General features: G+C 58.3%; 52 protein-coding genes, 1 tRNA gene and 1 pseudogene (1 of these 54 running past the window's edge). 41 read left to right on the top strand and 13 right to left on the bottom strand.

Annotated elements, in window-relative coordinates:
- Positions 1–2284: the 3' portion of a DNA polymerase I gene (polA, locus tag ACFO6X_RS07215; RefSeq protein WP_382431513.1), read on the top strand. 584 nt of this gene lie to the left of the window's left edge; only the last 2284 of its 2868 coding nucleotides appear in the window; the start codon falls outside the window, past its left edge; it ends in the stop codon at positions 2282–2284.
- A gap of 11 nt (positions 2285–2295) precedes the next feature.
- Here polA and ACFO6X_RS07210 read toward each other — a convergent pair whose 3' ends face one another.
- Positions 2296–3186 (bottom strand): NAD-dependent epimerase/dehydratase family protein, encoded by an 891-nt coding sequence (locus tag ACFO6X_RS07210; protein ID WP_382431511.1) that lies wholly within the window; start codon positions 3184–3186, stop codon positions 2296–2298.
- Between the two features lie 168 nt (positions 3187–3354).
- Between ACFO6X_RS07210 and ACFO6X_RS07205 the strand changes: the two genes are divergently transcribed.
- A complete protein-coding gene (locus ACFO6X_RS07205; RefSeq protein WP_382431509.1) occupies positions 3355–5157 on the top strand; it encodes a diguanylate cyclase in 1803 nt (600 codons plus the stop codon).
- A gap of 195 nt (positions 5158–5352) precedes the next feature.
- Positions 5353–6228 carry a ZIP family metal transporter gene (locus ACFO6X_RS07200; protein ID WP_382431507.1) on the top strand — a complete coding sequence of 292 codons (876 nt, stop codon included), beginning with the start codon at positions 5353–5355 and terminating at the stop codon, positions 6226–6228.
- A gap of 18 nt (positions 6229–6246) precedes the next feature.
- On the opposite strand, the gene ACFO6X_RS07195 is transcribed toward ACFO6X_RS07200, so the two are convergent.
- Together ACFO6X_RS07195 and ACFO6X_RS07190 are read right to left on the bottom strand one after the other, a co-directional pair.
- On the bottom strand, positions 6247–7041 hold the full coding sequence (locus tag ACFO6X_RS07195) for an SAM-dependent methyltransferase (RefSeq protein ID WP_382431505.1): 795 nt from the start codon (positions 7039–7041) through the stop codon (positions 6247–6249).
- Positions 7038–7637 carry a Maf family nucleotide pyrophosphatase gene (locus tag ACFO6X_RS07190; protein WP_382431503.1) on the bottom strand — a complete coding sequence of 200 codons (600 nt, stop codon included), beginning with the start codon at positions 7635–7637 and terminating at the stop codon, positions 7038–7040. Before ACFO6X_RS07190 ends, ACFO6X_RS07195 begins: the two co-directional genes overlap by 4 nt.
- Before the next feature lie 27 nt (positions 7638–7664).
- On the opposite strand from ACFO6X_RS07190, the gene ACFO6X_RS07185 reads away from it, so the two are divergent.
- The 11 genes from ACFO6X_RS07185 (at position 7665) to ACFO6X_RS07135 (ending at position 15944) form a co-directional block, all read left to right on the top strand.
- A complete protein-coding gene (locus tag ACFO6X_RS07185) occupies positions 7665–8219 on the top strand; it encodes a YceD family protein (protein WP_382431501.1) in 555 nt (184 codons plus the stop codon).
- A 102-nt stretch (positions 8220–8321) separates the two neighbouring features.
- Positions 8322–8504 carry a 50S ribosomal protein L32 gene (gene rpmF / locus ACFO6X_RS07180; RefSeq protein WP_382431499.1) on the top strand — a complete coding sequence of 61 codons (183 nt, stop codon included), beginning with the start codon at positions 8322–8324 and terminating at the stop codon, positions 8502–8504.
- Positions 8505–8625: 121 nt separating this feature from the next.
- Positions 8626–9681, top strand: a complete 1056-nt coding sequence (gene plsX, locus ACFO6X_RS07175) for a phosphate acyltransferase PlsX (RefSeq protein WP_382431497.1) — start codon at positions 8626–8628, stop codon at positions 9679–9681.
- Entirely contained in the window at positions 9678–10655 is a 978-nt protein-coding gene (locus ACFO6X_RS07170; RefSeq protein ID WP_382431495.1) for a beta-ketoacyl-ACP synthase III, read from the top strand. Before plsX ends, ACFO6X_RS07170 begins: the two co-directional genes overlap by 4 nt.
- Before the next feature lie 24 nt (positions 10656–10679).
- Positions 10680–11627, top strand: a complete 948-nt coding sequence (fabD, locus tag ACFO6X_RS07165; RefSeq protein ID WP_382431493.1) for an ACP S-malonyltransferase — start codon at positions 10680–10682, stop codon at positions 11625–11627.
- Positions 11624–12370, top strand: a complete 747-nt coding sequence (gene fabG / locus ACFO6X_RS07160) for a 3-oxoacyl-ACP reductase FabG (RefSeq protein WP_382431491.1) — start codon at positions 11624–11626, stop codon at positions 12368–12370. The genes fabD and fabG overlap by 4 nt, the downstream gene beginning before the upstream one ends.
- Positions 12371–12475: 105 nt before the next feature.
- A complete protein-coding gene (acpP, locus tag ACFO6X_RS07155) occupies positions 12476–12715 on the top strand; it encodes an acyl carrier protein (protein WP_300075708.1) in 240 nt (79 codons plus the stop codon).
- A gap of 41 nt (positions 12716–12756) precedes the next feature.
- Entirely contained in the window at positions 12757–14001 is a 1245-nt protein-coding gene (fabF, locus tag ACFO6X_RS07150; RefSeq protein ID WP_382431488.1) for a beta-ketoacyl-ACP synthase II, read from the top strand.
- A gap of 72 nt (positions 14002–14073) precedes the next feature.
- Positions 14074–14541 carry a hypothetical protein gene (locus tag ACFO6X_RS07145; protein WP_382431486.1) on the top strand — a complete coding sequence of 156 codons (468 nt, stop codon included), beginning with the start codon at positions 14074–14076 and terminating at the stop codon, positions 14539–14541.
- On the top strand, positions 14538–15170 hold the full coding sequence (gene rpoE, locus ACFO6X_RS07140; protein WP_382431484.1) for an RNA polymerase sigma factor RpoE: 633 nt from the start codon (positions 14538–14540) through the stop codon (positions 15168–15170). Before ACFO6X_RS07145 ends, rpoE begins: the two co-directional genes overlap by 4 nt.
- Before the next feature lie 60 nt (positions 15171–15230).
- The gene (locus tag ACFO6X_RS07135; protein ID WP_382431482.1) at positions 15231–15944 is read left to right on the top strand and encodes a sigma-E factor negative regulatory protein; all 714 of its coding nucleotides are present in this window, start codon (positions 15231–15233) and stop codon (positions 15942–15944) included.
- 109 nt (positions 15945–16053) lie between these two features.
- On the opposite strand, the pseudogene ACFO6X_RS07130 reads toward ACFO6X_RS07135, so the two are convergent.
- A pseudogene (locus ACFO6X_RS07130) lies at positions 16054–17118 on the bottom strand (RNA-guided endonuclease InsQ/TnpB family protein).
- 176 nt (positions 17119–17294) lie between these two features.
- On the opposite strand from ACFO6X_RS07130, the gene ACFO6X_RS07125 reads away from it, so the two are divergent.
- The 13 genes from ACFO6X_RS07125 (at position 17295) to ACFO6X_RS07065 (ending at position 28791) form a co-directional block, all read left to right on the top strand.
- On the top strand, positions 17295–18692 hold the full coding sequence (locus ACFO6X_RS07125; RefSeq protein ID WP_382431777.1) for a DegQ family serine endoprotease: 1398 nt from the start codon (positions 17295–17297) through the stop codon (positions 18690–18692).
- Between the two features lie 213 nt (positions 18693–18905).
- On the top strand, positions 18906–20714 hold the full coding sequence (lepA, locus tag ACFO6X_RS07120) for a translation elongation factor 4 (protein WP_382431480.1): 1809 nt from the start codon (positions 18906–18908) through the stop codon (positions 20712–20714).
- A gap of 1 nt (position 20715) precedes the next feature.
- Positions 20716–21690 (top strand): signal peptidase I, encoded by a 975-nt coding sequence (gene lepB, locus ACFO6X_RS07115; RefSeq protein WP_382431478.1) that lies wholly within the window; start codon positions 20716–20718, stop codon positions 21688–21690.
- A 35-nt stretch (positions 21691–21725) separates the two neighbouring features.
- Positions 21726–22088 (top strand): DUF4845 domain-containing protein, encoded by a 363-nt coding sequence (locus ACFO6X_RS07110; protein ID WP_382431476.1) that lies wholly within the window; start codon positions 21726–21728, stop codon positions 22086–22088.
- A 19-nt stretch (positions 22089–22107) separates the two neighbouring features.
- Complete coding sequence (gene rnc / locus ACFO6X_RS07105) at positions 22108–22779, top strand: ribonuclease III (protein ID WP_382431775.1); 672 nt, start codon at positions 22108–22110, stop codon at positions 22777–22779.
- Positions 22776–23783, top strand: coding sequence for a GTPase Era (gene era, locus ACFO6X_RS07100; RefSeq protein ID WP_382431474.1), 1008 nt, complete (start codon positions 22776–22778; stop codon positions 23781–23783). The genes rnc and era overlap by 4 nt, the downstream gene beginning before the upstream one ends.
- Before the next feature lie 12 nt (positions 23784–23795).
- Positions 23796–24572 carry a DNA repair protein RecO gene (gene recO, locus ACFO6X_RS07095; RefSeq protein WP_382431472.1) on the top strand — a complete coding sequence of 259 codons (777 nt, stop codon included), beginning with the start codon at positions 23796–23798 and terminating at the stop codon, positions 24570–24572.
- Positions 24569–25348, top strand: coding sequence for a pyridoxine 5'-phosphate synthase (locus ACFO6X_RS07090; RefSeq protein WP_382431470.1), 780 nt, complete (start codon positions 24569–24571; stop codon positions 25346–25348). The genes recO and ACFO6X_RS07090 overlap by 4 nt, the downstream gene beginning before the upstream one ends.
- The gene (acpS, locus tag ACFO6X_RS07085) at positions 25345–25770 is read left to right on the top strand and encodes a holo-ACP synthase (RefSeq protein WP_382431468.1); all 426 of its coding nucleotides are present in this window, start codon (positions 25345–25347) and stop codon (positions 25768–25770) included. The genes ACFO6X_RS07090 and acpS overlap by 4 nt, the downstream gene beginning before the upstream one ends.
- A complete protein-coding gene (nagZ, locus tag ACFO6X_RS07080) occupies positions 25767–26912 on the top strand; it encodes a beta-N-acetylhexosaminidase (RefSeq protein WP_382431466.1) in 1146 nt (381 codons plus the stop codon). The genes acpS and nagZ overlap by 4 nt, the downstream gene beginning before the upstream one ends.
- A 19-nt stretch (positions 26913–26931) precedes the next feature.
- A complete protein-coding gene (locus ACFO6X_RS07075) occupies positions 26932–27933 on the top strand; it encodes a hypothetical protein (protein ID WP_382431464.1) in 1002 nt (333 codons plus the stop codon).
- 7 nt (positions 27934–27940) lie between these two features.
- Positions 27941–28576 (top strand): FMN-binding negative transcriptional regulator, encoded by a 636-nt coding sequence (locus ACFO6X_RS07070; RefSeq protein WP_382431462.1) that lies wholly within the window; start codon positions 27941–27943, stop codon positions 28574–28576.
- The gene (locus ACFO6X_RS07065) at positions 28576–28791 is read left to right on the top strand and encodes a hypothetical protein (RefSeq protein WP_382431460.1); all 216 of its coding nucleotides are present in this window, start codon (positions 28576–28578) and stop codon (positions 28789–28791) included. The genes ACFO6X_RS07070 and ACFO6X_RS07065 overlap by 1 nt, the downstream gene beginning before the upstream one ends.
- A 9-nt stretch (positions 28792–28800) precedes the next feature.
- Here ACFO6X_RS07065 and ACFO6X_RS07060 read toward each other — a convergent pair whose 3' ends face one another.
- Positions 28801–31170: a UvrD-helicase domain-containing protein gene (locus ACFO6X_RS07060; protein ID WP_382431458.1), complete on the bottom strand. Its 2370-nt coding sequence runs from the start codon at positions 31168–31170 to the stop codon at positions 28801–28803.
- A gap of 108 nt (positions 31171–31278) precedes the next feature.
- Here ACFO6X_RS07060 and ACFO6X_RS07055 point away from each other — a divergent pair, with 108 nt between their 5' ends.
- The 3 genes from ACFO6X_RS07055 to glmM all read left to right on the top strand — a co-directional run bounded on the left by ACFO6X_RS07055 (position 31279) and on the right by glmM (position 33777).
- Positions 31279–32169, top strand: coding sequence for an NAD(P)-dependent oxidoreductase (locus ACFO6X_RS07055; protein ID WP_382431456.1), 891 nt, complete (start codon positions 31279–31281; stop codon positions 32167–32169).
- An 82-nt stretch (positions 32170–32251) separates the two neighbouring features.
- Positions 32252–32327: transfer RNA gene (locus tag ACFO6X_RS07050), tRNA-Lys, on the top strand.
- A gap of 94 nt (positions 32328–32421) precedes the next feature.
- Complete coding sequence (glmM, locus tag ACFO6X_RS07045) at positions 32422–33777, top strand: phosphoglucosamine mutase (protein ID WP_382431454.1); 1356 nt, start codon at positions 32422–32424, stop codon at positions 33775–33777.
- Here glmM and ACFO6X_RS07040 read toward each other — a convergent pair.
- From ACFO6X_RS07040 to ACFO6X_RS07030, 3 genes are all read right to left on the bottom strand, one after another.
- Entirely contained in the window at positions 33774–34097 is a 324-nt protein-coding gene (locus tag ACFO6X_RS07040; protein WP_382431452.1) for a hypothetical protein, read from the bottom strand. The two genes, glmM and ACFO6X_RS07040, sit on opposite strands and share 4 nt — an antisense overlap.
- A gap of 196 nt (positions 34098–34293) precedes the next feature.
- Positions 34294–36516 (bottom strand): sensor domain-containing protein, encoded by a 2223-nt coding sequence (locus tag ACFO6X_RS07035; protein WP_382431450.1) that lies wholly within the window; start codon positions 36514–36516, stop codon positions 34294–34296.
- Positions 36517–36720: 204 nt separating this feature from the next.
- Complete coding sequence (locus ACFO6X_RS07030; protein ID WP_382431448.1) at positions 36721–39300, bottom strand: bifunctional diguanylate cyclase/phosphodiesterase; 2580 nt, start codon at positions 39298–39300, stop codon at positions 36721–36723.
- Positions 39301–39504: 204 nt separating this feature from the next.
- Here ACFO6X_RS07030 and ppk1 point away from each other — a divergent pair, with 204 nt between their 5' ends.
- Positions 39505–41619: a polyphosphate kinase 1 gene (gene ppk1 / locus ACFO6X_RS07025; RefSeq protein ID WP_382431446.1), complete on the top strand. Its 2115-nt coding sequence runs from the start codon at positions 39505–39507 to the stop codon at positions 41617–41619.
- A gap of 1 nt (position 41620) precedes the next feature.
- A complete protein-coding gene (locus ACFO6X_RS07020) occupies positions 41621–42085 on the top strand; it encodes a SixA phosphatase family protein (RefSeq protein WP_382431444.1) in 465 nt (154 codons plus the stop codon).
- Between the two features lie 53 nt (positions 42086–42138).
- Here the strand turns inward: ACFO6X_RS07020 and ACFO6X_RS07015 are convergent, their stop codons facing one another.
- Positions 42139–43620 (bottom strand): Ppx/GppA phosphatase family protein, encoded by a 1482-nt coding sequence (locus tag ACFO6X_RS07015; RefSeq protein WP_382431442.1) that lies wholly within the window; start codon positions 43618–43620, stop codon positions 42139–42141.
- Positions 43621–43941: 321 nt separating this feature from the next.
- On the opposite strand from ACFO6X_RS07015, the gene pstS reads away from it, so the two are divergent.
- The 7 genes from pstS to phoR all read left to right on the top strand — a co-directional run bounded on the left by pstS (position 43942) and on the right by phoR (position 50624).
- Positions 43942–44985 carry a phosphate ABC transporter substrate-binding protein PstS gene (gene pstS / locus ACFO6X_RS07010; RefSeq protein ID WP_382431440.1) on the top strand — a complete coding sequence of 348 codons (1044 nt, stop codon included), beginning with the start codon at positions 43942–43944 and terminating at the stop codon, positions 44983–44985.
- A 95-nt stretch (positions 44986–45080) separates the two neighbouring features.
- Positions 45081–46094 carry a phosphate ABC transporter permease subunit PstC gene (gene pstC, locus ACFO6X_RS07005; RefSeq protein ID WP_382431773.1) on the top strand — a complete coding sequence of 338 codons (1014 nt, stop codon included), beginning with the start codon at positions 45081–45083 and terminating at the stop codon, positions 46092–46094.
- Entirely contained in the window at positions 46091–46972 is an 882-nt protein-coding gene (pstA, locus tag ACFO6X_RS07000; RefSeq protein WP_382431438.1) for a phosphate ABC transporter permease PstA, read from the top strand. Before pstC ends, pstA begins: the two co-directional genes overlap by 4 nt.
- Positions 46973–46987: 15 nt before the next feature.
- A complete protein-coding gene (gene pstB / locus ACFO6X_RS06995) occupies positions 46988–47779 on the top strand; it encodes a phosphate ABC transporter ATP-binding protein PstB (RefSeq protein ID WP_382431436.1) in 792 nt (263 codons plus the stop codon).
- A 15-nt stretch (positions 47780–47794) separates the two neighbouring features.
- Entirely contained in the window at positions 47795–48502 is a 708-nt protein-coding gene (gene phoU, locus ACFO6X_RS06990; RefSeq protein WP_382431434.1) for a phosphate signaling complex protein PhoU, read from the top strand.
- 22 nt (positions 48503–48524) lie between these two features.
- Positions 48525–49232: a phosphate regulon transcriptional regulator PhoB gene (gene phoB, locus ACFO6X_RS06985; protein WP_382431432.1), complete on the top strand. Its 708-nt coding sequence runs from the start codon at positions 48525–48527 to the stop codon at positions 49230–49232.
- 45 nt (positions 49233–49277) lie between these two features.
- The gene (gene phoR / locus ACFO6X_RS06980) at positions 49278–50624 is read left to right on the top strand and encodes a phosphate regulon sensor histidine kinase PhoR (RefSeq protein WP_382431430.1); all 1347 of its coding nucleotides are present in this window, start codon (positions 49278–49280) and stop codon (positions 50622–50624) included.
- Here phoR and ACFO6X_RS06975 read toward each other — a convergent pair whose 3' ends face one another.
- From ACFO6X_RS06975 to trxA, 4 genes are all read right to left on the bottom strand, one after another.
- Entirely contained in the window at positions 50625–52340 is a 1716-nt protein-coding gene (locus tag ACFO6X_RS06975) for a hypothetical protein (protein ID WP_382431771.1), read from the bottom strand.
- Positions 52341–52436: 96 nt separating this feature from the next.
- Positions 52437–52694, bottom strand: coding sequence for a type B 50S ribosomal protein L31 (locus tag ACFO6X_RS06970; protein ID WP_382431428.1), 258 nt, complete (start codon positions 52692–52694; stop codon positions 52437–52439).
- A 97-nt stretch (positions 52695–52791) separates the two neighbouring features.
- Positions 52792–54054 (bottom strand): transcription termination factor Rho, encoded by a 1263-nt coding sequence (rho, locus tag ACFO6X_RS06965; RefSeq protein WP_382431426.1) that lies wholly within the window; start codon positions 54052–54054, stop codon positions 52792–52794.
- A gap of 279 nt (positions 54055–54333) precedes the next feature.
- Positions 54334–54666, bottom strand: coding sequence for a thioredoxin TrxA (gene trxA, locus ACFO6X_RS06960; RefSeq protein ID WP_382431424.1), 333 nt, complete (start codon positions 54664–54666; stop codon positions 54334–54336).
- Positions 54667–54815: 149 nt separating this feature from the next.
- Between trxA and ACFO6X_RS06955 the strand changes: the two genes are divergently transcribed.
- Positions 54816–56162 carry a TIGR03862 family flavoprotein gene (locus ACFO6X_RS06955; RefSeq protein WP_382431422.1) on the top strand — a complete coding sequence of 449 codons (1347 nt, stop codon included), beginning with the start codon at positions 54816–54818 and terminating at the stop codon, positions 56160–56162.
- A 252-nt stretch (positions 56163–56414) separates the two neighbouring features.
- Positions 56415–57266: type IV pilus assembly protein FimV (locus ACFO6X_RS06950; RefSeq protein ID WP_382431420.1), on the top strand; the 852-nt coding region annotated here is incomplete at its 3' end.

The raw sequence follows: 57266 nt of genomic DNA, 5'->3' as shown, positions 1-57266 counted from the left end.
GCCCAAGGTGGGGCCAAAGACGGCTGCCAAATGGTTGCAGGAATATGGTTCACTGGAGGCACTCATTGCACAAGCCGACCAGATCAAAGGCGTAGTGGGGCAGAACCTGCGCGCCAGCTTGGGCTGGCTGCCCACAGGCCGCCAGTTGGTCACCATCAAAACCGATTGCGATCTGGGCGACTGGGTGCCCGGTCTGCCCGCACTGAATGCCTTGGCAATGGGTGAACCCCAAACCCAAGCTTTGTACGATTTTTACCAGCACTATGGGTTCAAGGGATTGGCGCGGGCGCTGACACCGGCAGCAGCCCCTGCGCCCACACCACCGGCCAAGGCGGCAGTATGGGCACGGGGTGAGAGTGGCGACCTGTTTGCCGATCCCCCTCCCATGCTGCCCACTCAGAACACCCCATCTTCTGGGGCAGAAGGGGATCTGTTTGCCCTCCCCAATGCCACAGAGTTGGCACAGGCAGTAGAGCACCGCACCTTGGTATATGACACCATTGTGGATTGGGCTACGTTTGAGCGTTGGCTGACCAAAGTGCAGGCAGCAGAGCTGGTAGCCCTTGACACCGAAACCACCGCACTGGACGCCATGCGTGCCGAACTGGTGGGCATCAGCCTGAGCGTGCAGCCGGGCGAGGCTGCCTATATACCGTTGGCCCACACGGGCCCAGAGGCTCCAACGCAGTTGCCATTGCTCGACGTATTGGAGCGCCTGCGCCCGTGGCTGGAAGATGCCCGCCATGCCAAACTGGGCCAGCACATCAAATACGACCGCCATGTGCTGGCCAACTACGGCATTGAGGTACGTGGCTACCAACACGACACCATGCTGCAAAGCTATGTGCTGGAGGTGCACAAGCCGCACAACCTGAGCAGCTTGGCCGAGCGCCACTTGGGGCGCAGCGGCATCAGCTACGAAGACCTGTGCGGCAAGGGCGTGCATCAAATTCCGTTTGCACTGGTCGCCGTGGACCAAGCCGCCGCTTATGCCTGCGAAGACGCTGACCACACGCTGGACGTCCACCAAGCACTGTGGCCACTGCTGGCCGCCCATGACAAGCTGCGCACCATTTACGAATTAGAAATCGCCAGCAGCGAGGTGCTCTTCCAGATGGAACGCCACGGCGTGCAGATTGATGCACCGCTGTTGGCACAGCAAAGCCAACAACTGGGCGAACGCATTGTGGCCTTGGAACAAGAAGCGTATGTGCTGGCTGGGCAACCATTCAACCTGAGCAGTCCCAAACAGTTGGGCGAGATCTTTTTCGACAAACTAGAGATGCCGGTGGTAAAAAAGACCGCCACTGGGGCACGCAGCACCGACGAAGAGGTGCTAGAAAAGCTGGCGCTAGACTACCCGCTGCCTGCCAAAATTTTGGAGCATCGCTCCTTGAGCAAGCTCAAAGGCACCTACACCGACAAGCTGGCAGGCATGGCACACCCGCGCACGGGGCGCGTGCATACCCATTACGCCCAAGCCGTGGCCGTGACCGGGCGCTTATCGAGCAATGAGCCCAATCTACAAAACATCCCAATCCGCACCCCCGAAGGGCGGCGTGTGCGCGAGGCCTTTATTGCGGCCCCCGGCTGCGTCATTGCCAGTGCCGACTACAGCCAGATTGAACTGCGCATCATGGCGCACCTGAGTGGCGACCACGCACTGCTGCACGCCTTTCAGCACGGTTTGGATGTACACCGGGCCACCGCTGCAGAGGTATTTGGCGTCAGCGTGCATGAAGTCACGCAGGAGCAACGCCGCTACGCCAAAGTGATTAACTTCGGCCTGATTTATGGCATGAGCAGCTTTGGGCTGGCCCGCAATTTGGGCATAGACCAAACAGCTGCCAAAAACTACATTCAGCGGTATTTTGAGCGTTACCCCGGCGTCAAGCAGTACATGGACGACACCAAAGCCCAAGCCAAGGCAATGGGCTATGTAGAAACCGTGTTTGGCCGACGCCTGATGCTGCCCGAAATCAACTCCCCCAACGGCCCACGCCGCGCCGCCGCCGAGCGCGCCGCCATCAATGCGCCCATGCAAGGCACAGCGGCAGATTTGATCAAAATGGCCATGGTGGCAGTACAAAAAGCACTAGAAGCGCAAAAGCCCGCCATCCAAATGATCATGCAGGTACACGATGAATTGGTGTTCGAGCTGCCTGAAACCGAAGTGGACTGGCTGCGCCAGCAGGTACCCCGCCTGATGGCGGGTGTCGCCAGCCTGCGCGTGCCCTTGCTGGCCGAAATCGGTGTAGGGCCCAACTGGGAGCAAGCCCACTGAGGGCAGCCACCTCAACGCCAAGCAGCGGCCACCAATTGGCGGTAATGGGTGGCCGTGCGGCCCAACAGATCGGCCAAATCTGCCGGATTGCCCACATTGTCAGTGCCCAGCATCGCCAAGGTTTCGCTGCACCAAGGAGAGGCGGGCACCGCATCCCCCAAACGGGCGCTCACACGGGTAAGCCAAGGGGGCATACGCAACACCCAAGCTGGGCCATAGCCCAGTTGCTGGCGCAAACTGGCAATAAACTGTCCCATCGTCAAGGATTCGGGGCCAACACATTCAACCATGCCCGCTGTTTGTGGCGCCGCACCCAGCAAAGCCACAACGGCAGCAGCCAGATCGTGTACCGATACGGGCTGCACGCGCGCATCCAGCACCGGCCCCGGCAACAACACTGCTGGCAACCGAGCCAAATTCATGAAGAGGGCGCTGCTATCGCCACCCCGGCCAAACACCACGCTGGGGCGCAAAATGGTGGGTTGCAACTTGTGCTGTGCTGCCAACGCCCACAACCGATCTTCTGCCGCGCGCTTGGTGCTGGCGTATTGCGTAGCACTGCCATCAATGCCCAATGCCGAAATCTGCACCACCCGCTGCACGCCGGCTTGGGCGCAAGCTTCAAACAGCGCAACGGGGGTGTCGCGGTGTACCGCTGCAATCGGGCGTGTACGGCTGTCGCGCAGCACCCCCACCGCATTGACCACCGCATCTATGCCTTCGAGCCGCGGCAGCCAGAAGGTGGGCACCGTGTCGTGGGCAAAATCCATCGGTACTTGCAAGGCATTGCGGGGGGATTGGCGCGGTGAGATGCCGCCATACACGGTGTGTCCAGCTTGGGTCAGGGCAGCGTGCAGGGTCTGGCCGATAAAGCCTGTCGATCCGGTCAGAAGGATGCGCATAGTGAAGCTTTCTATGGAGTGGAATGGTCTTTGCAGGACAATCGGACACAATCTAAACCGATGTCCCCTTTTCGGCCAAGCCATATAGGTCTGACGTGTTCCCTGATGTCTGCCAAACCTAGGCGCTTGGGTGACTGCGGTCATTCCGGCTGCCAGCTAGCGTGCCCCATGCAAGATTTGTTCACTGATACACCGTTGCGCCAGCGTCGATTTTGCGGCATTGTGGCGTTGGGGTTGGCGCGTTGGCTGGCCGTTTTGGCAATGCTGTGCATTCTGTGTGCTCAACAGGCGCAAAGCGCAGAGGCCGCCGATGCCCACATTCTTTTTATCAATTCTTACCATCCGGGCTATTCATGGAGCGATGGCATAGAAGAGGGCTTTAGAGAACGCTTGAACGTCTCTGGCAAAAAGATCGAGTTATCAATCGAATACCTCGACAGCCGCCGTTTTCCTTATGGTGCCCAAACTGAGCCGTTGGCACAGGCGATGGAGGCCAAATACACCAACTACCGCCCCAGCCTGATTGTCGTCTCAGACAATGCCGCCTTTGACTTTGTAATCCAGCACCGCACCCGGCTGTTTGCAGAATTGCCCATCGTATTTTGTGGCTACAACAATTTTCGGCCCGATGTGATCCAACACATCAGCGATATCACCGGCATCAACGAAGAAATTGCCATCGAAGATACAGTGGCAATGGCGCTCAAAGTCCATCCCCAAACCCGCACACTGGCTTTTATCGTCTCTACGGGCGAGGCCAGCAGCAAACGCATTGGCGAAGTGGCAGAAGAGTCGGTGTTTCCAAAATTGCGTGAACGCTTCGATGTGGTGGTGATGAAAGACGCCTCGGTGGCACAAATTCGCCAACGCTTGGCGGGGCTACCCAAAGAGACCGTGCTGTTTTTGAGTGGTCAAGCAACCGACCAAGGCGCTGGCCGGGCCTTGACGCCCGCAGAAAATGGCCGCCTGATCACAGCCATCAGTCCTTTTCCGGCCTACACCTTCTGGGATTTCCACCTGAAAGAGGGCGTGATTGGCGGCCACATCATCACCGGCCCAGAGCAGGGCCGAACCGCCGCCGACCTGGCATTGCGTGTGCTGGACGGCACATCGGTCAATGACATTCCAGTCATCATGACCACGCCCACCCGCGATATTTTTGATTACCGGGTCATGGAGCGATTTGGTGTACGCCCCGCAGATTTGCCCGCTGGGGCACACATCATTCACCAGCCCTTCTCGTTGTGGGACAGTTATCGCTGGCAGATCATTGGCATTGTGACCTTGCTCATCGCCGAGACCGTGTTGATCGGCTTGTTGCTACAGATTGCACGCGATCGGCGTCGGGCCTTGACGGCACTGGCCCAAGAACGCGCCCAACTGGAGCATCGCGTAGCAGAACGCACCAAAGAACTCCAACAGGCCAATACCAAAATGGCGCTGCTCAGCATCACTGACGGCCTGACGGGGCTGGCCAATCGGCGCCACTTTGATGAAGTGCTCGAGAGCGAGTATGCCCGTCTACGCTATTCTGGCCTGCCGTTATCGCTGATCATCTTGGATGTGGACTACTTCAAGTTGTTCAACGACACCTATGGACATGTCAGCGGTGATGATTGTCTGCGGCGAATTGCCGCTGTGCTCACCAGCCTTGTCCATTGCACCCCCAATCTGGCCGCTCGCTATGGCGGCGAAGAGCTCGCCATCATCTTGCCCGAAACAGAATTGCAGGCAGCCACCGTGCTGGCCGAGCGCATACGCTCTGGTATCGAACAACAAGCCATCCCCCACAAGGCCTCCTGTGTGTCCCACTATGTGACTGTTAGCCTTGGAGTAATCACCGTAGTGCCTACAGCCCTGTCAGTGGCCGCCGAGGCCGTCAAGCTGGCCGATGCGCAGCTCTATCAAGCCAAGGCGAATGGCCGCAATCGGGTGGTGGCATTGGATGCCCGGCCCCACCAAGGGGGTTGACGGGGTTGCTAAGATCAAAAATCTCTGGTTTCAGGCACCAAACCCGTGGGGGTATTGTCGTTCGTAGCCCTACTACGGCAGCCGCTCTGCACCCAAGCCGCCAAGCATTTGCCGGGCGGCTTTTTTGCTGGCTTAGCCATCTATTTTTGATATTGACAGGGGTGTTCTTATCCCTGCAAAGAAAGTGTTTCCGCTATGGTTTTGCTCACCATCATCATTGCCACTTTAGTCACAGGCATTGGCAGCGTCTGGATTGCAGCACTGTTATTGCGCACCCATTTTGGTGGCCGCAGCGATAGCCTAGGGCCGCAGTATCTGCTGAGTCTGGCCGCAGGGGCATTGTTGGCTACTTCGTTCATGCACCTGCTGCCAGAGGCCTTTGAGAGCCAAGCCGGTGCCCATGATCTGTTTACCGTCTTGCTGGTCGGGGTGGTGTTCTTCTTTTTGCTAGACAAGGCCGAACTGTGGCACCACGGCCACGAACACAACCACGAGGTGCCCGCCACACACGAGTCCGTGCATGCACACAGTGCCGCCCGACACGAACACGCCGCAGGCCCGCACGACCACCATCATCATCACCACCACGGCCACCACCATACCCACACAGGTGGGTTGCGCACGGGCGGCTGGACGCTGATCACGGGCGACAGCGTGCATTGCTTTGGCGATGGCGTTCTGATTGCTTCGGCCTTTATGGCCGATTTGCGCTTAGGGCTGATTGCCGCCGTATCGGTGCTGGCCCATGAGGTGCCACACCATATTGGCGATTTGGTGGTGTTGCGCCAAAGCAGTGCCAACCGCCGCATGGCACTGGTCAAGGTATCACTGGCCGGGGCCGTGACCGCCATTGGCGGGTTGGTAGGCTACTTTTTGGTGGCACAGTTGCAAGAATGGCTGCCCTATTTTCTGGCGTTGGCCTCCAGCAGTTTTATTTATGTGGCACTGGCCGACTTGATTCCACAGCTGCAAAAACGCCTGAGCGCCCGCGAGACCGCAGCGCAGATTGTGTGGCTGCTGCTGGGTATGGGCGTGGTAGTGTTGCTCAGCAGCATGGCCCACAGCCACTGAAGGCCAGATTGAGCGGCGTCAGCGCCCCAATGCAAACACCACTGGGGTGTGCTTGTCAGGAGGGTGGGGCTGTTGGCGCCATTGGCGCACCGCCATGCTTTGGATACGGGCTTGTGCCAAGGTCAGGCCACTGGCCAGTGCCAATCGGGTGTGCGGCTGCAAGGTTTGGAGCAGGGCTTGTAACAGCGCCGCATTGCGGTAGGGGGTTTCAATAAACAGTTGCGTCTGGCCACTTTGCAAGGCCAAAGACTCCAACGCCCGGATGCGCTGTGCGCGTTCGGCGGCCTCTTGCGGCAGGTAGCCCACAAAGGCAAAGTTCTGTCCATTCAAACCGCTGGCGGCCAGCGCCAGCAACAGCGATACTGGCCCCACCAGCGGCACCACATTCAGCCCCATATCGTGCGCAGCGCGCACCACCGAGCTGCCGGGGTCGGCCACGGCGGGCATACCGGCTTCACTCACCAACCCTATGTCGTGCCCGGCCAACGCCGGGGCCAGCAAGGGCCGGGCATCAAACACAGCCCCTCCCTTGCCACCATGATCGCCTTTTTTGTGCGCTTCGCGCGGTAGCTCAGTGATCTGTTGTGCTTGCAGCGGTTGGGCCAGCGGGTACAGCGCCTCCACACGCTTCAGGTAGGCACGGGTGCTCTTGGCGTTTTCACACACCCAGTGCGTCAATCGGGCAGCCACAGTCAGTGTGGCCGCAGGCAAGCTGTCTTGCAGTGGCGTTTGGCTGGCACAGCCAAAATCCAGCGGTGCAGGCACCAAATACAAAGTGCCGCGCCCGGTGGATGCGTCAGAAGGCACACTCATGGCAACACCAGCCCAGCAGCACGCAACAGGCGACAGGTGCGAATCAAGGGCAGGCCAATCAGGGCGGTGGGATCATCGCTCACAATGGCCTCTAGCAGGCTGATGCCCAAACCCTCGCTTTTGGCACTGCCAGCGCAATCGTAAGGCTGTTCAGCGCGCAAATAGCGTTCAATCTCGTCATCGGCCAAGGTACGAAAACGCACCTCCACCGGGGCCAGCTCCAACTGTTCAAAGCCTGTGGCATGGCAAACCACCGCCACGGCTGTCTGGAAAATCACGGTGTGGCCGCTCATCATGCCCAGTTGGGTGACGGCGCGTTCGTGGTTGCCCGGTTTGCCCAGCGCATGACCTGCCAAATCGGCCACTTGATCGGAGCCAATCACCACGGCTTCGGGGTATTGCGCGGCCACAGCATGGGCTTTGGCTAAAGCCAAGCGCAACGCCAGCGCCTGCGGGGCTTCGCCCGGTTGTGGGGTTTCGTCTACATCCGGTGCCGCCACCTCAAAGGGCAAACGCAAACGTTGCAACAGTTCGCGCCGATAACGCGAGGTGGAACCCAGCACCAGTGGGCGTTGTGGGGAAAAAGATGCTTGCATGGCGGCGATTCTCTTACACTGCGCTCCATGACCAAGACCTTCCACCCCGAGAAACTGGACATCAAGGCTTTTGCACAGGCAGGCGGGCACTTGGCCCAACACGAAGCCCTGCTCAAATACCCCCGCTTGGCTGAAGAAGCCCATGGGTTACTGCACCCCGACCTGCGTGTGGATTGGCAAGCCGATGCCGAAATGCGCTCCGACGGTGGTAACGGACACCAGCCTTGGCTGCATTTGCGCGTAGAAGCCACCTTTCCAATGCAATGCCAGCGGTGCTTAGGGCCAGTGGATATGCCACTGTGGGTGGAGCGATCCTTTCGCTTTGTGCCCGACGAAGCCACAGCCGAAGCACTGGACGAAGATTTTGAAGAAGACTTGTTGGCCCTCAGCCCCGACTTTGACCTGCATACCCTGATCGAAGATGAGTTGCTGATGGCCTTGCCTGTAGTGCCACGCCACGACGAATGCCCTGAATCGGTCACGCTGGCCTCCAGCAGCGAAGACTTTGAGGCCGCCAATGCAGAAAAGCCCAATCCCTTTGCCGCGCTGGCCAGCCTGCGGGTAGGAAAATCCAAAGATTGAGCGTTTGCTATAATCTCAGGCTTCGCGCGAATCCCACCTCGTGTCTTTTGAATGGGCTGATCGCGTTTTTACCAACCCCCTTTTTAAGACCAGGAGCCCATCATGGCTGTCCAACAGAACAAAAAATCCCCCTCCAAGCGCGGTATGCACCGTTCGCACAATGCCCTGAATGTGCCCGGCATTGCTGTCGAAACCACCACCGGCGAAATCCATCTGCGCCACCACATCAGCCCCAACGGTTTTTACCGTGGCCGCCAAGTGCTGAAGAACAAATCTGCTGCCTGATCGCATCCAGACGTTCGCACTTCCAAAGGCCCGTGGCTACTTTTTTTGTAGCACGGGCCTTTGCTTTTCCCGCTGCTTTCTCTCTTGAACCGGCTGCATATACAGCTGCACACTTGTTCCGATGATTACTCTGGCTGTCGATTGCATGGGGGGCGACCACGGCCCCCGCGTCACTTTGGCGGCGTGCCGCCGGTTTTTGGACGAGCACCCTGACGCCCGCCTGTTATTGGTAGGCTTGCCCGAAGCTTTGCAAAGCTTTACTCACGAGCGTGCCCAAGCCATCCATGTCAGTGAAGTGGTGACGATGGAAGACCCGGTAGAGATCGCGCTGCGGCGCAAAAAAGACTCCTCCATGCGCGTCGCCATTCAGCAGGTCAAAGAAGGTACAGCGGCTGCGGCAGTGTCGGCAGGCAATACCGGCGCACTGATGGCGATTGCCCGCTACATCCTCAAAACCCTCGATGGCATTGACCGCCCTGCCATTGCGGGCCAAATCCCCAATGCTTTGGGTGGCTCTACCACCGTGCTGGACTTGGGCGCGAATGTGGATTGCACCGAGTTGCACCTGCTGCAATTTGCCATCATGGGTTCGGCGCTCGACACGGTACTCAAAGGCCAAGAGCAACCCAGCGTTGGGCTGCTCAACATTGGTTCCGAGGCCATCAAAGGCAGCGAAGTGATTAAAAAAGCCGGTGAATTGCTGCGCCATGCCGGTGATGCAGGCAGCATCCATTTTGTGGGCAATGTCGAGGGCAATGACATTTTCAAAGGCACTACCGATATCGTGGTGTGCGATGGCTTTGTTGGTAATGTGGCCCTCAAAACGAGTGAAGGGCTGGCCAGTATGGTCAGTGGCTTTCTCAAGCAAGAATTCTCCCGCAACCCTTGGAACAAGTTGGCCGCTTTAATGGCTTACCCGGTGTTGTCGGCCTTCAAAAAGCGCCTAGACCACCGCCGCTACAACGGTGCAGCCCTGCTGGGCCTGCGCGGCTTGGTGTTCAAAAGCCACGGCTCGGCCGACGAGGTGGCCTTTGGGCAGGCCTTGAACCGGGCGTATGATGCGGCCCGCAACAACTTGCTGGATCGGGTGCGCCACCGTATTGCCAGCGCAGCGCCCTTTTTGCTGCCGGTAGCTCCTTCTGTCGAACGCACACCCACGCCAGCGTCTCAGCCATGAAACCCTACTCCCGCATTATCGGCACGGGCAGCTATCTGCCCCCGCGCCGCGTGACCAACGCCGACTTGGTGGCCGATTTGGCTGCCCGTGGCGTAGAGACCTCGGATGAATGGATTGTTGAGCGCACCGGCATTCGGGCGCGCCACTTTGCCGAGGCCGATGTCGTCAGCAGCGATCTGGGGCTCGAAGCGGCGCGCCAAGCCTTGCAGGCGGCCGGACTGCAAGCCCAAGACATCGACCTGATCATCGTGGCCACCTCCACGCCCGATATGGTGTTTCCGTCCACCGCCAGCATCCTGCAACACAAACTGGGCGCGCACGGCTGCCCTGCCTTTGATGTGCAGGCTGTGTGCAGCGGCTTTATTTATGCCCTGACGGTGGCCGATGCCATGATCCGTGCGGGCACCGCCACGCGGGCGCTGGTGGTCGGGTCTGAAATTTTCAGCCGCTTGCTCAACTTCCAAGACCGCACCACCTGCGTGCTGTTTGGCGATGGCGCCGGAGCAGTGGTGCTAGAAGCCTCCGATGAGCCGGGCATTTTGTCTACCGACATCCATGCCGATGGCAAGCATGTGGATATTTTGTGCGTGCCCGGCCATGTCTCTGGCGGCCAAGTCACCGGCCTGCCTCTGCTGACAATGGACGGCCAAGCAGTGTTCAAACTGGCGGTGGGTTTGCTCGAAGGTGCTGCCCGTGCCACCCTGAACAAAGCGGGCCTGACCGAAGCCGATATCGATTGGCTGATTCCACACCAAGCCAATATCCGCATCATGCAAAGCACAGCGCGCAAACTCAAGATGGGCATGGACAAGGTGGTGGTCACGGTGCAAGAGCACGGCAACACCTCAGCCGCCTCGATTCCGCTGGCGCTAGACCATGCCGTGCGCGCGGGTCAGGTACAAAAAGGCCAAACCCTGCTGCTCGAAGGCGTAGGCGGTGGCTTTACTTGGGGCGCAGTGCTGCTGAAATTCTGATTTTCTTGAGAAAAACAAAAAACCATGAAGTCTTTTGCATTTGTCTTTCCGGGGCAAGGCTCGCAATCTGTGGGCATGTTGGATGCGTGGAGCGATCACCCTGTGGTGGCCCAAACCCTGCAAGAAGCCTCCGATGCCTTGGGTGAAGATGTCGCCAAGCTGATCCACGAAGGCCCCAAAGAAGCCTTGGCCCTGACCACCAACACCCAGCCAGTGATGCTGGTGGCTGGTGTGGCAGCATGGCGCGTTTGGCAAGCCGAAGGTGGCGCTCTGCCTGCGGCTGTGGCAGGGCACTCTTTGGGCGAATACTCGGCCTTGGTGGCCTCGGGCGTGCTTACACTGGCGCAAGCGGCTCCCTTGGTGCGCTTGCGTGCTGCGGCCATGCAAGAGGCCGTGCCCGTAGGCACAGGCGCAATGGCGGCCATTTTGGGGCTGGAAGCCAGCAAGGTGATAGCCGGTTGTGCAGAGGCCACTGCTGCGCTGGGCAACAGCGCCGAAGTGGTCGAGGCCGTCAACTTTAACGACCCGGCACAAACCGTGATTGCCGGTAGCAAAGCCGCCGTAGAAAAAGCCTGCGAAGTGCTCAAAGCCGCCGGGGCCAAACGCGCCCTGCCGCTGCCGGTATCGGCCCCCTTCCACTCCAGCCTGATGAAGCCTGCGGCTGAAAAACTGCGCGTTGCCTTGGCAGAAACGGTGTTGGCCGCCCCGCAAATTCCCGTCCTCAACAACATTGACGTGGCGGTGCAACAAGACGCCGATGCCATCCGTGACGCTTTGTACCGCCAAGCCTTTGGCCCGGTGCGCTGGGTCGAATGCGTGCAAGCCCTGAAAGCGCGTGGCATCAGCCACATTGTTGAATGCGGCCCCGGCAAGGTGCTGGCCGGTTTGGTCAAGCGCATCGATGCCGAACTGGTCGGCGCAGCCCTCTACGACCCCACCACCCTCACCCAAACCAAGGAACTGCTGGCATGAGCGAATCCACCACAAAAGCCCCCGTTGCACTGGTCACTGGCGCTTCGCGCGGCATTGGTGCGGCTATCGCCCAAGAACTGGCCGCACGCGGCTACCAAGTCATTGGCACCGCCACCACGGCCGATGGTGCCGAGCGCATCGGCACTGCCTTAGCCGCCTACCCTGGCTGCCGAGGCGCTGCCTTGGATGTGAATGATGCCCCGGCGGTAGAAGCCCTGATCGATAGCATCGTCAAACAGCAAGGTGGTTTGCAAGTGCTGGTCAACAACGCCGGTATTACCCGCGACCAACTGGCCATGCGCATGAAAGACGACGACTGGGATGCCGTGCTCGACACCAATCTGAAAGCCGTGTTCCGCGTCAGCCGCGCTGCCATCAAACCCATGATGAAGCAGCGTTTTGGCCGCATCATCAGCATCACCAGCGTAGTGGGTGCTTCTGGTAACCCCGGCCAAGCCAACTACGCTGCCGCCAAAGCAGGCGTGGCGGGCATGACCCGTGCTCTGGCACGTGAACTGGGCAGCCGCAATATCACCGTCAACTGTGTGGCCCCCGGCTTTATCGACACCGATATGACGGCCAACCTGCCCGAAGCACAGCAAAAAGCCCTAACGGCGCAAATTCCATTGGGTTGTTTGGGCAAGCCATCTGACATCGCCCATGCCGTGGCTTACCTGGCTTCCAATGAGGCGGGCTACGTCACTGGGCAAGAATTGCATGTCAATGGCGGCATGTACATGTAATTGCCCGAAGATCACGCTAGTTGCATCATGGCAGTAGGCTGTTTTGGCTTACTTCCTGATACGGCTAGAATCGAGAATTCATTCACAACCTCCCCGAGGGAAACCATGAGCGATATTGAAGCACGCGTCAAAAAAATCATTGCCGAGCAACTGGGCGTTGAAGAGTCCCAAGTCACCAACGAAAAAGCCTTCGTGGCCGATCTGGGTGCCGACTCTCTGGACACCGTCGAGCTGGTAATGGCCCTCGAAGACGAATTCGGCATTGAGATTCCCGACGAAGACGCCGAGAAGATCACGACGGTGCAAAACGCCATCGACTACGCCACTGGCCACCAAAAGGCTTAATCGGCGCTTTGCGCCTTTCGATCAGCACAAGGTTTTAACGCATGAGCCGTCGTCGCGTTGTCGTGACCGGCCTGGGTTGCATCAGCCCCGTGGGTAACACGGTGCAGGATGCCTGGGCCAACATCCTCGCCGGAAAATCCGGCATTGATCTCATTACCAAGTTCGACACATCGAACTTCGCCTGCAAAATTGCCGGTGAGGTCAAGGGATTTGACCTGGAGTCCTATATCAGCGCCAAGGATGCGCGCGCTATGGACAGCTTCATCCACTTTGGCATTGCTGCCGCAGCCCAGGCGGTACAAGACGCCGGATTGCCCACGGGCGATGCGCTGGATGATGAGCTGGCCACGCGCATTGCTTGCGTGATTGGCTCGGGCATAGGCGGCCTGCCGCTGATCGAAAACACCCATGCCGAATTGGCCAGTCGTGGCCCCCGGCGCATCACCCCCTTCTTCGTTCCTGCCTCCATCATCAACATGGTGGCCGGACATGTGTCGATGCGGTTTGGTTTCAAAGGCCCCAATCTGGCCGTAGTCACCGCCTGCACCACGGGCCTGCACTGCATTGGCGAGGCTGGTCGCCTGATTGAGTATGGTGATGCCGACATCGTCGTGGCCGGCGGCACTGAAGCGACCATCTCGCCACTGGGTGTGGGTGGTTTTGCGGCCATGCGCGCCCTGTCTACGCGCAACGATGACCCGCAAAGCGCCTCGCGCCCCTGGGACAAAGACCGTGATGGTTTTGTGCTGGGTGAAGGTGCAGGCGTCATGGTGCTCGAAGAATACGAACACGCTAAAGCCCGTGGAGCCAAAATTTATGCCGAGCTGTCTGGTTTTGGCATGAGTGCCGATGCGGGCCACATGACGGCCCCCAGCATGGATGGCCCCCGCCGCGCTATGCTGGCAGCACTGCGCAATGCCGGTATCAATGCCGATCAGATTGACTATCTCAACGCGCATGGCACCTCCACCCCACTGGGTGACATCAACGAAACCAACGCCATCAAAGCGGCTTTTGGCGACCATGCCCACAAGATGGTGGTCAGCTCCACCAAGTCGATGACGGGGCACCTATTGGGTGGTGCTGGTGGCATTGAGAGCATCTTCACCGTGCTGGCTCTGCACGAACAAAAGATTCCGCCCACCATCAACCTCCACACCCCCGACCCAGAGTGTGATCTGGACTACTGTGCCAATACGGCGCGGGATGCCAAGCTCGACATTGCCGTGAAAAACAATTTCGGCTTTGGTGGCACCAACGGCTCGCTGGTGTTCCGGCGCGTCTGAGTTCTACCCTAGGGGCTGCTGCTGAATGGCTAGCCCTGCACTGTTGTCCACCACCAAGGCCTGAGGTTCAGCATGAGCCAATCGGCCCCCGCCGTTGCTTACCCCATCACCCGCAGCCTCCGGTTGGCTGGAGGCTTGCTACTGGTGAGCGTGCTGGAACTGGGCGTTTTACTGGCTTGGTGGCGTCTGGGTGCCCCTGCTCACAACACCGCCATCGCCATTATGGCTGCGGGCCTGTGGCTGTTGTCTGTCTTGTGGGTCGCCCGGTTTTGGTGGCAGTTGCCCCAAGGCCGTTTGGACTGGGACGGCCAACATTGGAGTTGGGCCTCTTGCACCCAACGCCACGGCCCTGGTAGCGCCTATGTCTGTCTAGATTGGCAACACAGCCTTGGGGTACGTTGGCAGGCCCAGACATCACACCAAGTCTGCTGGTTTTGGCTAGAGCAGCGCCACGCCCCTGCCCAATGGGCTGATCTGCGCCGCGCACTCCATGCCCCTCCAGCTCCACCCGCCCCTCTACACCCTACCTCCACACCATGACAGCCTCTTCTTCTGCCGATGTGCCTGCGGGCGACAGTGACTTGGCACTGGTACAGCGAACGGTGGCGGGCGACCAGCGTGCCTACGAATTACTGGTCATCAAATACCAACGCCGCATTGAGCGCCTGATCGGTCGCATGGTGCGTGATGCCGACCTGATCGAAGACATTGCCCAAGAAACCTTTATCCGGGCTTACCGTGCCTTGCCGCAGTTTCGTGGCGAGGCGCAGTTCTACACCTGGCTGTACCGCATTGCTGTCAATACGGCCAAAAAGACACTGATGGATCTCAAGCGAGATCCATTGATCTACGAAAGTGCCATGGCCGTTAACGATGAAAGTGATGAAACTTCACGGCCCGGACACGAACCAAGCAGTGAGGAAACCCCAGAAACCGTGCTGGCAGCCCAAGAGATCGCCTCTGCGGTCAATGCCGCAATGGAGGCTTTACCTGAGGATTTGCGCCAAGCCGTTACGTTGCGGGAAATTGAAGGATTGAGCTATGAAGAAATTGCCCTGGCCATGAATTGCCCCATCGGCACGGTGCGTTCACGCATTTTCCGGGCGCGCGAGGCCATCTCTTCGCGCGTGCGGCCCTTGCTGCAAAACCAGACCGGCAAACGTTGGTGAGTGGTTGCAGATTGCAATGCTAATGGTGGCCCACTTGGGGCCAAGACAGGTGAGAAAACCATGATGGAACAGCAAACTCAGCGAGAACAGCTCTCGGCACTGGCCGATGGTGAGCTGCCAGACGAAGAATGGGCGCAAGCTCTGGACTTTGCCGCCTCCGACGAAGGGCGTGAGACTTGGCAGTTGTACCAACTGGTGGGCGATGTGCTGCGCTCGCCCGAGCTGGCCCGCCAAACCCACGATGATGGTGGTGCCTTCATGGCCCGGTTGCGCCAAAATTTGGCACAAGAGCCAACACACAACGACCATCAGCCTCCCCCCCACAGCACCCCTGTCACGCCAGTTTTGGCGCACAACACGATCGCCCTGCCCACTGCTGTGGCACCCAAAGCCGCAGCCAACGACTCCGTGTTCCGTTGGAAGTTGGTAGCAGGCGTGGCCTCGCTAGCGACTGTGGCCAGTCTAGCTTGGAGCACTTGGGGCAGCAGCGGCAACCCCGGTGCAGCCACAGGGCAATGGGCAGCAGTGGGCACCGCACCTACCACCCAAGAGGTGGTGCAGGCCAAACCAGTGGCAACCCCAGTCACCACAGAAAACCCTGTGACCGTCGCCCAAACTGAGCGGCCCAACCAGCCATCGGCTGCGCCCGTCATGCTGCGAGACCCACGCTTGGATGAGTTGCTGGCAGCCCACCAACAGTTTCATGGTGCATCGGCCTTGCAACTGCCTGCGGGCTTTTTGCGCAACGCCAACTTTGAGTCGCCCAAGCGTTAAAGCTGCGGAACCAATCACCGCCAATGCCTTCTGAAGCATAGACAGCCCCGCCAGCGTGCCGGGCCCTTTCTGCTTCAACCGAAAGGCTCTTGTTGACATTCTCGCCGCCCTAAAGGACGGCGATTCCCTCTACAGGCGCTCGATGCCCCGAGCGGGCGCTTGATTTATTCAGGATATTTTTGGCGGTATTCACATCACGGTCATGCTCACCACCACAGTCCGAACAAACCCAGTGCCTTATTCCAAGGTCTGCGATACCTTTCGGCCTCGAATCGGGCAGTGCGCCGCAATGCGAACAGACTTGGGAAGAAAACGCTTCATTCACTTCTTCATACCACGTGCCATTCGCCACCGACTTGTACGCCAGCATCGTTTTGAAGGAATGCCAAGATGCGTCATACACGCTTTTGGCCATCTTGGTCTTGGCCAGTTTGCCGCTGCTGACGTTGCCCACAGCGATGTAATCAAAGCGGCACACGATATCCGTGCCGGCTTGGTGCAGAAAGTCCATGCGGCAATTGGCAATTTTGGCATGGATGTTGGTAACAAGCCGTTTTTTGTGCGCCCGCTGCGCTTAGGCCAGCTTGACTTCCCATTGGCGCAAGTAGCGCGGGTGCGCAATTTTCTCGCCCGTGGACAGGGTAGCCAAGTCTTTCAAGCCCAAGTCAATTCCGACACCGCGCACAGGCTGCCGGGTGGGTGCGTCTGGCAGTTCCACCACGATGTTGAGGAACCAGTGGCCGCGCCGGTCTTGAGCAAAGCAGGTGCCATCTCTTATCTTGCCTTCAGGCAATGGGCGCGAATCAAAGACGCGGAAGGTGTTACCAGCAAAGCGAAAAGCATTGCCCTCGCGCTTCAACTCCCGACCCTTGAGTGGTACCCAGCCCGGCGTACGTTTACCTCGGTAGCGCAGATAGGGGCGTTTGAACTGCTGGCGCGACTTGGCGTATTGCTCACACACCGCATTCACCGTCCCCGAGTGGATGCCCAGCTCTTTACTGCTGCCAGTAGTGAGCTTGTTCAAGTCAAAGCCAGTGGGCCAAGGCTTGCGCCACTTCAAGGCGTGCTTTTGCGTGTCGTTGCAAAAGTTCCAGACAAAGTTCACTGCCCGCGCCTGCTGGTTCAGCAAGCCGTTCGAAGACTTGATGCGGTAACGGTACACCTTGGTACTCATCGGAGCATGCTAGCCCCTTTCCATTTTTTCAACCCAGTGCAGCCTATCAGCTGCGCTCCTTTCGTCGTCGGCATGAATGCCGGAGTTTCTCGGAGCATTTGATGAAAAACACACACTGGACAGTTTCACACTCTGTGCTGGCCGCTTGCGTGATGGCAGCAGCCAGCATCACAGTCATGCCCAGCACGGCTATTGCCCAACCAGCCGCCGTGGCCCGTGGCTTGCCTGACTTTACCGATTTGGTCGATCAGGTAGGGCCAGCGGTTGTCAATATCCGCACTACCGAAAAATCAGCCTCGCGCACGCCCGTCAACGGCATGGATGAGGACATGCTGGAGTTTTTCAAACGCTTTGGCCTGCCCATGCCCCATGCCCCACGTCCACAACGGCCCCAGCGTCCGCAAGATGAAGATAGCCAATCCTCGCGGGGCGTGGGTTCGGGCTTCATTGTCAGCAATGATGGCTACGTCCTGACCAATGCCCATGTGGTCGAAGGGGCAGACCAAGTGCTGGTGACGTTGACCGACAAGCGCGAGTTCAAGGCCAGAATTATCGGCACCGACAAACGCACCGATGTCGCCGTGCTCAAAATTGAGGCCAGCGGCCTGCCCACCGTCAAAGTGGGCGACAGTGGCCGCCTCAAAGTGGGCGAATGGGTGATGGCGATTGGCTCGCCCTTTGGGCTGGAAAACTCCGTCACTGCGGGTATTGTCAGTGCCAAGCAACGCGACACCGGCGACTATTTGCCCTTTATCCAAACCGATGTGGCCATCAACCCCGGCAATTCTGGGGGCCCGCTCATCAACATGCGTGGTGAAGTGGTTGGCATCAACAGCCAAATCTATTCGCGCTCGGGCGGCTATATGGGCATTGCCTTTGCCATTCCGATTGACGAGGCCATACGGGTGAGCGAACAACTGCGCGCCACAGGCAAGGTCACACGCGGGCGCATTGGTGTCCAAATTGGGCCCGTTGCCAAAGACGTGGCAGAGTCTCTGGGGCTGGGCAAGCAGCCGGGAGCCTTGGTCACGGGGGTAGAGGCCAACTCGCCCGCCGAAAAAGCGGGGGTTGAGGCCGGAGACATCATCACCAAGTTCAATGGTAAGCCGATTGAGAAAGTCTCGGATCTACCCCGTTTGGTGGGCGGCACCAAACCAGGCAGCAAGAGCACCATTACCGTATTCCGCCGGGGTGGCAGCCGCGACCTGAGCATCACCATTGCCGAAGTAGAACCAGACAAAGTAGTGCGCAGCAAAGCCACCGACGCCGAGCCTGGACACAAAGCCCGGCTGGCCAGTGCGCAACAGCTGGGTTTGCATGTGTCTGACCTGAGCGAGGCGCAAAAACGTGACCTCAAACTCAAGGGTGGCGTTTTGGTCGATGCGGCCAGCGATGCCGCAGCACGGGCCGGCCTGCGCGAAGGCGATGTGATTTTGGCTATTGCCAACACTGAAGTCAGCAGCGCCAAAGAACTGGAAGCCGTACTGACCAAGGCGGACAAGAGCAAGCCCATTAACGTGCTGTTCCGCAGGGGCGAGTGGGCGCAATATGCCTTGATCCGACCCAGCCGCTGAACTGCAAAGAGCCGCAGGGCACAGCGCAGGGCAAGCCCCCCCGTTGGGTAGAATAGCCGCTTGTCCTGCATGCTGGCCTTGCCGCCAGGACTTGCGCTGTACTGCCCCCATGCAACACCCACCACCGCAGTGGTCAAGGAGGGTTGGTTCAGGGCGCGTCACCACCCGATGCGCCCTTTTTCTTGCGCGCGCCTTTTTCTCTCACCCTCTGACATGAACCACATCCGAAATTTTTCCATCATTGCCCACATCGATCACGGCAAATCCACACTGGCAGACCGGCTGATCCAGCGTTGCGGCGGGCTAGAGGAGCGGCAAATGGAGGCCCAGGTGCTTGACTCGATGGACATCGAGAAAGAGCGCGGCATCACCATCAAAGCGCAAACCGCCGCACTGCAATACAAGGCCAAAGATGGCAACACCTACAACCTGAACCTGATTGACACCCCCGGCCATGTCGACTTCTCCTACGAAGTCAGCCGCTCGTTGTCAGCGTGCGAAGGCGCCTTGTTGGTGGTGGATGCCAGCCAAGGCGTAGAGGCACAAACCGTGGCAAATTGCTACACCGCACTGGATTTGGGCGTCGAGGTGATGCCAGTGCTCAACAAGATGGACTTGCCCCAGTCAGACCCCGACAACGCCAAGGCCGAAATTGAGGACGTGATTGGCATTGATGCCACCGATGCCATTCCGTGCTCGGCCAAAACAGGCATGGGCATTGAAGAAATCCTCGAAGCCATCGTCGCCAAGGTGCCCGCCCCCAAAGGCAACCCCGATGCACCGCTGCGCGCCATGATCATCGACAGCTGGTTTGACCCTTATGTGGGCGTGGTGATGCTGGTGCGCGTGGTCGATGGCCGCCTGCTCAAGGGGGAACGCATCAAGATGATGGCTTCTGAGGCCGTCTATAACGCCGACAACCTGGGTGTGTTCACCCCAGCCAACGAACCGCGCAACGCCTTGCGTGCAGGCGAAGTGGGCTACATCATTGCAGGCATTAAAGAGTTGCAGGCTGCCAAGGTGGGCGACACCATCACGCTCGAAAAAAAGCTGCCCAACAACGCTGGCCCAGCCTCTGAGCCGCTGCCCGGATTTAAAGAGATCCAACCTCAGGTGTTTGCGGGCCTGTACCCCACCGAAGCCAGCGAGTACGACCAGTTGCGCGATGCGTTAGAAAAGCTCAAGCTCAACGATGCCTCGCTGCACTACGAGCCTGAAGTCAGTCAGGCATTGGGTTTTGGTTTCCGCTGCGGCTTCTTGGGGTTGCTGCACATGGAAATTGTGCAAGAGCGCCTAGAACGCGAATTTGACCAAGACCTCATCACCACAGCGCCCAGCGTGGTCTATCAGGTGGTGAAACCCGATGGCGAAGTCATCATGGTGGAAAACCCAGCCAAGATGCCCGACCAAGGCAAGCTGCAAGAAATTCGTGAGCCTATCGTTACTGTGCATTTGTACATGCCGCAAGACTACGTGGGCCCAGTGATGACGCTGGCCAACCAAAAACGCGGCGTGCAAATCAACATGGCCTACCACGGCCGCCAAGTGATGCTCACCTACGAAATGCCGCTGGGCGAGATCGTGCTCGACTTTTTTGACAAGCTCAAGTCGGTCTCGCGCGGTTATGCCTCGATGGACTATGAGTTCAAAGAGTACCGCGCCTCGGATGTGGTCAAGGTGGACATTTTGCTCAATGGCGAAAAGGTCGATGCCCTCTCCATCATCGTCCACCGCTCGCAAGCCCCATACCGAGGCCGTGCGGTGGTAGCCAAAATGCGCGAAATCATCAGCCGCCAGATGTTTGATGTGGCTATCCAGGCTGCTATTGGTGCCAACATCATTGCCCGCGAGACGATCAAAGCACTGCGCAAAAACGTGTTGGCCAAGTGCTACGGCGGCGACATCACCCGTAAACGCAAACTGCTGGAGAAGCAAAAAGCCGGTAAAAAGCGCATGAAGCAAATTGGCTCGGTCGAAGTGCCACAAGAAGCCTTCTTGGCTATTTTGCAGGTGGAAGACTGACATGCAGGCCGTGCAAATTTTCACCTCGCTGGTGCTGGCCGCCTTTATCGGCTACATCGGTGCGTGGTACACCGGGGCCATCGAAGGCAATTTCGCCCTGTTGCTGTTTCTGGCAACGGTGGTCACCGGGTGCTACTGGTTGGCCGAGCGTTTTTATTTTCTGCCACGACGCCAGCGAGTAGCCCAGGCCATTGTTGAGGCCGCAGCCCAGCGCCGCGCCGAACTCGATCGCATGGGCATTGCCAAAGTAGACTTGGATGTGAACGAGGCCCAACAGCAGGCGTTGGTTCAGCCCTGGTGGCTGGACTGGACTGCAGGGCTGTTTCCGGTGATTGCAGCCGTGTTTCTGCTGCGCTCATTTTTGTTCGAGCCGTTCAAAATTCCCTCTGGCTCCATGATCCCTACCCTTTTGGTAGGGGATCTGATTCTGGTCAACAAGTTTACCTACGGCATTCGCTTACCAGTCATCAACAAAAAAATCACTGCTGGCAATCCACCCCAGCGTGGCGATGTCATGGTGTTTCGTTACCCACCCCAACCCCACATGGATTACATCAAACGTGTGGTGGGTGTGCCGGGCGACGAGGTGGCCTATTTAAACAAGCGTCTGACCGTGAATGGTCAAGAAGTGCCCACCACCGCCGTGCCCGACTTTTTCGATGCAAGCGCCATGCGCTACTTCAAGCAATTTGAAGAGAAGCTGGGGGATCAGCCTCACCGGTTGCTGAACAACCCTGAAGCGCCTGCCTTTATCCAAGGTGCCAGCGATTTTGCCTACCGTGACCAATGCCGCTACAGCATTGAGGGCGTAGTCTGCAAAGTGCCAGAAGGGCACTACTTCATGATGGGCGACAACCGCGATAATTCGCTCGACTCGCGCTATTGGGGCTTTGTGCCTGACGCCAACATCGTAGGCCGGGCCTTTTTTGTCTGGATGAACTTTGGTGACCTCAAGCGCATTGGGTCGTTCCATTAACGCCTCTGCCATATGCACACACAAGGAGTGGAGCCATGAACCTTTATCGCAGTAGCAGCCGTTCGCGCCAACGGGGTCTGTCCTTTATCGGCGTCATTATTGTGGGCCTGCTGGCTGTAGCAGCCTTTGCCATTGGCGGTCAGTCAATTCCGATTTTTATCGAATCACAATCGATTCAAAAAGCCTTGGACAAGGCCAAGAGTGGCGGTAGCGTGCCTGAGGTGCGCACTATCTTTGACCGTGCAGCGCAGATTGACGACATCAGCTCTGTGCGAGGGTCAGACTTGGATGTGACCAAAAACGGCGACAAAGTAGTGGTACGGGTCAAATATGCCCGCGAAGTGGCTCTGGCCGGCCCAGCCTATTTGGTGTACCGATTTGACCTCCAAAGCAAGTAATAGCAGTGCAGCACAGGGGTTGCAGGCCTTGCAATCGCGGCTGCAACACCGGTTTGCAAATGCAGCTCTGCTGCAACAAGCTGTCACGCACCGCAGTTTTAGTGCCGATCACAACGAGCGCCTAGAATTTCTGGGCGATTCGGTGCTCAATCTGGCCGTCTCTAGTTTGCTCTACCAGCGCCTGCGTCACCAACCAGAAGGGGATTTGTCGCGGGTGCGGGCCAACTTGGTGCGCGAAGGCACTTTGCACCAGTTGGCACTGCAACTGCAACTGCCCAGCATACTGCGCTTGGGCGAAGGCGAGTCCCGCTCAGGTGGACACCAACGCCCTTCCATCTTGGCCGATGCCCTAGAGGCGCTGATTGGTGCTGTCTATCTGGATGCAGGTTATGCCGTGGCCGAAGCACTGGTACACCGCCTGTTTGCCAATGTAGAAATCAACCCACAGATGCAGGCTGCGGCCAAAGATGCCAAAACGGCGCTGCAAGAATGGCTGCAAGGGCGCAGAATGAAGCTGCCCCAATACACTGTGGTGGCTACGGCTGGAGCGGCCCACCGGCAGACCTTCGAGGTTGAATGCTGCGTTGCCGAACTCAAGCTCACCGAACGGGGCAGTGGTGCTTCACGCCGTGCCGCCGAACAGGCTGCTGCCGCTGCCATGCTGACCCTCTTGAAAACCCAGAAACAATGAACGCTGAACCTGCCCACGACTCCACCCCCACTGCTGCTGCACCAGCCCAACCCGATTTAGAGGCCATGCTGGCCGCAGCCCAAGCACCGGGCACAGCCCCTGCCATTGAGGGGAAACGCTGCGGCGTGATTGCCATTGTGGGCAAACCCAACGTCGGCAAATCCACTCTGCTCAATGCGCTGGTGGGGCAAAAAATCAGCATCACCTCGCGCAAGGCACAAACCACGCGCCACCGCATTACGGGCATCCGCACACAGGGGGCAACGCAGTTTATTTTTGTCGATACCCCCGGCTTCCAAACCCGCCACGCCACAGCCCTGAACAAATCACTAAACAAAACTGTGATGGGTGCGATTGGTGATGTAGATTTAATTTTGTTTGTGGTGGAAGCTGGCAGTTTTACTTTGGCCGATGCCAAGGTGCTGAGCTTGTTCAAACCGGGCATTCCCACACTGCTCATTGCCAACAAGCTAGACAACGTACACCGCCGGGCAGAGATTGCCCCGTGGCTGCGCGATATGCAAGAGCGCCACCCGTTTGCCGAGTTTGTGCCCATGTCGGCCAAGAACAAAGGCGACATTGAGCGCCTGTATGGCATCTGCGAAAAATACCTGCCCGAAGCCCCGTGGTGGTATGCCGCCGATGAGCTAACCGACCGCAGTGAAAAGTTTTTGGCCTCCGAAACCGTGCGCGAAAAGCTGTTTCGCTTCACTGGGGACGAGTTGCCCTATACCTCCACTGTGGTGATTGACAAGTTTGAGGAAGAAAAAAGCAAAGTCCACAAGCGCATGATTCGCATTGCAGCCACCATTGTGGTGGAGCGCGACAGCCACAAAGCGATGGTGATTGGCGACAAGGGCGAGCGCCTCAAACGCATTGGCACCGAAACACGCCAAGAGCTAGAAAAGCTCATGGATGCCAAGGTGTTTGTTGAGTTGTGGGTCAAGGTGCGCTCGGGCTGGGCCGACGATGAAGCCCGCGTGCGCTCGTTTGGCTACGAATAAGCCTGTTTTGCTGTGGCCGCTGCGCGCCGCTTGAGCCATGAACCAGCCTTTGTGCTGCACCGCTACGACTGGAGCGAGTCCAGCCTGATTCTGGAAGTGTTTACCCGCCACCACGGGCGTACCGCCTTGGTGGCCAGGGGCGCAAAAAAGCCCAGCTCCAACTTTCGCCCCGTGCTGCTGCCCTTGCAGCCCTTGAGCCTGCACTGGACGGAAAGTGCCAAACCCACCACCGATGGCAGTGGCATCCACCCGCTCAAGGGGGCAGAATGGGTAGGCGGGCACACCATGCCGATGGGCGATGCCTTGTTGGCGGGCACTTACCTCAATGAATTGCTGTTGCGCCTGCTGGCACGCCACGACCCGCACCCGGCCTTGTTTGATGCCTATGCAGCCGTGGTGCGTGTGCTGGCCAGCGAGCATGGCGATGCCTTAGAGCCGGTGCTGCGCGCCTTTGAATTGTTGCTACTGCGCGAATTGGGCCTGCTACCCGCCCTCAATGCCCACACCCCGACTTTAGCCCCCTTGCAAGCCCAAGCCCGCTATGCCCTGCTGCCAGACAGCGGCCTGTGCCCCGCCCCAGCCACAGAACGTGCCAGCCTGAGCGGCGCTCAATGGCTGCCACTGAACCAAGCATTAGAGGGAACCGGCGTGCGGCTGTCGGCCCTGCTGCAAGCCTGTGCCCCAGTGGCGGCAGAACTAAAACCGCAGTTGCGCATTTTGCTGCAACACCACTGCGGCCCCCCTGTGCTGCGCACACGCCAGCTAATGATGGAACTTCAAACTCTATGACTGCTTCTGCCTTTACCCACCGCACCGCCCTCTCGGTGAATGTGAACAAAGTTGCCTTGGTGCGTAATACACGCCATTTGGGCATTCCCAGCGTCACGCGCGCGGCACTGCTGTGCCTACAAGCTGGGGCACAGGGCATTACAGTACATCCACGCCCAGATGAGCGCCATATCCGCGCCCACGATGTGACCGAACTGGCCGCCTTGTTGCAAGATTGGCCCGAGCGCGAATACAACATCGAGGGCAACCCCTTTCACAACCTGATGGATTTTGTCCGCACGGTGCGCCCGCACCAAGCCACCTTCGTGCCCGACAGCGAGGGCCAGTTCACCAGCGACCACGGTTGGAACTTGGCGCAAGATGCCGAACGCCTGCGCCCTTTGATTGCCGAATGCCATGCGTTGGGCGTGCGCGTGAGTTTGTTTATGGATGCTGTACCAGCACAAATGGCAGCCGCCAAAGCGGTGGGGGCCGACCGGGTAGAGTTGTACACTGAACCCTATGCCGCAGCCTGGGGCACAGCCCAGCAAGCTCAGCAGTTGGAGTGCTACCGTGCTGCAGCACAAGCCGCATTGGATGTGGGCTTGGGTATCAATGCAGGCCATGATCTGAACCGAGACAACCTTGCCGCCTTTGTCCACACGGTGCCCGGCCTGTTAGAAGTATCGATTGGTCACGCCCTGATTGCGGATGCATTGGAGTTGGGCTATGCCACCACGGTGCAGGCTTATTTAGACTGCATTCAGGCCGGGGCCACCGCCACCCCCACCACATGATTTACGGCATCGGCACCGATATTTGCGACATTCGCCGCATTCAGGCCAGCTTGGCGCAGCATGGGGCTCGCTTTGCTGCCAAAGTTCTGACCCCTACAGAATGCGCTCTATGGCAAGAGCGCCACAGCCGCTGGCCTGAGCGCGGTGTGCGCTTTGTGGCCAGTCGCTTTTGTGCCAAAGAAGCCTTCAGCAAGGCTATCGGGCTGGGCATGGTGCTACCCATGTCGTGGCAGGCGTGCGAAATCACTACGCTAGAGAGCGGCCAACCCGCCATCTTGGCCCACGGTGCCTTACACACTTGGCTGCAACAGCGCCAGCTTAGTATCCACCTGAGCATCAGCGACGAGCAAGACTATGCCGTGGGCTTTTGCGTGGCAGAAAAAGTTCTCTCCCCTCCCTCTTCATCCCCATTTCCCCCATGACCAACACCCATTCCCCCCTGATTTTGGATGTGGCTGGCACTGCACTGACCGACACCGATCGCCGCCGTTTGGCACATCCACTCACTGGTGGTGTCATTTTGTTTGCCCGCAACTGGTACGACCGCCAACAACTGCTGGAACTGACCGCTTCTATCAAAGCGGTGCGTGGTGATCTGCTCATCTGTGTAGACCACGAAGGTGGCCGCGTGCAGCGTTTTCGCAGCGATGGGTTCACCCATCTGCCTCCTATGCAGGCACTGGGCACGTTATGGCAACGTGACAGTGCCAAAAGCAAAGGCAAAAAAGGACGCAAGGCCAGCAAGAAAAACAAGAAGCGCAGTGGCTTTTTAACAGGCAGTGCCTTGCAAGCCACCAACGCCGCCACCGCAGCAGGCTATGTGCTAGCCAGCGAACTGCGCGCCTGTGGCGTGGATTTCAGCTTTACGCCCGTGCTGGATTTGGACTGGGGCAGCAGCGGCGTGATTGGCGACCGCGCCTTTGGCCGCGACCCACGCACCGTCACCCTGTTGGCCAAAAGCCTGATGCACGGCCTATTGCAGGGCGGCATGGCCAACTGTGGCAAGCATTTTCCGGGGCATGGTTATGTGAAGGCCGACTCGCATACCGAAGTGCCAGTGGATAAACGCAGCCTGAAGAAAATTTTGGCCGATGATGCGGCCCCCTACCCTTGGTTGCGCAGCAGCTTGACCAGCCTCATGCCCGCCCATGTGATCTACCCCAAGGTGGACAGCCGCCCCGCTGGGTTTTCTAGCCGCTGGCTGCAAGATATTCTGCGCCAGCAAATGGGCTTTGATGGCGCCATTTTTAGCGACGACTTGAGCATGGAAGGCGCTCGCCACCTAGACGGCCAAACCGTCAGCTACACCGATGCCGCCGTAGCCGCCTTGCAAGCCGGTTGTGACTTGGTATTGCTGTGCAACCAAAGTTTGGGCGATGGCGCCGCCATTGATGAATTGCTTGAGGGCTTGAGTGCAGCGCAAACCCAAGGCCATTGGCAACCCAGCGCCGAGAGCGAAGCGCGCCGCATGGCCCTGCTGCCCCTGACGCCACCGCTGCCGTGGGATGAACTGATGTTCCAGCCAGCCTACCAACAGGCGCTGGAGCTGTTGCCATCCAACTGAACTGCCATAAGGCTATGCCATGCCACCCCTCTCCAACTGGTTTGAAACCCTGACGGGCTTTGCCGAGGTTGACTACCACGATGTCCAGCGTAAGCTACAGGTGCAGGGCCAACGGCTGATTTCTTTGGTCAACCAACGCAGCTTTGGCATTGGTTATTTGGAAACCCCGACACTGGCAATACTGCGCGAGCGGGCACTGCCACTGCAAGGCGCTGTATCAGGGGAGTTGGTGGTACGCAATACCATCGCCAATGCCTACGCACTGCATACCCAGCCAGAGACAAACCACGCACTGATCCAAGTGGCATCGCAATTTAATCTGCTGGAAATGACCGATTACAGGGTCACGCCAGAACAGGGGGTCACCCGCTACCAATCGGATCACACCCAAGGCCCAGCCTGTGCGATGGCAGCGGGGGCCGCTACTATCTATCGCAACTACTTTGTGCCGCTAGAAGATCAGGTAGGGCAAACCAAAACCTGCCAAATCAACACATTGCAAGACCTGAGCAGAGCCTTAGGGGTGGAGCAGACCATGCCTATGCACAACGGCTATGCCCTGCCATCGGTAGCTACACTGGAACAGATCCATGCCCTGCTCCTGCACGCCGATGAAGCACAGCGCGATGCTTTGCGAGCGCAATTGCGCATTGGTCTACATTGGGATGTGGAAGTAACGGCCCAAGGTGCGGCGCAAGATCAGCAGGTTTCGCAAGCCTTTTGTTCTGCCTTGCCGGTAGCCTATAGCCGGGCTGATCTTCACCTCTGGGAGCCTTTTGCCCGTTTGGTGCTCGAAGCCGCTTATGAGGCTACGCTATGGGCTGGCGTGCTTAATGCGGCCAAACACAAAAATCCTAGGGTGTACCTCACCATGCTGGGGGGCGGTGCCTTTGGTAATCACCGAGATTGGATCGTGCAGGCTATCGTCCGTAGTCTGCAACGTTTTCAAGGCGTGGCGCTAGAGGTGCATTTGGTCAGCTATGGCAGCATTGCCCCAGATTTACAAGCATTGGCCACCTGAAGCAACTATGTACTGCCCAGCTCATTTTCAGCAAGACCAGCCTGAGTTACTTTTAGAGCTGATAGAGGCGTTTCCGTTGGCCACTGTGGTGGCCAACAGCCCATCAGGTTTGGTGGCAGACCATCTGCCTGTGTTCCATCGCCCTGCGCCCGATGGATGGGGCCAACTGCTGGGCCATGTGGCGAAAAACAACCCACTATGGCAATGCCCCCCAACACAAGAGCTGCTCTTGATTTTTCAAGGCCCGTCCACCTATATTTCGCCCCAGTGGTACGCCAGCAAACCCATAGATGGCAAAGTGGTTCCTACTTGGAATTACGCGGTGGTGCATGTCTATGCCACGCTCAAAGCCCTACACGCCCCCGATGACCTCCTGGAAATTGTCACGCAACTCACCCAGCAGCACGAGGCAGCACAAGCGCAGCCGTGGCAGGTGTCCGATGCCCCGGCTGATTTCACCCAAAAGCTGCTGGCGGGCATCGTGGGCGTGGAGTTTTCCATCCAACGGATGCAGGGCAAATGGAAAGTCAGCCAAAACCAATCCACACCCAACCAGCACAGCGTGGTAGAGGGGCTGGTACAGCAAGGCACGGCACCATCGTTGCAGATGGCCGAGTTGGTGCAAACGCTGGGAGCGCGGTGATGCGTTGGCGCTCTCTCGCCTTGGTGGCGGTCACTGTGTTGGGCGGCTTGGGCGGCTGCGCCTCAGAACAATGGTATGGCGCAGGCCAGCTGTGGCAGCGCCAAGAGTGCAACAAGATGCCCGATGCCCAGCAGCGCAACCGCTGTATGGCGGGCACCAGTACCTCGTATGACCAATACCAGCGCCAACGACAAGCCACCGAAGGCGCAAAGTAGCATGTAGCCTTATGAGACGATGGTGAGCTTGGCCACCGCCAGCGCCAACCATTTGCTACCGTGGCGGCCAAAATGAACATGGGCGCGGGCATCGTCCCCCGTGCCCTCAATTGCCAACACCTTGCCTTCACCAAACTTGGTGTGAAACACCGCTGTACCGGCGCGCAAGCCATGCGATGGCGTGGCTTTTTGCACTGGCACCGGCGGGCTGGCAAAGGTCTCGGTTTTGCTGCCTGCGCTGCCCTTGCTGTAGGCGCTGTAACCACCATAGCTGCTGCCTTGACTGGCACGGGGAGCAAAACTGCCAAAGCCACTGCGCTGCGGTGTCAGCCATTTCAGGGCGCTGTCGGGCAACTCCTGAAAAAAGCGGCTTTTCTCGTTGTAGCGTGTCTGGCCGTGGAGCATCCGCGTTTGCGCGTGGCTCAGGTACAGGCGCTGGCGCGCACGGGTAATGGCTACATACATCAAGCGGCGCTCTTCTTCGAGGCCATCGCGCTCACCCACCGATTGGTCGTGCGGAAACAGTCCTTCCTCCAACCCACCAATAAAGACGCAGTCAAACTCCAACCCCTTGCTCGCATGCACCGTCATGAGTTGCACAGCTTCTTGGCCCGCTTGGGCTTGGTTGTCGCCCGCTTCCAGCGCCGCATGGGTTAAAAAGGCCGCCAAGGGCGAGAGTGTCTCGCCCGTATCCCCATCCACAAAGTCGGGTAGGGTGGTGGTAGCAACGCCATGCTCATCCACCGGCAGCGCCACCGCATCGCGGCCAAAGCCTTCGAGGGTGACAAAACTCTCACCTGCATTGACCAGTTCTTCCAGATTTTCAACACGGTCAGCACCGTCTTTGTCCGCGCGGTAGTGGGCCAAAAGTCCACTGGCGTGCAGCATCTGGTCGATGATGGTGCGCAGGTTCTCACCTTGCATCTGTTCGCTCAGTACCTCCACCAGCGCAACAAACTGATTCAGTTTGGCCCCGGCACTGCCCGGCACCAACGATACCGCGTCATGCAACGAGCAGCCACTGCTGCGGGCGCTGTCTTGCAAAACCTCGACACTGCGCGCACCAATGCCACGTGGCGGAAAGTTGACGACACGCATAAAACTGGTGTCGTCGTGCGGGTTTTCTAACAAGCGCAGATAGGCCAAGGCGTGTTTGATTTCGGCACGTTCAAAAAAGCGCAAACCACCATAAACACGGTACGGAATACGGGCATTGAACAGCGCCGACTCAATCACCCGGCTTTGGGCGTTGCTGCGGTAAAGCACGGCAATTTCTTGGTGCCGGAGCTGGTCAGATTGGAGCAACTGGCGGATTTCATCGGCCATCCATTGCGCCTCGGCCAAATCACTCACCGCTTCATACACGCGCACCGGCTCGCCGGGGCCTTGTTCGGTGCGCAGGTTTTTACCCAAACGGCGGCTGTTGTGGCTGATGAGCTGGTTGGCTGCGTCCAGAATATTGCTATAGCTGCGGTAGTTTTGCTCCAACTTGATCTGCTGCTGCACATCAAACTCGCGCAAAAAGTCTTGCATATTGCCCACCCGCGCCCCCCGAAAGGCGTAGATGCTTTGGTCATCGTCGCCCACGGCAATCACGCTGGCATGGGTGTGCAATTGCCCATCTACCTCGTCGCCCGCCAGTTGCTTGAGCCACAGGTATTGCAGACGGTTGGTGTCTTGAAACTCATCCACCAAGATATGGGCAAAACGCCGTTGGTAGTGGGCGCGCAGTGGGTCGTTGTCGCGCAGCAATTCATAGCTGCGCAACATCAGTTCGCCAAAATCCACAACGCCTTCGCGCTGGCATTGCTCTTCGTAAAGCTGGTATAGCTCCACCTTTTTGCGCGTGTCGGGGTCAATGCCAGCCACATCGCGCGGGCGGCGGCCCTCTTCTTTGCAACCGGCAATAAAGTATTGCACCTGCTTGGGTGGAAAACGCTCCTCATCCACACCAAACTGCTTACACAGCCGCTTGATGGCAGCAAGCTGGTCTTGGGTGTCCAGAATGTGAAAAGTCTGCGGCAAACCCGCTGCGTGGTGATGGATGCGCAACAACCGGTTGCACAAGCCGTGGAAAGTGCCTATCCACATACCGCGCACCGCCACCGGTAGCATGGCTCCAAGGCGGGTGAGCATCTCTTTGGCCGCTTTATTGGTAAAGGTGACGGCCAAAATGCTACCGGGGCTGGCTTGCCCCGTGTGCAATAGCCAAGCAATGCGGGTGGTGAGTACGCGGGTTTTGCCCGAGCCAGCACCAGCCAGCACCAAAGCATGGCCGTTGGGCAGGGTCACAGCGGCCCGTTGCTCGGGGTTGAGGCAACGCAGCAATGCCGCCGTGTCAGGGGCAGAGGAGTCTAGAAGCGAAGAATGTGGGGCCATGTGGGCATTGTAGAAACCCAGACCGTGTATAGCGGCCTTGGCATTCTGGTACGTAAAATCTGGCTCTGTTTTTTGGCCTCTGCCCCCGGTTTTTCGCAATTTTTTGTCATGAACAAGCCATCTTCTCTCTCATTGGCGGTGCTGGGTATCGGCATGATGGGCTTGCCCATCGCCCAACGTTTATGTGCTGCAGGGCACCGCGTGCAGGTTTGGAACCGCACCCGCGCCAAGGCAGAACCGCTAAGCACTGCTGGAGCCATAGTGCATGAGAAGGCTGCCGATGCCGTGCGCAATGCCGACATCGTGCTCAGTCTGCTCGAAAATGGCCCAGTGGTGGCAGATGTGTTGTTCCAGCAAGGGGCAGCAGCGGCCATGCACCCAGGCAGCTTGTTCATTGACATGGCATCCATTCAACCGCGTGAGGCGCGTGACCATGCCCTGCGCTTGCAAGCACAGGGCATCGCTTGTTTGGATGCTCCCGTCTCTGGCGGCACTGTGGGTGCCGAAGCAGGCACCTTGGCGATCATGGTGGGTGGAGTTGCGGCAGATTTTGTCCGTGCCCAGCCGGTGTTTGCTGCACTGGGGCGGGCCACCCATGTGGGGCCGCATGGCACGGGGCAACTGACCAAGCTCGCCAACCAGATGATTGTCGGCATCACCATTGGGGCCGTGGCCGAGGCGCTGCTGCTGGCTGCCAAAGGGGGCGCCGACATGGCTAAGGTGCGCGAGGCCATCAGCGGTGGCTTTGCCGATAGCCGCATCCTCCAATTGCATGGTCAGCGCATGGTAGAACAAGACTTTGCGCCACGGGGGCGGGTCAATGTGCAACTCAAGGATATGCGAAACGCCTTGGCTACCGCCGATGAGTTGGGCTTTGAGGCTCCGATCACTGCCCTGTTAAAGCAGCTCTACACCCAAACCGCCGAACATGGCTGGGCTGATTTAGACCAAAGCGCCCTATTTTTGGAGCTGGCACGGCGCAATGGTCTAGCGAAATAAAAATTTCGCCATCTTTGGATGAGGCATCGTAAAAATTAGTGCATAATTGAGTTCTTCGCAGCAAGCGACACAATTTTTAAGTGGGTTCTTAGCTCAGTTGGTAGAGCAGCGGACTCTTAATCCGTAGGTCGAGTGTTCGAGTCACTCAGGACCCACCACTTACAGAAAAGCCCTGTTATCCCACGATAACAGGGCTTTTTGCTTGGAACCTCCTGTCCGGCTGCGTTGGCATTTTTTACCAGGCAGCATCGCATGACACGTCAATATTTCGGCACCGATGGCATTCGTGGCACGGTAGGCCAGCATCCCATCACCCCTGATTTTGTTCTCCGATTGGCCCATGCCGTGGGCCGAGTGCTCAAGCGCACCGAAGAACGCCCCACGGTGCTCATTGGCAAAGACACCCGTATTTCAGGCTATATGCTCGAGAGCGCGCTGGAGTCAGGCTTTAATTCGGCTGGAGTGGATGTGGTACTGCTTGGGCCGCTGCCCACGCCGGGGGTGGCCTACCTCACCCGCGCGCAGCGGGCCAGTTTGGGTGTCGTGATCAGCGCCAGCCACAACCCCTATCCCGACAACGGCATCAAATTCTTCAGTGCGCAAGGCAGCAAATTGCCGGACGCTTGGGAGTTGGAGGTAGAGGCCGCATTACAAGAATCCCCTGTATGGGCGGATTCAGCCTCTTTGGGCAAAACCCGCCGCCTCGATGATGCGGCCGGGCGCTACATCGAATTTTGCAAGAGCACCTTTGCCCAAGACCTGACCCTCAAGGGGCTGAAAATCGTGGTGGATGCGGCCCACGGTGCAGCCTACCATATCGCTCCCAAGGTCTTTCATGAGCTGGGCGCCGAGGTCATTGCGATTGGCTGTTCCCCTGATGGCCTCAACATCAACCATGAGGTGGGGGCCACCCATCCAGATGCCCTAGTGCGTGCTGTACATGCCAACCGGGCCGACTATGGTATTGCCCTGGATGGCGATGCCGATCGGCTGCAAATGGTCGATGCCCAAGGCAGACTCTACAACGGCGATGAACTGCTTTACCTGATGGCAATTGACCGCATGGGCCGTGATGAAGACGTGCCCGGCGTGGTAGGCACCCTGATGACCAATATGGCGGTAGAACTGGCTTTTCGTGCGCGGGGCGTTCAGTTTGAGCGGGCCAAGGTGGGGGATCGGTATGTGCTGGAAACACTGGCACGCCACCACTGGGTGCTGGGCGGAGAAAGCTCGGGGCATCTGCTGGTGCTAGACCGGCAGACCACCGGCGATGGGCTGGTCAGTGCCTTACAGGTGCTTCAATACTGTGTGCGCAGCGAGCAAAGCATGGCGCAATTGCTGACGGGTTTGACGCTGTTTCCGCAAGTGCTATTGAATGTGCGTGTGCCGTTGGGGCAGGACTGGCGCTGCAACACACATCTGGTACAGGAAGCGCAGAGCGTCGAGGCAGAGCTGGGCCTGTCTGGGCGCATCCTGATTCGCCCCAGTGGCACCGAGCCGGTGCTGCGCATTATGGTGGAGGCCGCTGATGCGGCGGTAGCCAGACGCTGTGCCGAGCGTCTGAGCAAAGCGGCCTGCACAGGCTCACTGGCAGTGAATGCCTGTTAAGCCTTGGTGTCTACCCAAACGCCTGTGATTTGTCCAGAGCCATTGACATTGATGCGTGAGGCAGCCGCATTGCTGCGGCGGGCATTGGCTTCAGTGGCGGCGGCATTGTCGTTGGCAACGTCAGACCGCTGACCTGCCTGTTCGGCCTGTTGGTTGATTTTGTCAGCACGGGCCTGCTCCATGTTGGCCGTACGCTGGGCTTCTTGGGCCTTGGTTTGCAGCGTTTTGGCATCTTGCTCGGCCTGCTGGGCTTCCCGCCGTGCCATTTGGGCCTGGGTTTGGGGGGAAGTTGCTGCTGTAGTGATGGGTATAGTGGCCATTATTCTCTCTCCTGAAAGTGTCTCGTCTGACCCATCTCTCTAGCACCAGAGAGTGGGCATATCCGCAGTAGGCTGATTACACCATCGATTGTGTATGATTTTGTAACAACCTCCTGCTGCATAGCGTTGCATGGGTTGGTGGGACAGATGCCTGATCGTCTCCCAATCGGGTGTGAAAGTAAAGACACCTGCCCCTTCAAGCTCTGCTGCCCGTAGCGCCAGCCAACAATGCCTGTAGCTGTGTAGCCGGCATGGGGCGGCCATAGTAATAACCTTGGGCCTCCGTGCAACCTTGCTCGCGCAAAAATGCCAATTGGCCACTGGTTTCTACCCCTTCGGCAATGGTCTGCATACCCAATGCCTGGGCCATGCGAATGATGGCACTGACAATGGCCCGGTCGTTGGCATCATCGTCCAAGTCACGCACAAAAGATTGGTCAATCTTGAGCTTATAGACAGGAAAACGCTTGAGTTGGCTCAGGGACGAATACCCCGTGCCAAAATCATCAATCGACAGCAGTACCCCGTGGCTATGCAGCTCGTCCATCGTTGCAATAGCGGCGCGCGGATCGTCCATCGCTACGCCTTCGGTCAGTTCCAGCTCCAGCGCATGGGCAGGCAGGCCACTTTCTTGCAAAATGCGCGTGACCAGTTGGGGAAACTGGGGCTGGCGAAACTGCACCGCCGACAGGTTGACGGCCATCGTCTCGAGCATCAGCCCCATCTTGCGCCATGCCTGCAATTGGCGCAGTGCTTCGCGCAACACCCATTCTCCGATGGGCAAAATTTGGCCGCAATCTTCGGCAATCGGAATGAATTCGGCGGGAGAAATAGCGCCCAATTCGGGGTGCTGCCAGCGCAGCAATGCCTCCACACCCGTGATCTGGCCAGTGGCAATGCAAATTTGTGGTTGGTAGTGCAGCGTAAACTGCTCTCGCTCCAGCGCACGGCGCAGGGCGTTTTCCAGTTGCAACGCCCGCACCGACTGGGCCCGCATTTCAGGGGTGAAAAAACTGTAGGTATTGCGACCGTCCAACTTGGCACGGTACATGGCCACATCAGCGGCTTGGTTCAGGGTGGCAAAGTCAGTGCCATCATCTGGGTAGAGCGCGATGCCCATAGAGGGCGCCATCGTCAGCTCATGGTGCTCTATTTGGTAAGGCTGGCGCGCTGCTTCCAGCAATTTGTTGGCCACACGCTCGGCACCCTGCGCATTGGCACCAGGCAGCAACAAGATAAACTCATCTCCACCCACACGGCACACTGTATCGCGCTCACGCACTACAGCCCGCAAACGCTGGGCAATGGCAACCAGCAGCGCATCGCCCACCCGGTGCCCTAGCGAGTCGTTGACATGCTTGAAGTGATCCAGATCCAGAAAGATAACGGCCAGAGGCGTCTGCTCTTTGCGGGCCAATTCAATGGCTTGGCTGCTACGCTCGGCCAGCAGGGTGCGGTTGGGCAAGCTGGTCAGCGGGTCGTAATGGGCCAACCAGTAAATTCGTTCTTGGTCTTTACGCCTATCGTTGATTTCGTGGTGCAAGCTGTTGACGGTCTCGCGCAACTGCTGGGTGCGCTCCTGCACTGTTTGTTCCAGCGCCTCGTGGGCCTGTGCTAGCTCGGCTTGTGTGCGCTGGCGTTCTGTGATGTCTAGCACGATCCAAACGGTGCCACCATCGGGCTGCGCAGGATTCACAGGCTGACCACGCACCTCACAGGCTATGGTGGTGCCATCTTTTTTGCGCAGCAACACCTCCCCCCCCGAGGCCTGCCCTTGCGCCAGCAAGGCACTCCACCGCTGCCAATCTTGGGGATGGGAAAACCAGTGCTCAATGCCAGTGCCTACCAGTTCACCGGGGTGGTAACCCAGCATCTGTTCAAAATGCCGGTTGCAATGGGTCAGGCGCTGCTGGGTCAAAAACACCATGCCCATCAAAGCGTTGTCAAGCAGTGCCTGCTTTTCTCGCAGGGCTGTATCGAGCCGAAGCTGGATGTTTTTCTGCTCGTCGATGTTGTCAATGATCCAGATGGAACCTTCTGTCGTGTCCTGTGGATTGATCAGGGTACCCGTCAGGCGCGCCCAAAACAAACGGCCATCGCAACGGCGCATTTGTCGCTCTGTATGGTAGGTACGGCCTCTGGACATCACCGGGTAGGCTGCACGCCCTAAGGCGCGAAAAGCCGCCTGGTCTGGATAGAAACCCACACTGCCCTGACCGATCAGTTCTTGGTGAGAGTCGTAACCAAAAATCTCGGCATAACGGGCATTGGCACGCACCACCACCCGATCACGGATAAACACAATGCCCATCCCAGCGTTGTCGAGTAAGACTTGGTGTTCACGCAGGGTGCGCAGCCATGCCTGATCCGTGGCTGGCGGCAGCAGGGTAGAGGCGGAGATATCGTGTAGAGCGGGCATGTGGCCGGTAGTAGCAGCCGATCGGATGGCTACCGTAGTTCATTCATCTAAAGCTAACCTCGGTTGGAAACCTCTCCCTTGCAGTAGGCAACACTCACGAAGACGGGCAACCGCTTCCAAAGTGGGACTTTCAGGGGGTGGGGTTGTGACACGCTAAAGTGTAGCAGTCACCCACTTGTCCAATGGGCGAACCACCAGCGACTGTTAACTTTGCTGTTGGTGCAACAGTGCCTCAAAGGCGGCCACAGGCAAGGGACGGCTGAACAGGTAACCCTGCCCCTCATCACAGCCTTGCTCCAGCAAAAAGGCCCGTTGTGCCTCGGTTTCTACCCCTTCGGCAGTAGTGCGCATACCCAAAGCTTGGGCCATGTGGATGATGGCGCTGATGATTGCCCGATCATTGGCGTCTTCATGGACATCTCGGACAAAAGACTGGTCAATCTTGAGCTTGCCCAAAGGAAAACGCTTGAGCTGATTGAGCGATGAGTACCCCGTACCAAAGTCATCCATCGATAGATGGGCACCCCGCTCATGCAGTTGCGTCATCACGTCCAAGGCGGAGGCCGGATCGTCTACGGCAGCACCTTCTGTCAATTCCAGCTCAAGCCGATGGCCTGGTAGTTGGGCTTCGTCTAAGCAGCGCGACACCATCTCTAATAACTGCGGGTGGCGAAACTGCACCGCCGACAGGTTGACCGAGACCGTGCGCAGCCCAATGCCCTGATCCAACCACCGTTTGGCGTCTCGGGCCGCCGTGGCGAGCACCCATTCTCCAATGGCTATGATCATGCCGCTGTTTTCGGCAATTGGAATAAATTCGGCAGGCGAAATCGGCCCCCACTCGGGGTGCTGCCAACGCAGCAGCGCCTCGGCACCAACGATCTGGCCGGTTTGTAGCGCCACTTGGGCTTGGTAATGCAAGGCAAACTGCTGGCGCTCCAATGCCCGGTGGAGCGCATTTTCTAGCATCAAAGCCCGTGCGGAAGAGGCTTCTAAGTCGGCAGTGAAAAAACTGTAGCGGTTGCGGCCACTGCGCTTGGCACGGTACATGGCAGCATCAGCACGCTGGTACAAGGTGTCAAAATGCTCTCCGTCTTTGGGAAAAATGGAAATCCCAATCGACAAAGTGGTGCTCAACTCATGCCCCTCTAACTGGCATGGCTCAGACAACCCCCGCAGCAAGTGGGTCGCCATACGGGCCGCCGCCTCGGCCTCCGTATCTGGCAACAGCAGCAAAAACTCATCCCCCCCTAGGCGCGACACCGTGTCTTGCTCGCGGGCCAAGGTTTGCAGGCGCTGGGCGAGCGTGACCAACAGAGCATCACCCATGCGGTGCCCTAATGAATCGTTGACATTTTTGAAGTGGTCTAAATCGAGAAACAGCACGGCCAAATTGCCGTTGTGGCTGCGTTGGCGGTCAATCATCTGGGCGGCCCGCTGGGCCAACAGTGCCCGATTGGGCAGGCCCGTAAGATGGTCAAAATGGGCCAGATGCTCAATTTTTTCTAGGGCAGCCCGCTGCTGGGTAATATCACGGGCCAGCAATACATAGCCAGGGGCACTGTCACTGGTGGCTGCTTTGCGCGCTACCGACAACTCAAACCAACTTTGCCCCTGCTCTGGCATGGGCAGACAAATCTGTTGCCCTGTAGAGCATCCCTGCTGCCGCGCCTCTTCGAGGGCCGCTACCAAAGTTTTGCTGCTCTCTTCGGGTAGTACCTCCCAAAGATAGCGACCCAACAACTTGGCAGCCGGCAGCGCCAGCGCGTTGGCATGGGCATGGTCGATTTGCAAAAACCGGCCATGATCATCCAACTCCAGCAGCATGTCTGGAATAGCGTCTACCGTGGCTTGGAGTTGCTGTTGGGTGCTAAAGATTTCAGCGGTGCGGGCATGCACCAACGACTCTAAGTCTCTTTCATGGGCCTTGAGTTGCAATAGCAAGCGCACCAAATGCCCAATCAACAAACTCATCAACAGCCCGAGCAAACCACGGCCTACCAGCCGCACCGGACTGCCCCAACCTTGGGTGGGTGTCACAGCCAACGACCATTGCCCATTGGGTAATGAGAGCCCATGCACTACAGGCCGACTACCCGGCGGAGGGCTGGAAACGCTGATCTCCTGCGTCTGCCCCGTATGCGGCAAAACACGCGACAGCCGATACTGATAGCCCCGCTCTACCAACTGTGGAAAGTTGGCTGCCGCCAATACATCGGCAATGCGAATCGTGACATGGGTAAAGCCCCAAAAATGCCGTTGTCCCCGTTCGTCGCTCAAATAAACCGGGTGACGCCCCACCACCCCCACACCACCTTGCACCAAGGGCAATGGCCCAGCCAAGGTGAGCTGACCACTGTCGCGTGCCAAAGCAGCCTCGGCGCCTTGCGCAGGGTCATTCAACTGATCAAAGCCTAACAGGGCTTCATTGCCTTGGGCGGGCACCACTTTTTGCACCACACCGTTGGGGGCCAACCCCATCGCCACGATGCCTGGGTAAAAAGGCAACAGCTGCCCGCCAATGGCCTCAAACCCCTGCACCTCCCCTTGGCCTTGGCGCACCAAAGCCACCAGCACATTGTTGGCCGAAAGTGCCGACTCAATACCACGCTGCAATGAACGCGCATGGTCACTGGCCAACCCTGACACCTGGTGGCGCTGCTGGGCCAAGTCTTGCTGCTCCAAATGCCAAATCAAGGCACCGCAGCACCATGCCGTGCCCACAAAAGCCAGCACCCCCGCATGAAGCGGCGAGAGGCAAGAGAAAGAGAGGTGTTGTAGCACGATGCAATATCCTCATCGGATTATGCAAGGTTGATTGCATTTTGCGCAGATACAACATTGGAAAACCAAGGCAAGTGCTTGCCGTCCCAAGGCTGTCTTGTCATGATGTACGTCATGAAATTGACACATCCTGCGCCAATACTGTCACAATTAGCTTTGAATCCCATTCGCGCCATGCCCCCTCTTTCTGCGGATCACGTCGTGATGGCGTCGCATCCTGTCAGCTCTGCTGTTGACTCCTCTCCATTGCCACCTGCCACCTTGCTGGATCGCGATCACAGCATCATGGCCTTTAATGAACGGGTATTTGACTGGGCCGTGCGCTCCGATGTGCCACTGCTGGAGCGGGTGCGTTACCTGACCATCGTCTCCTCCAATCTAGACGAATTTTTTGAGGTGCGTGCAGCCCCCCATTTGGCCGCAGCGCGCAGCGGCGAGACTAAGGGTGTTTATACACAAGCCTCTTTCAAGGCACTGGCAGCCAAAGCGCACGATTTGGTAGAGCGCCAATATGCGCTCTACAACGACGAACTGGTGCCTGCACTGGCCGCCCACGGCATCCGTATCATTCCGCATGGCGAGCGCAACCCGGCCCAGCGCCGTTGGGTACAAGAGTATTTCCAGCGTGAAGTGCGGCCCCTGTTGATCCCCATAGGCCTAGACCCAGCGCACCCCTTCCCACAAGTAGCCAACAAATCGCTCAATTTCATTGTCCGCCTCAAAGGTGGCGACGCTTTTGGCCGCGAGAACGAGATTGCGATTGTCAAAATCCCACGCGTGCTGCCGCGCCTAATTCGCATGCCCGCCAGCGTAGCCAAGGGTGTGCAATGCGTCAGCTTGTCCAGCGTTGTGCGGGCGCACCTGGTCGATTTGTTTCCTGAGCGCGAAGTCACGGCGTTTTCGCAGTTCCGCGTCACACGCCACTCCGATTTGGCTGTGGATGAAGAGGATGCGCGCAATCTGCGCACGGCCCTGCGCCAAGGCTTACAGCAACGCCATTATGGTGAAGCCGTGCGGCTAGAGGTATCGGCAGGCTGTTCAGAATTTTTGGCCGATTTTTTGCTGGCCCAGTTCAATCTGCCCACCGAAGCCCTGTACCGGGTGCATGGGCCAGTCAATCTGGTGCGCTTGGCCCAACTGGTCGATCTGGCAGATATGCCCGAGTTGGTGTTTCCGCGCTCGGTACCCTGCTGGCCACACCAGATGCCACAAGGTGGCTCTATCCTGACCCAGCTGCGCACCAAAGGCGATGTGCTGATCCACCAACCGTTTGAGAGTTTTGATGGCGTGCTGGCCTTCCTGCGCGAGGCTGTCAATGACCCACAGGTGCTGGCGATCAAGCAGACCATTTACCGCACAGGCTCCGACCCCCAAATGCTCGATCTGCTGCGCGAGGCCGTGCGTCGAGGCAAAGAAGTGTTGGCAGTGGTGGAGTTGAAGGCCCGTTTTGACGAAGAGGCCAACATCAATTGGGCCGAGGCACTAGAGTCGGTGGGGGCGCAGGTGGTCTATGGCGCGGTGGGCCTGAAAACCCATGCCAAGCTGCTGCTCATTACCCGCCGCGAAGGGCGCCAATTGCGCCGCTATGGTCACCTGTCTACAGGCAACTACAACCCACGCACAGCACGCCTCTACACCGATTTGAGCTACCTCACCGCCGATGAAGACACCACGGCGGACATGGACAACGTCTTTAACCACTTGGCCAGCCAAAACCGTCTGCCCAAAATGAGCCGCCTGATGGTGGCACCGTTCCATCTGCACCGGGGCATGATGGAAAAGATTGAGCAGGTGGGGCGCGCTGCAGCCGAGGGCAAAGATGCCCGGATTGTGGCCAAAATGAACTCCCTCACCGACGAGGCACTGGTACGCGCCCTGCTGCGGGCGGGTCAGCATGGTGCCAAAATCGACTTGATCGTGCGCGGTGCCTGCATTTTGCCCGCCCAAGTGCCAGGCGTGAGCGACAACGTCAGGGTGCGCTCCATCATTGGGCGCTTCTTAGAGCACAGTCGGGTGTTCTACTTCCGTGCCGGTGAGCAAGAAGACCTGTACCTGTCTAGCGCCGACTGGATGAACCGCAACATGATGCGCCGGGTGGAGGTGGCTTGGCCCGTCACCGATGCCAAGCTGCGCCAGCGCATTCTGGATGAATGTCTGGTCGCCTATCTGTGCGATGACCGCGATGCCTGGATACTGCAACCCGATGGCGTCTATGCCAATACCAACCAATCTGAGCACAGCACGGGTACGAGCACAGGGGCGCAAGATGCCCTGATGCACCGTTATGCCTTGGCCCACCCCTCCAACACAAAGGCCTGAAATGATGGATTTGATTCTGTGGCGCCATGCCGAAGCCTTTGACTTGGTCGATGGGCAAGACGACTTGCAGCGCGTTCTCACACCACGCGGCGAGAAACAGGCCATGCGCATGGCCGCTTGGCTGCACAAGCACTTGCCCGATGGTTTGCGCGTGCTGGCCAGCCCTGCGGTACGCACAGAACAGACCGTGCGTGCGTTGGATCGCAAATACAAGCTACGTGCCGAACTACTGCCCGATGGCTCGCCCCAAGAACTGCTGGAGTTAGCCCGTTGGCCCGATGCCAAAGGGGCCGTACTGGTCGTAGGGCACCAACCCATGTTGGGGCAAGTAGCAGCCCAATTGTTGGGCATACAGGCTGGGGAATGCTCCATTCGCAAAGGTGCCGTCTGGTGGTTGCGCCAGCGCCAAAAATTGGAGCAAACCGAAACGGTGCTGCTCACAGTGCAGTCACCCGAACTGCTCTGACAACAAGCAGCCAGCACAACGCTGTGGGCGCTCAGTGGCGCCCTGACACGGTTTTACGGCATGTCCAGCGTTAATGTCCAAGGCGTCTTTTGCCAGGCTTGGACTTCCTCGTGCAACAGGTGTGCCGATTGCGGATAACGCTCCACCCACCCTGGCGGTATTTGCAGCAAAAAGCCATTGCCCAGCACCTCTAGTTGTAGCCCCTGCACCTGCGGCTCACGGCGTGCATGGCACAAGGCCACCGCCAAACGCAGACAAAGCAGCTGCAAGGCAAAAACCGCATCGTCCAAATCAGTTTCTAATTTGTGTACCTTGCCTCGGTGGCCCAGCACCAACAAGCCCAAGCGATGCAACTCGGGTTGAGAAAATCCTGCCACATCGGTGTTGTCCAAAATGTAGGCACCATGCCGATGCGAATAGCTGTGGGAGATACGACAACCAATTTCATGCAGGCGAGCGGCCCAACCTAACTTGCGCTGTGCATGGGCATTGGCATCGGGCGCCGCTTGGCAGAACAAACCACAGGCTACCCGCTCCACCCGCTCGGCTTGCGGCATATCCACAGCAAAACGCTCCATCAGCGCCCGTACGGTAGAACTGCGCAAATCGGTTTCTGGTTGCTCACGGTCAATCAGGTCGTACAACGCGCCTTGGCGCAAAGCTCCTTGGGCCACCTGCATTTGCCGAATATCGAGCAGATCGAACAAGGCCCGCAGCACACTCAGGCCACCACCAATCACCGCTCGGCGCTCATCCTTGAGACCATCGAGCCGTATCCGGTCGGCATTTTGTGCGCGCAACAGGCGCTCTTGCAGCCAATCCAGCCCCTCTCGGCTGATCACACCCGCAGGCAGATAGCCTGCCGCGGCCAAAATATCGCCCACCGCCCCCACCGTACCCGACGAACCATAGGCAACGTCCCAAGTGCTGGGGTGGTAAGAAACCAGTGCTTCGTCCAGCACCGCCTTGGCCGCAATCTCAGCGGTATGAAAAGCTTGGGGTGTAAAGTTACCGTGGTCAAAATAGCGGCTAGACCAAGCCACGCTGCCCACACGAAACGAGGCCACCGTGTGGGCCGTAAAGCCTTGCCCCAAGATCAGTTCGGTAGAGCGGCCACCAATATCGACCACGAGCCGACGCTCGTCCGACTGCGGCAACATGCGCGAGACGCCTTGATAAATCAGCCGCGCCTCTTCTGGCCCCGAAATCACATCAATCGGATGGCCCAAGATTTGGATGGCCCGTTGCAGAAAGATCTCGCGGTTACGGGCATCGCGCAGAGTTTGCGTAGCCACGGCCCGCACCTGCGCCCGAGGAAAATCGGCCAACCGCTCGGCAAAGCGGGCCAGACAATCCCAGCCCCGCTGCATAGCCTCGGGGGTCAGGTTGCGATCCTCATCCAGTCCGTTGCCTTGGCGCACGGTCTCTTTCAGGTATTCAACGCGCTGGATGTGGCCGTGCTCGAAGCGGCCAATTTCCAGGCGAAAGCTGTTCGATCCAAGATCTACAGCAGCGAGCAATGTTGCGTTTTGCATGGGGTTGTGCAGGTGGGCCGGTGTCTGGTGACTCAGCATCGTACCTGCACACAGACACCCTGCAGGCAATGTCTGCTGCAATGTGCAGATGCTGCACCACAGTGGCAAGGCAAGGATGACAGAGCGAATGCCTGAAGACTATGCAGCAATCATGACATTACCGTGACGATCTTGTCATACAGGCAATGGCGTTTGGTATTTTTTGTATGGCTTCTCTGGCATTTCAGGGGTGTGGGGCAGCGTGAATCATGTCACGACACTGTCACAAACGGCTTTTAGAGTCGGCAACAACTGTACTTTCCAACCTGAGAGGTCTCTCCCATGAAACTGTCCATGATTCGCGTGCTGGTCGCTGGTGTTGTCGGTGCTGGTGCATTCTCTGCTGCAATGGCGCAACAAGAAGTCACTGGCGCGGGCGCTACGTTCCCAGCACCGCTGTATGCCAAATGGGCAGCCGATTACAACAAGGCCACAGGGATCAAAATCAACTACCAATCGGTAGGCTCGGGGGCGGGTTTGCGCCAGATTGAGGCCAAAACCGTGGCCTTTGGTGCCTCAGACATGCCCCTGAAAGAAGAAGACCTGGAAAAGAAAGGCCTGACGCAATTTCCGATGGTGATTGGCGGCGTAGTGCCCGTTATCAACGTCAAAGGGATTGCCCCCGGACAACTCAAACTGTCAGGCCAAGTGCTGGGCGACATCTACCTGGGCAAAATTACCAAGTGGAATGACCCCGCCATCCAAGCTCTCAATGCTGGCTTGGCCCTGCCCGATGCCACGATCTCGCCAGTGCGCCGCGCAGACGGCTCGGGCACCACCTTTATTTTCACCAATTACCTGTCCAAGGTAAACGCCGAGTGGAAAGCCAAAGTGGGCGAGGGTACCGCTGTCAACTGGCCCACGGGGGCTGGCGGCAAAGGCAATGAAGGCGTTGCTGCTTTTGTGGGCCGCCTGCCCAACTCGATTGGCTATGTTGAATACGCCTACGTCAAGCAAAACAAAATGAACTACACGCTGATGCAAAACGCAGCGGGCAATTTTGTCACCCCTGACGATGATGCCTTCAAAGCCGCAGCGGCAGGTGCTGTCTGGCCCAAGAGCTTCTACCTGATTTTGACCAACCAGCCCGGCGCGGCCACTTGGCCCATCACCAACCCCACCTTCATCTTGATGCACAAGACCCCCGACAAGGCAGTCGATGCGGCCACCTCGCTCAAGTTCTTTGACTGGGCCTACAAGAGCGGCGACAAAACAGCAGCCGATCTGGACTATGTCCCTCTGCCAGCCGCAGTGAAAGACCTGGTCACCAAGTCTTGGGCCGACAACATCAAAGACGCTTCTGGCAAGGCCATCGCTTACAAGTGATGGTCGCTGGGGTGGTGCTGACGCTACCCACGCCAGCACCGCCCCCATGATTGCATTTTTACTTCTCCTCAAGGCTACTCAACGTGTCCACAACGATGCCCGTCAGCGGGAGCACGTCGGTTCATACCGAGCCACGCGTGCAACCCAAGCCTACTCCTCCCCACACGCCCTTGATCTCAGGTATGTTGGCCGATCGCTTGTTTGGCTGGCTGGCCCGTAGTGCCGCCATCCTGACGCTGCTGCTGTTGCTGGGCATCATGGCCTCGCTGGTGGCAGGTGCCTGGCCTTCGATTTCTAAATATGGTCTGGGCTTTCTGACCAGCACTGTTTGGGACCCCGTGCAAGACGAGTACGGTGGTTTGGTCATGATTTATGGCACGGTAGCCACCTCCATCATCGCTTTGCTGATTGCTGTGCCCGTCAGTTTTGGCATTGCCCTGTTTCTGACCGAACTCTCACCCGCTTGGCTCAAGCGCCCGCTGGGTACGGCCATTGAATTGCTGGCAGCAGTGCCCTCCATCGTCTATGGCATGTGGGGTCTGATGGTCTTTGGCCCGATCTTGTCTGCCTATGTGCAACAGCCGCTGCAATCGTGGTTCAGTGGTGTGCCCTATCTGGGTGCCTTGGTGTCTGGCCCACCAGTGGGTATTGGTATTTTGTCGGCAGGCATCATTCTGGCCATCATGGTCATTCCATTCATCGCCGCAGTGATGCGCGATGTGTTTGAAGTGACACCACCGCTGCTCAAAGAGTCAGCCTATGGGCTGGGCTCAACCACCTGGGAGGTGGTCTGGAAAGTAGTGCTGCCCTTTACCAAAACGGGCGTGCTGGGCGGCATCATGCTGGGCTTGGGACGAGCTCTGGGCGAAACGATGGCGGTCACTTTCGTCATTGGCAATATGAACCAGCTCGATTCTTTGTCGCTGTTTGAAGCAGCCAACAGCATTACTTCGGCGCTGGCCAATGAGTTTGCTGAAGCAGGCGAAGGTTTGCACCAAGCTTCCTTGATCTATCTGGGTCTGGTGCTGTTTTTCATCACTTTTGTGGTGCTGGCCCTGTCTAAGGTGTTGCTGGCTAGCCTACAAAAGAACGAAGGAGCACGCTCATGAGTGCCGTACCCACTTCGCTCCATGCCGACCAGCAAACCCAAATGCGCCAAGCGCGCTACAACCGCCGCAAACGGGTCAACCAAATTGCCTTGACCCTGTCACTGGGCGCGATGGCGTTTGGTGTGTTCTGGCTGATTTGGATTTTGTGGGAAACCATTCGCCTTGGCGTGGGTGGACTGAGCGTTGCGCTGTTCACGGAGATGACCCCTCCCCCCAACGAGGCGGGCGGTATTTCCAATGCGATTTATGGCTCGTTTGTCATGGTGGCGCTGTCGACGCTGGTGGGCACCCCCATTGGCATCATGGCGGGGATTTATCTGGCCGAATACAACCCCAAGGGCTGGTTAGCCACGTCTACCCGCTTTGTGAATGACATTTTGCTCTCGGCCCCCAGTATCGTGATCGGTCTGTTTGTGTATGCCGTGGTCGTAGCCCGCTTTAAGAGCTTTTCGGCCTATGCTGGTATTTTGGCATTGGCATTGATTGTCATTCCGGTTGTGATTCGCACGACCGAAAACATGCTGCTGTTGGTGCCTGCTGGTTTGCGTGAGGCAGCCTATGCCTTGGGCACGCCCAAGTGGAAAGTCATCACGATGGTGACGCTGCGGGCCGCCCGTGCCGGTGTGATCACTGGGGTTTTGCTGGGGGTAGCGCGTATTGCAGGCGAAACAGCCCCACTGCTGTTTACGGCGCTGAACAACCAGTTCTGGAATTCGGATCTTTCCAAACCGATGGCCAGCCTGCCCGTGACGATCTTCAAGTTTGCCATGAGCCCCTACGAGAACTGGCAGCAACTGGCTTGGGCCGGTGTGTTCCTGATTACGCTGGCGGTGCTCGGACTCAATATCCTGGCGCGCGTGCTGACGCGCCAAAAATAAGACAAGGACTGTTGCATGACTTCTTCTGCCCACGTCACGCCCATTGCACCGACCGATGCCAAGATCACGGTGCGTGACCTCAACTTCTATTACGGCAAGTTCCATGCCCTCAAGGGTATCAACTTGGACATCCCAGCCAATAAAGTCACCGCTTTTATTGGCCCCTCCGGCTGTGGCAAATCCACACTGCTGCGCACCTTTAACCGCATGTTCGAGTTGTATCCCGAGCAGCGTGCCGAAGGCCAGATCATTCTGGATGGTGAAAATCTGCTCACCAGCAAAAAAGACGTGGCACTGATCCGGGCCAAGGTCGGTATGGTGTTCCAGAAGCCACCCCCCTTTCCGATGTCGATTTTTGACAACATTGCCTTTGGCGTGAAGCTGTTTGAAAGCCTCAACGCCAGCGAAATGGAAGACCGCGTGGAATGGGCCTTGAACAAGGCGGCGCTGTGGAATGAAGTGAAAGACAAACTGCACCAAAACGGCTCTAGCCTGTCGGGTGGTCAACAACAGCGTTTGTGCATTGCCAGAGGCATTGCCATCAAACCCGAAGTGCTGCTGCTCGATGAGCCCTGCTCGGCACTAGACCCCATCTCTACGGCCAAGGTCGAAGAGCTGATTGCCGAACTCAAGAGCGACTACACCGTGGTGATCGTGACGCACAACATGCAGCAAGCCGCCCGCTGCAGCGACTACACCGCCTATATGTACTTGGGCGACCTGATCGAGTTTGGTGAGACCGAGCGCATGTTCTTCAAGCCCCAACGCAAAGAAACAGAAGACTACATCACCGGCCGTTTTGGCTGATCCGGGAGACACGCAATGAGTGAAAAACACCTTTCATCGCAGTTCGACAGCGAACTGAACAATGTTTCTACCCGCGTCATGGAACTGGGCGGCTTGGTGGAGTCCCAGATTCGTCAGGCCATTCATGCTTTGTCCAATTTCAATTTGGAAGCCGTCGATCAGGTGGAGGCACTAGAGGCGCGTGTCAACGCCATGGAGGTAGAGATTGACCACGAACTCGCCTCCATCATTGCCCGACGCCAGCCCACAGCCCGCGATCTGCGTTTACTGATGGCGGTGTCCAAGGCCACCGCCAATCTGGAGCGTATGGGCGATGAGGCCAGCCGCATGGCGCGCATGGTCAAGTCCATCACCCAACGTGGTGGTGTGCCGCGTGCCTTGCCCACGATGGATTTGCGCGTAGCAGCCGATCTGGCCTCCGGCCAGTTGCGCAAAGCATTGGATGCTTTTGCCCGCCTAGACACCAAGGCAGCGGTAGACATTCTGAAAGAAGACAACCTGATCGATCAGGAGTTTGATGGCTTTGTGCGCAAGCTCATCACCTACATGATGGAAGACCCCCGCACCATCTCTACCAGCCTCGACTTACTGTTCTTAGCCAAGGCCATTGAACGCATTGGTGACCACTCCAAGAACATGGCCGAATTGGTGATTTATTTGGTCAAGGGGCTGGATGTGCGCCACACCTCGCTGGAGCAAATCGAATCCAGCGTACTCCGATAGACCTTCAGGCCGGGCATGAGCGATGAAACAACTTCCCCGTGTTCTGATTGTGGAGGACGAGCCAGCCATTGCGGAGCTGATTGCCGTCAACCTGCGCCACAACGGCTTTTCGCCAATTTGGTCGGAAGATGGTGAGTCGGCCCAGCGCGAGCTGGATGCCGTACTGCCCGACGTGATTTTGCTGGACTGGATGCTGCCGGGCCAAAGCGGCCTGACGCTGGCGCGCAAATGGCGCGCAGACAGCCGCACCAAGCCCATCCCCATTCTGATGCTCACCGCCCGAGGCGACGAGCCAGATAAAGTGGCTGGGCTAGATGCTGGGGCAGATGACTACATCACCAAACCCTTCTCTACCCAGGAGCTGCTGGCGCGCATCCGGGCGGTGCTGCGCCGGCGCGCACCCGAGCAACTCAGCGACAGCGTAACCATTGGCATTCTGACACTGGACGCCGCGACGCACCGGGTGTCGTGCCAAGACCAGCCTGTCAAAGTGGGCCCTACCGAGTTCAAGCTGCTGCACTACCTGATGAAGCACCCCGAGCGCGTACACAGCCGCTCGCAACTGCTAGACAAAGTGTGGGGCGACCATGTGTTCATTGAAGAGCGCACAGTCGATGTGCACGTCAAGCGCCTGCGCGAGGCTTTGGGGGTGGCAGGCAGCATGGTCGAGACCGTGCGTGGTGCGGGCTACCGCCTGACCGCTCAGCCCAAGGCGCTGTTGCAAGCCTGACCTGGACAGCCCCCACCCTCCCGCCCACCAACACCCCACACTGCAATGACCTGGCGCATCTTCATTTTCTCATTCAGCCAGATCATGGGCTTGTTACTGGGCTGGTGGTATGCCGGTGCCTGGGGTGCTGCTGTGGGAGGAGCCTTTGCAGGCTGGTGCTGGTTTGCCACAGACTTGTGGCGAGGTGCCAAGGTGCTGCGTTGGTTTCGCCATGGAGAGCTGGGCCATGCCCCCCAAGGCATGCACGGGCTCTGGGGACTGGCTGTAGACCGTGTGCGTCGCCTACTGCGAGTGCAACAGCAACAGGTGCAAGAAAGCGAACGACGCCTAGAAGATGTGTTTGCCGCCTTGCAAGCCTCGCCCAATGGGCTGGTGCTACTGGATTCGCAGGGCCATATTGAATGGTGTAACAAAACGGCCTGCGCGCATTTCGGCTTTGATGTAGAGCGCGATCAGATGCAGTCTTTGGGCAACCTGGTGCGAGACCCCGACTTCACTGCCTATTACAACCGCAAGGACTATAGCAACGATGTGGTGTTGCAGGGCCGCTCCAACACACCTGCCCGGCCTGTGCGTCTTTCGGTACAGATATATCCACATGGCAAGGGCCGCAAGCTGATGATCTCGCGCGATATTACGGCGCTAGAGCAAGCCGAAGCCATGCGCCGCGATTTTGTCGCCAACGTGTCGCATGAAATCCGCACCCCGCTGACGGTATTAGCAGGATTTGTAGAGACCTTACAGACCTTGCAACTGAGCACCGAAGAGCAGACCCGCTATTTGGGCCTGATGGCGCAACAAGCAGCCCGTATGCAAAGTGTGGTGCAGGGTCTGCTGACCTTGTCGCGCCTAGAAGAAAGCCCACGCCCAGGCATGGCTGAATGGGTTTCGGTACAACATCTGTTGGAGCAGTGTGCAGACGAAGGGTGCGCCTTGTCGCAATTGCTCACCCGCAACCAAGCACGCCAACACACCATGATTTTTCCTCTCCCCGCACCACCAGAAGGAATGGGGGAGATTGCAGGCGTACAGGCAGAGCTGCAAAGTGCATTGTCCAACCTGATCAGCAATGCAGTGCGCTATACCCCTGCCAGCGGCAGCATTGAGGTTAGTTGGCATTGGCAGGCGGATGGAAGCGCCGTGTTTGCTGTGCGTGATACTGGCCCAGGCATCGATGCCGTGCATATCCCGCGTCTGACAGAGCGTTTTTACCGCGTGGATCGGAGCCGCTCCCGCGAAACCGGCGGTACGGGGTTGGGGCTGGCTATCGTCAAGCATGTGCTGCAACGCCACGATGCCAGGCTGGATATCCAGAGTACGCTGGGTCAGGGCTCCACCTTCAGCGTACACTTTCCGGCCAATCGGGTGCGCCCACCCACCAAGGCGGCCTGATCAGCGTTGCGCCCAACGGCGCTGGTACACCACCAGCAAATCGGTTTTTTCTGTGGGTCGGGCTATGCGGGCTTTTTCTTGCCACACATCCCCCCAACTCACAGGCAACCGGGTGTGGTGGCTGGCAACCAGCCAATCACAATCGGTATGTTGGGGCCGCTGCCTTGGTAAAGAGTGCAGGCTCAATTGGCCGTGGTATTGCAACGCAGCGACCTGTGTGCGACTGAGGCCATAGGCATACACACAGGCAGGCGGCCCTTCCAATACAGCCATCACAGCACGGGTCTGTGGTGCGTCGCTACGGGCATAGTCAAGCATGGGCAACCACAGCGTCAGTAACAGCAGCCAACTCAGGGTAGCCCCGGCGGCTGGCAATACCAAACTTTTCCAAATGGCAGCCCGATGGCGTCCAGCCCGCCAAGCCACCAAGGCACACCAAGCGGCACTGGCTGTGAGGGCGACCAACAGTGCCAGCGGCGAAAACTCTGGGATAAAACCCGGTGCAAGCCGGGCTACATTGGCAGCAGGCTTGGCTGGAATGCCCGTCTGTGTTGATAGCCAAATCACCCAAATCGCAATTGCCGACACACTAAAAAACAGCAGCGTGAACCAATCTACCAACGCAGCCACGCTGCGCCCAAGAGTGGGCAAAGCAAAGGCTGCCAAGGCCGCCAAGGCAGGCAAAGCCAACAGCAAGGCACGATCTGAGGGCTGTGTTGTCAATGTGGCCCCCAATCCCACCAACACAAACCACAAAGGCAGCAGCAAATGGCGGTGTGGCTGGCGGTCGGCAATCTGTTTGCGCCAGCGCCACACCGTCCATAAGGCCAAAGGCCAGGCAGGCCAGGTAAACCACAACAGCAACCGCCCCAAACTGCCTGCATCAGATAAAGGAGGCAGCATGGCCTGCCAATGCAACAAGTCCAATTGCAGGGCCAGCATGCCCGCCCCCAGCCCCATCAGCATGACTACCATGCTCTTGTGCCCAGCAGGGCGGGTATCGGCCAAAGCGTGTTGGTGTTCCCACCAATACAGCACCGTGCCACCCACACTGTAGAGCAGTGCCAGCACAGGTGCCCCACTCAATACCAGCCCGATCAAACCCACAGCCAGTGCCAATGACGAGCGCCAAAACGGCGCAGGGGATGCAGCCAGGGCATAAAACACCAGGGCCGTACAACACAGTTGGGTTAGATAGGAACTCACCTCATGCGCAGGCTGGGCCAACCCCAAACAGGCCAACAGGGCCAACAAGGCACCGTCTGCAATGGCATGGGCATAGTCTGTAGGCTGTGCTTCACCACCAAAGGCAAAGGCCACTGGCTGTGCCCCTCGGCTGGTAGCCAACCAATAAACACCATGCCATGTTGCCGCTAAGCTCACCACCAACATGGCGACAAAAGGCAGACGTGCGGCCAGTTCGGGAGGCAACCACAGCCCCACTGCCGCCGCCCCTTGCATGGCCCATGCGCCCAGCCAATAAGGCAGCAGACCTTGGGTCTCTGGTGCCATTCCCAACAATTGGGGAGCCCACCAGTCGGTTTGGCCCAGTGCCAGAGCACGCATGAAACCAAAGGCGGCCATGTCGTTGCCACGCCAAGGGTCGCGCGCCAAAAAACCAGGCAGGATATAAGCTAAGCACAACAACCACAGCGCCAGACGCGGCAATCGGCGCACGGCGCTTTGGGCAACGATGGCAGGGGTCTGTGGGATCACGCGGCGCACGGGTCAAACAATCGCTCAAGAACAGGTGAAGACAAACAAAAAGGCAGCGCGGTTGCCCGGGCTGCCTTGGTAGCGAAGAAGCAGGTCTTACTTGGACAGGCTGGTCTTGCCGAAACGGTTGCGGAACTTCTCCACGCGACCGCCCATATTGTCCACCGACTTTTGTGTGCCGGTGTAGAAGGGGTGCGATTCAGAGGAAGTATCCAGCTTGAACAAAGGATATTCCTTGCCTTCAAAGGTTTCGGTTTCCTTGGTGTTCACGCAAGAACGGGTCACGAACTTGAAGCCGTTGGACAAGTCCGAGAACAGCACTTCGCGGTAGTTGGGGTGAATGCCTGCTTTCATGATCTTTACCTTTTGTGTCTGGTGCGGGAGCCGTGCCAAACCACTTGGCATACTTTCCGCAGAAAAAGCTCTCGATTATCGCATACCGATGCAAAAATCAGCCACCCCGGCGCATCATGTCAAAGAACTCGACATTGCTCTTGGTGGCTTTCATGTTCTTGATCATCAGCTCCATCGATTCGATTTCGTCCATGTTGTACATGAACTGGCGCAAGATGCGGGTCTTTTGCAAAATCTCGGGGGCCAGCAGCAACTCTTCGCGGCGGGTGCCGCTCTTGTTGAGTTCAATCGCTGGGAAGACACGCTTTTCGTACAGGCGGCGGTTGAGGTGGATTTCGCAGTTGCCTGTGCCTTTGAATTCTTCAAAAATCACTTCGTCCATGCGGCTGCCCGTATCGACCAAGGCCGTGGCAATAATAGTGAGCGAGCCGCCCTCTTCTACCTTGCGCGCTGCACCAAAGAAACGCTTAGGCCGTTGCAATGCCGCTGCATCGACACCGCCCGACAGCACCTTGCCCGACGAGGGCACCACGTTGTTGTAAGCACGGGCCAGACGGGTAATAGAGTCGAGCAAGATGACTACGTCTTTTTTCAACTCCACCAAACGCTTGGCGCGTTCAATCACCATTTCGGCCACGTGTACATGGCGGGCAGCTGGCTCGTCAAAAGTAGAAGCAATGATCTCGCCCTTGACTGTACGCTGCATCTCAGTCACTTCTTCGGGGCGCTCATCCACCAGCAACACCATCAAGTGCACATCGGGGTTGTTGGCTGTGATGGCATGGGCAATGTGCTGCATCATCACGGTCTTGCCGCTCTTGGGTGGCGCCACAATCAAGGCGCGCTGGCCTCGGCCAATGGGTGCGATGATGTCGATGATACGGCCAGTGATGTTTTCTTCGCTCTTGATGTCACGCTCTAGCCGCATCTGCTCTTTAGGAAACAGCGGCGTGAGGTTCTCAAACATCACCTTGTGCTTGTTTTGCTCAGGCGGGCCACCATTGACCTTGTCGAGCTTGGTCAGCGCAAAGTAGCGTTCGCCATCCTTGGGCGTGCGCACTTCGCCTTCAATCATGTCACCGGTGTGCAAATTAAAGCGGCGCACCTGGCTGGGTGAAATGTAGATATCGTCAGTGCTGGCGGTGTAGCTGGTGTCGGGGCTGCGCAAAAAGCCAAAGCCATCGGGCAATATTTCCAGCACCCCATCGGCAAAGACCTGCTCCCCGGCTTTGGCGCGCTTTTTGATGATGGCAAACATCAATTCCTGTTTGCGCATCCGACCGCCGTTTTCGATTTCAAGTGCTTCGGCCTGCTTGAGGACTTCAGACACGTGCAGTGCCTTGAGTTCGTTAAGGTGCATGGGAATGACTCCGTGGCGGAGTGGTATGAATCTGACTCTGGGGGAATGCGAGGCGCCGGGAGGCTGCAACGGGCAGTTGGTGCGGGCCGGGCGATCGGGCCGGGTGCTGCCTATGCGTGCAGACCGGGGATCAGTGGGGCATTATGACAGGAAAAAATGTTCAGCAACAGAGCAGGCGTCCTACAAAACGCTAGGCAGGCTCGGAATATCCATACTGTGCTGCATGCAAGCATGGCAGCACAGCGGGGCAGGAGGGGCACCGCCCCACCAAAGCAATGCTTAGGCCAATTGCTGGTCGATGAACGCCGTGAGTTGGGCTTTGCTCATCGCCCCAACCTTGGTGGCAGCCAGTTGCCCATCTTTGAACAGCATCAGTGTAGGAATGCCACGGATACCGAACTTGGCGGGCACTTCGCGGTTTTCATCGACATTCATCTTCGCCACGGTGAGCTTGCCTTGGTAAGCACTGGCCACTTCATCCAGCACAGGGGCAATCATCTTGCAAGGCCCACACCATTCGGCCCAGTAGTCCACCAAGACGGGGGTCGTGGCCTGTAGCACGTCAGCGTCAAAGCTGGCGTCAGAGACATGTTTGATCAATTCGCTTGCCATGGGTTTTCCTTCAATCGGAGGCGCTCAAGATAAAGTGTGCGCATTGTGACAGAAACCCCCCTTTTCCCTGCTGCCATCCGGGCTGCTTTTGGCTATGGCTGCGATAGCCCCACCTAGGATACAGCAGGTCATACGGCAGACCCCATTCGATGAACTTATCCCACTCCGCATCCCCTTGTTTTTTTGATGGCGTAGCCATTGTGGGCGCTGGCCCTGCGGGCCTCATGGCCGCTGAAACCTTGGCCCGTCAAGGTGTGGCCGTGCAGGTGTTTGATGCCATGCCCACGGTAGGTCGCAAATTCTTGTTGGCTGGCAAGGGGGGGCTCAACCTGACCCATTCCGAGCCTGCGACAGACTTTGTGACCCGTTTTGGCCCACGTCAGACACAATTGCAACCGTGGTTGCAGCAGTTCGGTGCTGATCAGGTGCGCGCTTGGGCGCAGGGTCTAGGGGTCGAGACCTTTGTCGGATCTTCGGGGCGGGTGTTCCCGTCCAGCATGAAGGCTGCACCTTTGCTGCGCGCTTGGTTGCAACGGCTGCGCCACCTGGGGGTACAGTTTCAGATGCGTCACCGCTGGATGGGTTGGAGCCCCAACGGTGCTTTGTGCTTCAACACCCCTACCGGGAACCTAGAGATACAAGCCCGCGCGGTGGTGCTGGCCCTGGGCGGTGCCAGTTGGTCACGCTTAGGCTCCGATGGTGCCTGGGCACCGTGGCTGCAAGCACAGGGGGTCAACGTAGCACCGCTGCGGCCTGCCAATTGCGGTTTTGATGTGCTGCACCAAGCCGCCCTAGGACAGGAGACCCGCCGTGAGTGTTTGCGTGAGTTGCTGGGCCAGTCTTCAGCCGTCGGCTGGACAGCGCATTTCTCCAGCCGTTTTGCCGGACAGCCGTTCAAATCGGTGGCGCTTGATTTTCGTGACAGTGCTGGACGGCATTTTCAGCGCCGGGGCGAGTTTGTAGCCACCGCCACCGGGGTGGAGGGCAGTCTGGTCTATGCTGTGTCAGCCCTGTTGCGCGATGAAATCGAAACCCACGGCAGTGCTACCTTCCATCTGGATTTATTGCCCGACCATACGCCCGAACGGGTGCTGGCCGAAGTGCGCCACCCGCGCGGCACACGTAGCCTGTCGAGCCACCTCAAGAGTCGACTGGGGCTGGAAGGTATCAAGATGGGTATTTTGTACGAGCAGTTGGGCAAAGAACAAGTCCATGAGCCGCTGGTGCTGGCGACTGCCATCAAGGCACTGCCCATCACCGTTGTAGCCACCCGCCCCATCGATGAGGCCATCAGCACTGCGGGGGGCGTAGCCCTAGAGGATCTGGATGAACACCTGATGCTGCGCCAATGTCCGGGCGTATTTTGTGCTGGAGAAATGCTGGACTGGGAGGCCCCCACCGGGGGCTATCTGCTGACTGCCAGTATGTCCACTGGGGTACATGCGGGACAGGGGGCCGCCCGATGGATAGCTGCCCAGCGCACACCCACCACCTGAACCGCAAGCCGGGGTCAACCCCACGTTACCATTGCATCAAAATGGCTGGGCGGATTGTTTCGGCAATGCTTGCTTGGGAAGCCAGCAGCATATAGCCAGCAGCAGTCCGTACAAGTTAGACAATGCCCCAGCCTGTAGCACCGGCGCCTCCGATAGAGACGGAGATATGCATTCCTTGACTATGCTCAGTCTCCGAATTGTTTTGAGGGCCGGTGATGTGCAAGAATCGCCATCACATTCCAAGAGAGTTCCGTGAAACTGCGCCCCCCCCTTTTAGCCCTTAGTGCGGCCCTGTTTACTTCAGGAGCCGGTGCCTTGTCCTTGGGGGGAGCCTTAGGAAATGTGGTCTTAGGGCGCCCACTAGACATACGCTTCCAAATTCATGCCGACGCGGCAGCAGCAGAGGGCCGTTTGTGTTTGTCTGCCGAGGTGTTGCAAGGTGAAGCCGGGATGGGAGCCAGTCTCAGTACCGTGACATTGCAACCTGCACAGCGTGGCAAGCCGTTGCTGGCCCGTGTGCAAACCAACGCCCCTATCAGTGAGCCGGTGGTAACGGTGCAACTGTCGGTGGGATGTACGGGGGTAGTGCGGCGCAGCTATACCCTGTTGGCCGATCTGCCCGAATCATTTGCAGGGGTGGTGCGGGATGCTTCTGTGGGTGTCCAACCACTGAACGTGGTGGCGGTATCGCCAGAGGCCACACGCGCGCCAGAACGTGCCCGCCCCGACCCACAGCGCCGGGCCAAAGAGATTAAGCAAGCGGCTTCTGCCAATGCCCCCGAGCCTGTACGGCCACGCTCCAAAGTATGGGTGGGGCAGGGCGCTGCACCTGTGGTGGTGCCTGCGGCCAAGGCCGTTTCAGAGCAGCCAGCAGCCCGTCTGGTGCTAGAACCGCTGGGAACTTTACCAAACGCCTCCAATCCCCCAACGGCTGCACCCACACCACCGACGCCACAAACGGGTGCGCCACAGCCACAGCCACAGCCACAGCCACAGCCACAGCCACAGCCACAGCCACAGCCACAGCCACAGCCACAGCCACAGCCACAGCCACAGCCACAGCCACAGCCACAGCCACAGCCACAGCCACAGCCACAGCCTCAG

Source organism: Giesbergeria sinuosa (assembly GCF_042652905.1).
GTDB classification, from domain to species: domain Bacteria; phylum Pseudomonadota; class Gammaproteobacteria; order Burkholderiales; family Burkholderiaceae_C; genus Simplicispira; species Simplicispira sinuosa.
This window is presented reverse-complemented; position numbering and strand designations above follow the sequence as displayed.

Bases quoted from the DNA above. Each gene is read 5' to 3' on its own strand.
- ACFO6X_RS07210 (WP_382431511.1), bottom strand. From the start codon at position 3,186: ATGCGCATCCTTCTGACCGGATCGACAGGCTTTATCGGCCAGACCCTG.
- ACFO6X_RS07205 (WP_382431509.1), top strand. From the start codon at position 3,355: ATGCAAGATTTGTTCACTGATACACCGTTGCGCCAGCGTCGATTTTGC.
- ACFO6X_RS07200 (WP_382431507.1), top strand. From the start codon at position 5,353: ATGGTTTTGCTCACCATCATCATTGCCACTTTAGTCACAGGCATTGGC.
- ACFO6X_RS07195 (WP_382431505.1), bottom strand. From the start codon at position 7,041: ATGAGTGTGCCTTCTGACGCATCCACCGGGCGCGGCACTTTGTATTTG.
- ACFO6X_RS07190 (WP_382431503.1), bottom strand. From the start codon at position 7,637: ATGCAAGCATCTTTTTCCCCACAACGCCCACTGGTGCTGGGTTCCACC.
- ACFO6X_RS07185 (WP_382431501.1), top strand. From the start codon at position 7,665: ATGACCAAGACCTTCCACCCCGAGAAACTGGACATCAAGGCTTTTGCA.
- rpmF (WP_382431499.1), top strand. From the start codon at position 8,322: ATGGCTGTCCAACAGAACAAAAAATCCCCCTCCAAGCGCGGTATGCAC.
- plsX (WP_382431497.1), top strand. From the start codon at position 8,626: ATGATTACTCTGGCTGTCGATTGCATGGGGGGCGACCACGGCCCCCGC.
- ACFO6X_RS07170 (WP_382431495.1), top strand. From the start codon at position 9,678: ATGAAACCCTACTCCCGCATTATCGGCACGGGCAGCTATCTGCCCCCG.
- fabD (WP_382431493.1), top strand. From the start codon at position 10,680: ATGAAGTCTTTTGCATTTGTCTTTCCGGGGCAAGGCTCGCAATCTGTG.
- fabG (WP_382431491.1), top strand. From the start codon at position 11,624: ATGAGCGAATCCACCACAAAAGCCCCCGTTGCACTGGTCACTGGCGCT.
- acpP (WP_300075708.1), top strand. From the start codon at position 12,476: ATGAGCGATATTGAAGCACGCGTCAAAAAAATCATTGCCGAGCAACTG.
- fabF (WP_382431488.1), top strand. From the start codon at position 12,757: ATGAGCCGTCGTCGCGTTGTCGTGACCGGCCTGGGTTGCATCAGCCCC.
- ACFO6X_RS07145 (WP_382431486.1), top strand. From the start codon at position 14,074: ATGAGCCAATCGGCCCCCGCCGTTGCTTACCCCATCACCCGCAGCCTC.
- rpoE (WP_382431484.1), top strand. From the start codon at position 14,538: ATGACAGCCTCTTCTTCTGCCGATGTGCCTGCGGGCGACAGTGACTTG.
- ACFO6X_RS07135 (WP_382431482.1), top strand. From the start codon at position 15,231: ATGATGGAACAGCAAACTCAGCGAGAACAGCTCTCGGCACTGGCCGAT.
- ACFO6X_RS07125 (WP_382431777.1), top strand. From the start codon at position 17,295: ATGCCCAGCACGGCTATTGCCCAACCAGCCGCCGTGGCCCGTGGCTTG.
- lepA (WP_382431480.1), top strand. From the start codon at position 18,906: ATGAACCACATCCGAAATTTTTCCATCATTGCCCACATCGATCACGGC.
- lepB (WP_382431478.1), top strand. From the start codon at position 20,716: ATGCAGGCCGTGCAAATTTTCACCTCGCTGGTGCTGGCCGCCTTTATC.
- ACFO6X_RS07110 (WP_382431476.1), top strand. From the start codon at position 21,726: ATGAACCTTTATCGCAGTAGCAGCCGTTCGCGCCAACGGGGTCTGTCC.
- era (WP_382431474.1), top strand. From the start codon at position 22,776: ATGAACGCTGAACCTGCCCACGACTCCACCCCCACTGCTGCTGCACCA.
- ACFO6X_RS07090 (WP_382431470.1), top strand. From the start codon at position 24,569: ATGACTGCTTCTGCCTTTACCCACCGCACCGCCCTCTCGGTGAATGTG.
- acpS (WP_382431468.1), top strand. From the start codon at position 25,345: ATGATTTACGGCATCGGCACCGATATTTGCGACATTCGCCGCATTCAG.
- nagZ (WP_382431466.1), top strand. From the start codon at position 25,767: ATGACCAACACCCATTCCCCCCTGATTTTGGATGTGGCTGGCACTGCA.
- ACFO6X_RS07075 (WP_382431464.1), top strand. From the start codon at position 26,932: ATGCCACCCCTCTCCAACTGGTTTGAAACCCTGACGGGCTTTGCCGAG.
- ACFO6X_RS07070 (WP_382431462.1), top strand. From the start codon at position 27,941: ATGTACTGCCCAGCTCATTTTCAGCAAGACCAGCCTGAGTTACTTTTA.
- ACFO6X_RS07065 (WP_382431460.1), top strand. From the start codon at position 28,576: ATGCGTTGGCGCTCTCTCGCCTTGGTGGCGGTCACTGTGTTGGGCGGC.
- ACFO6X_RS07060 (WP_382431458.1), bottom strand. From the start codon at position 31,170: ATGGCCCCACATTCTTCGCTTCTAGACTCCTCTGCCCCTGACACGGCG.
- ACFO6X_RS07055 (WP_382431456.1), top strand. From the start codon at position 31,279: ATGAACAAGCCATCTTCTCTCTCATTGGCGGTGCTGGGTATCGGCATG.
- glmM (WP_382431454.1), top strand. From the start codon at position 32,422: ATGACACGTCAATATTTCGGCACCGATGGCATTCGTGGCACGGTAGGC.
- ACFO6X_RS07040 (WP_382431452.1), bottom strand. From the start codon at position 34,097: ATGGCCACTATACCCATCACTACAGCAGCAACTTCCCCCCAAACCCAG.
- ACFO6X_RS07035 (WP_382431450.1), bottom strand. From the start codon at position 36,516: ATGCCCGCTCTACACGATATCTCCGCCTCTACCCTGCTGCCGCCAGCC.
- ppk1 (WP_382431446.1), top strand. From the start codon at position 39,505: ATGGCGTCGCATCCTGTCAGCTCTGCTGTTGACTCCTCTCCATTGCCA.
- ACFO6X_RS07020 (WP_382431444.1), top strand. From the start codon at position 41,621: ATGATGGATTTGATTCTGTGGCGCCATGCCGAAGCCTTTGACTTGGTC.
- ACFO6X_RS07015 (WP_382431442.1), bottom strand. From the start codon at position 43,620: ATGCAAAACGCAACATTGCTCGCTGCTGTAGATCTTGGATCGAACAGC.
- pstS (WP_382431440.1), top strand. From the start codon at position 43,942: ATGAAACTGTCCATGATTCGCGTGCTGGTCGCTGGTGTTGTCGGTGCT.
- pstC (WP_382431773.1), top strand. From the start codon at position 45,081: ATGCCCGTCAGCGGGAGCACGTCGGTTCATACCGAGCCACGCGTGCAA.
- pstA (WP_382431438.1), top strand. From the start codon at position 46,091: ATGAGTGCCGTACCCACTTCGCTCCATGCCGACCAGCAAACCCAAATG.
- pstB (WP_382431436.1), top strand. From the start codon at position 46,988: ATGACTTCTTCTGCCCACGTCACGCCCATTGCACCGACCGATGCCAAG.
- phoU (WP_382431434.1), top strand. From the start codon at position 47,795: ATGAGTGAAAAACACCTTTCATCGCAGTTCGACAGCGAACTGAACAAT.
- phoB (WP_382431432.1), top strand. From the start codon at position 48,525: ATGAAACAACTTCCCCGTGTTCTGATTGTGGAGGACGAGCCAGCCATT.
- phoR (WP_382431430.1), top strand. From the start codon at position 49,278: ATGACCTGGCGCATCTTCATTTTCTCATTCAGCCAGATCATGGGCTTG.
- ACFO6X_RS06970 (WP_382431428.1), bottom strand. From the start codon at position 52,694: ATGAAAGCAGGCATTCACCCCAACTACCGCGAAGTGCTGTTCTCGGAC.
- rho (WP_382431426.1), bottom strand. From the start codon at position 54,054: ATGCACCTTAACGAACTCAAGGCACTGCACGTGTCTGAAGTCCTCAAG.
- trxA (WP_382431424.1), bottom strand. From the start codon at position 54,666: ATGGCAAGCGAATTGATCAAACATGTCTCTGACGCCAGCTTTGACGCT.
- ACFO6X_RS06955 (WP_382431422.1), top strand. From the start codon at position 54,816: ATGAACTTATCCCACTCCGCATCCCCTTGTTTTTTTGATGGCGTAGCC.